The 42,455-nt window shown below is 52.9% G+C and carries 37 protein-coding genes, 1 tRNA gene and 2 pseudogenes; 17 read left to right on the top strand and 23 right to left on the bottom strand.

Features of this window, described 5'->3' with window-relative positions:
- Nucleotides 1-302 precede the first annotated feature (302 nt).
- The 9 genes from RDL66_RS07265 to RDL66_RS07225 all read left to right on the top strand — a co-directional run bounded on the left by RDL66_RS07265 (nucleotide 303) and on the right by RDL66_RS07225 (nucleotide 10,021).
- Entirely contained in the window at nucleotides 303-431 is a 129-nt protein-coding gene (locus tag RDL66_RS07265) for a hypothetical protein (protein ID WP_308536194.1), read from the top strand.
- Entirely contained in the window at nucleotides 428-2,608 is a 2,181-nt protein-coding gene (locus tag RDL66_RS07260; RefSeq protein ID WP_308536192.1) for a YcaO-like family protein, read from the top strand. The genes RDL66_RS07265 and RDL66_RS07260 overlap by 4 nt, the downstream gene beginning before the upstream one ends.
- Nucleotides 2,609-2,618: 10 nt before the next feature.
- Entirely contained in the window at nucleotides 2,619-3,725 is a 1,107-nt protein-coding gene (locus RDL66_RS07255) for an iron ABC transporter permease (RefSeq protein WP_295026636.1), read from the top strand.
- Nucleotides 3,718-4,533, top strand: coding sequence for an ABC transporter ATP-binding protein (locus RDL66_RS07250; protein WP_297346509.1), 816 nt, complete (start codon nucleotides 3,718-3,720; stop codon nucleotides 4,531-4,533). Before RDL66_RS07255 ends, RDL66_RS07250 begins: the two co-directional genes overlap by 8 nt.
- Entirely contained in the window at nucleotides 4,530-5,561 is a 1,032-nt protein-coding gene (locus tag RDL66_RS07245; RefSeq protein WP_297346510.1) for an ABC transporter substrate-binding protein, read from the top strand. The genes RDL66_RS07250 and RDL66_RS07245 overlap by 4 nt, the downstream gene beginning before the upstream one ends.
- Nucleotides 5,562-5,593: 32 nt before the next feature.
- Nucleotides 5,594-7,414: an ABC transporter ATP-binding protein/permease gene (locus tag RDL66_RS07240; RefSeq protein WP_297346511.1), complete on the top strand. Its 1,821-nt coding sequence runs from the start codon at nucleotides 5,594-5,596 to the stop codon at nucleotides 7,412-7,414.
- Nucleotides 7,411-9,147, top strand: a complete 1,737-nt coding sequence (locus RDL66_RS07235; protein WP_295026630.1) for an ABC transporter ATP-binding protein — start codon at nucleotides 7,411-7,413, stop codon at nucleotides 9,145-9,147. The genes RDL66_RS07240 and RDL66_RS07235 overlap by 4 nt, the downstream gene beginning before the upstream one ends.
- Before the next feature lie 203 nt (nucleotides 9,148-9,350).
- Entirely contained in the window at nucleotides 9,351-9,752 is a 402-nt protein-coding gene (locus RDL66_RS07230; protein ID WP_295026628.1) for a hypothetical protein, read from the top strand.
- Between the two features lie 80 nt (nucleotides 9,753-9,832).
- Nucleotides 9,833-10,021, top strand: a complete 189-nt coding sequence (locus RDL66_RS07225; protein WP_308536188.1) for a hypothetical protein — start codon at nucleotides 9,833-9,835, stop codon at nucleotides 10,019-10,021.
- Nucleotides 10,022-10,105: 84 nt separating this feature from the next.
- On the opposite strand, the gene RDL66_RS07220 is transcribed toward RDL66_RS07225, so the two are convergent.
- The 8 genes and pseudogenes from RDL66_RS07220 to RDL66_RS07185 form a co-directional block, all read right to left on the bottom strand.
- The gene (locus RDL66_RS07220; RefSeq protein WP_308536187.1) at nucleotides 10,106-10,747 is read right to left on the bottom strand and encodes a hypothetical protein; all 642 of its coding nucleotides are present in this window, start codon (nucleotides 10,745-10,747) and stop codon (nucleotides 10,106-10,108) included.
- Nucleotides 10,748-10,781: 34 nt separating this feature from the next.
- Nucleotides 10,782-11,852 carry a hypothetical protein gene (locus tag RDL66_RS07215; RefSeq protein ID WP_308536186.1) on the bottom strand — a complete coding sequence of 357 codons (1,071 nt, stop codon included), beginning with the start codon at nucleotides 11,850-11,852 and terminating at the stop codon, nucleotides 10,782-10,784.
- Complete coding sequence (locus RDL66_RS07210; protein ID WP_308536184.1) at nucleotides 11,849-12,571, bottom strand: ATP-binding cassette domain-containing protein; 723 nt, start codon at nucleotides 12,569-12,571, stop codon at nucleotides 11,849-11,851. The genes RDL66_RS07215 and RDL66_RS07210 overlap by 4 nt, the downstream gene beginning before the upstream one ends.
- A 370-nt stretch (nucleotides 12,572-12,941) precedes the next feature.
- Nucleotides 12,942-13,826 (bottom strand): annotated as a pseudogene (locus RDL66_RS07205) (type II restriction endonuclease).
- Nucleotides 13,819-14,643, bottom strand: coding sequence for a DNA methyltransferase (locus tag RDL66_RS07200; protein ID WP_308536183.1), 825 nt, complete (start codon nucleotides 14,641-14,643; stop codon nucleotides 13,819-13,821). Before RDL66_RS07200 ends, RDL66_RS07205 begins: the two are co-directional and overlap by 8 nt.
- Complete coding sequence (locus RDL66_RS07195; RefSeq protein ID WP_299294182.1) at nucleotides 14,630-15,484, bottom strand: DNA adenine methylase; 855 nt, start codon at nucleotides 15,482-15,484, stop codon at nucleotides 14,630-14,632. Before RDL66_RS07195 ends, RDL66_RS07200 begins: the two co-directional genes overlap by 14 nt.
- Nucleotides 15,485-15,765: 281 nt before the next feature.
- Nucleotides 15,766-16,440 carry a response regulator transcription factor gene (locus RDL66_RS07190; protein WP_299294184.1) on the bottom strand — a complete coding sequence of 225 codons (675 nt, stop codon included), beginning with the start codon at nucleotides 16,438-16,440 and terminating at the stop codon, nucleotides 15,766-15,768.
- Nucleotides 16,427-17,569, bottom strand: coding sequence for a histidine kinase (locus tag RDL66_RS07185; protein ID WP_308536180.1), 1,143 nt, complete (start codon nucleotides 17,567-17,569; stop codon nucleotides 16,427-16,429). The genes RDL66_RS07190 and RDL66_RS07185 overlap by 14 nt, the downstream gene beginning before the upstream one ends.
- 351 nt (nucleotides 17,570-17,920) lie before the next feature.
- On the opposite strand from RDL66_RS07185, the gene RDL66_RS07180 reads away from it, so the two are divergent.
- From RDL66_RS07180 to RDL66_RS07155, 6 genes are read left to right on the top strand one after another with little or no spacing between them, the layout of a single operon-like run.
- Nucleotides 17,921-19,051, top strand: a complete 1,131-nt coding sequence (locus tag RDL66_RS07180) for a ThiF family adenylyltransferase (RefSeq protein ID WP_299294190.1) — start codon at nucleotides 17,921-17,923, stop codon at nucleotides 19,049-19,051.
- 15 nt (nucleotides 19,052-19,066) lie between these two features.
- A complete protein-coding gene (locus RDL66_RS07175) occupies nucleotides 19,067-19,840 on the top strand; it encodes a hypothetical protein (protein ID WP_308536178.1) in 774 nt (257 codons plus the stop codon).
- Entirely contained in the window at nucleotides 19,795-20,796 is a 1,002-nt protein-coding gene (locus RDL66_RS07170) for an ABC transporter ATP-binding protein (RefSeq protein WP_299294194.1), read from the top strand. The genes RDL66_RS07175 and RDL66_RS07170 overlap by 46 nt, the downstream gene beginning before the upstream one ends.
- On the top strand, nucleotides 20,793-21,539 hold the full coding sequence (locus RDL66_RS07165) for an ABC transporter permease (protein WP_308536176.1): 747 nt from the start codon (nucleotides 20,793-20,795) through the stop codon (nucleotides 21,537-21,539). Before RDL66_RS07170 ends, RDL66_RS07165 begins: the two co-directional genes overlap by 4 nt.
- A gap of 2 nt (nucleotides 21,540-21,541) precedes the next feature.
- Complete coding sequence (locus RDL66_RS07160; RefSeq protein ID WP_299294198.1) at nucleotides 21,542-22,246, top strand: ATP-binding cassette domain-containing protein; 705 nt, start codon at nucleotides 21,542-21,544, stop codon at nucleotides 22,244-22,246.
- Nucleotides 22,243-22,911 (top strand): hypothetical protein, encoded by a 669-nt coding sequence (locus RDL66_RS07155; RefSeq protein WP_299294200.1) that lies wholly within the window; start codon nucleotides 22,243-22,245, stop codon nucleotides 22,909-22,911. The genes RDL66_RS07160 and RDL66_RS07155 overlap by 4 nt, the downstream gene beginning before the upstream one ends.
- A gap of 152 nt (nucleotides 22,912-23,063) precedes the next feature.
- On the opposite strand, the gene rraA is transcribed toward RDL66_RS07155, so the two are convergent.
- From rraA to RDL66_RS07135, 4 genes are all read right to left on the bottom strand, one after another.
- A complete protein-coding gene (rraA, locus tag RDL66_RS07150; RefSeq protein ID WP_374042914.1) occupies nucleotides 23,064-23,555 on the bottom strand; it encodes a ribonuclease E activity regulator RraA in 492 nt (163 codons plus the stop codon).
- A gap of 98 nt (nucleotides 23,556-23,653) precedes the next feature.
- Entirely contained in the window at nucleotides 23,654-24,421 is a 768-nt protein-coding gene (locus tag RDL66_RS07145; protein WP_308536174.1) for an ABC transporter ATP-binding protein, read from the bottom strand.
- A gap of 4 nt (nucleotides 24,422-24,425) precedes the next feature.
- On the bottom strand, nucleotides 24,426-26,123 hold the full coding sequence (locus tag RDL66_RS07140) for an iron ABC transporter permease (RefSeq protein ID WP_308536173.1): 1,698 nt from the start codon (nucleotides 26,121-26,123) through the stop codon (nucleotides 24,426-24,428).
- Nucleotides 26,124-26,150: 27 nt separating this feature from the next.
- On the bottom strand, nucleotides 26,151-27,257 hold the full coding sequence (locus tag RDL66_RS07135) for a thiamine ABC transporter substrate-binding protein (protein WP_308536171.1): 1,107 nt from the start codon (nucleotides 27,255-27,257) through the stop codon (nucleotides 26,151-26,153).
- Between the two features lie 296 nt (nucleotides 27,258-27,553).
- Here RDL66_RS07135 and glnA point away from each other — a divergent pair, with 296 nt between their 5' ends.
- A complete protein-coding gene (gene glnA, locus RDL66_RS07130; protein ID WP_308536170.1) occupies nucleotides 27,554-28,975 on the top strand; it encodes a type I glutamate--ammonia ligase in 1,422 nt (473 codons plus the stop codon).
- A gap of 83 nt (nucleotides 28,976-29,058) precedes the next feature.
- On the opposite strand, the gene RDL66_RS07125 is transcribed toward glnA, so the two are convergent.
- A complete protein-coding gene (locus RDL66_RS07125; protein WP_308536169.1) occupies nucleotides 29,059-30,441 on the bottom strand; it encodes a hypothetical protein in 1,383 nt (460 codons plus the stop codon).
- Between the two features lie 168 nt (nucleotides 30,442-30,609).
- Between RDL66_RS07125 and RDL66_RS07120 the strand changes: the two genes are divergently transcribed.
- Complete coding sequence (locus RDL66_RS07120) at nucleotides 30,610-32,448, top strand: long-chain fatty acid--CoA ligase (protein ID WP_374042913.1); 1,839 nt, start codon at nucleotides 30,610-30,612, stop codon at nucleotides 32,446-32,448.
- 97 nt (nucleotides 32,449-32,545) lie between these two features.
- Here the strand turns inward: RDL66_RS07120 and RDL66_RS07115 are convergent, their stop codons facing one another.
- The 10 genes and pseudogenes from RDL66_RS07115 to RDL66_RS07070 form a co-directional block, all read right to left on the bottom strand.
- Nucleotides 32,546-33,523: a hypothetical protein gene (locus RDL66_RS07115; RefSeq protein ID WP_308536165.1), complete on the bottom strand. Its 978-nt coding sequence runs from the start codon at nucleotides 33,521-33,523 to the stop codon at nucleotides 32,546-32,548.
- Nucleotides 33,524-34,287: 764 nt separating this feature from the next.
- Nucleotides 34,288-34,361, bottom strand: a tRNA-Pro gene (locus tag RDL66_RS07110).
- A gap of 111 nt (nucleotides 34,362-34,472) precedes the next feature.
- Entirely contained in the window at nucleotides 34,473-36,044 is a 1,572-nt protein-coding gene (der, locus tag RDL66_RS07105; protein WP_308536163.1) for a ribosome biogenesis GTPase Der, read from the bottom strand.
- Nucleotides 36,045-36,088: 44 nt separating this feature from the next.
- A complete protein-coding gene (gene cmk, locus RDL66_RS07100; protein ID WP_308536161.1) occupies nucleotides 36,089-36,814 on the bottom strand; it encodes a (d)CMP kinase in 726 nt (241 codons plus the stop codon).
- Between the two features lie 146 nt (nucleotides 36,815-36,960).
- Entirely contained in the window at nucleotides 36,961-38,190 is a 1,230-nt protein-coding gene (locus RDL66_RS07095) for a prephenate dehydrogenase (RefSeq protein WP_308536159.1), read from the bottom strand.
- Complete coding sequence (locus RDL66_RS07090; RefSeq protein WP_308536158.1) at nucleotides 38,187-39,023, bottom strand: pseudouridine synthase; 837 nt, start codon at nucleotides 39,021-39,023, stop codon at nucleotides 38,187-38,189. Before RDL66_RS07090 ends, RDL66_RS07095 begins: the two co-directional genes overlap by 4 nt.
- Nucleotides 38,995-39,663: an SMC-Scp complex subunit ScpB gene (scpB, locus tag RDL66_RS07085; protein WP_374042912.1), complete on the bottom strand. Its 669-nt coding sequence runs from the start codon at nucleotides 39,661-39,663 to the stop codon at nucleotides 38,995-38,997. The genes RDL66_RS07090 and scpB overlap by 29 nt, the downstream gene beginning before the upstream one ends.
- Complete coding sequence (locus RDL66_RS07080; protein ID WP_308536155.1) at nucleotides 39,654-40,493, bottom strand: ScpA family protein; 840 nt, start codon at nucleotides 40,491-40,493, stop codon at nucleotides 39,654-39,656. Before RDL66_RS07080 ends, scpB begins: the two co-directional genes overlap by 10 nt.
- Nucleotides 40,483-41,325 carry an AAA family ATPase gene (locus tag RDL66_RS07075; RefSeq protein WP_308536196.1) on the bottom strand — a complete coding sequence of 281 codons (843 nt, stop codon included), beginning with the start codon at nucleotides 41,323-41,325 and terminating at the stop codon, nucleotides 40,483-40,485. The genes RDL66_RS07080 and RDL66_RS07075 overlap by 11 nt, the downstream gene beginning before the upstream one ends.
- Before the next feature lie 359 nt (nucleotides 41,326-41,684).
- Nucleotides 41,685-42,455, bottom strand: a pseudogene (locus tag RDL66_RS07070) (hypothetical protein); the annotation flags it as partial.

Below are 42,455 nucleotides of genomic sequence, written 5' to 3'. Positions count from 1 at the left end.
CGCGGTAGCTCTGGACAATCCCGTAGACTCACAAAAACTATCTAACACCATGCCTTTTTCCTTTTTCGAAGCCCCGCGATACGCCCGGCGTAACCGCTTCGTGACCTCAACACGCGCACCCATAGAAACCACTCATCATTCATACCAACAATATATTTTCGCGCTCAAACTATATGAGGCACCAGACCGCCTACGCGCTCAAAATACATAAGGTACGCTGCATGTTTGCAAACTCACATAGGTTAGGCTAACCTAAGTTCTGACATGGTTGTCATGTCATCCCTACAAGATAGGAGATTGTTATGAGTACGAAGGTGGAAATTAAGAAGGTCGAAGAGCGTCGCTCGGATAAAACCATTCTTGCTCCGAATTCGAATCATCATCCTGGGCCGCATCCGACTACAGCTTTCCAGGTTGCAAGTAACAAGTGAACGATTTAGTTCCTGGGGTTGCTCCGGTGGGTGTGGAAGATGCATTCGTTCAAGTGTGGCTCGTTGACGGTGGCTGCTTGGCTCGAGATGCACACGGCGACTTATTGCGACTATCTTTTGAAGGTGCAATAGATGATTTGGGTGCACGTGTATCGTGCCCACCCACCGTAGCAACCCTAAACTGTCAGATACCTGTACCTGAAGGCGTAAAGAACCTTGTTATTAAGGTCTGGAATCCGTTTCTAACAGAAGAAGATCAAACTGTTCTTCTTCAATGCGCTAAGGATTGTCTATCGGATTCCCCTTTTTTTGAAAATATCTGCATTTTACCTGCAGATGTTGATTGTGGTGAATCCATGGGGGATCAAGGCTCGTCAACTCTGGTGGTTCAACTTTTCTTAACGCCGGACATGGAGCAAATTCAGCGCGCCGAAGATCAAGCCCTTGCATGTGGTGCAATGTTTTGTGCAGTGATAGTGCGCTTCCCGCTGCTGCTTGTAGGACCATGTGCTGACAGTGAACATGCTGGGTTGTACAGTCAGTTTTATAAGCGTTTAGTTTCAGCCAGTCTGGAGCCGCTAATGACGCATGTTTCACTGACAAAACCGTTGTTGGACGGATTTGCCAGCCAGCTGGATGTTTGCTTGCAAGCTATAAGAGGGATGGGTTTCGGTGAATTCGCAAACCCTCTTTCTTGGTCTAGCCTAAATTTAGTCAATGGCGAGTATGAAAACCATTGGCTCGTGCCCTGGATTGATTGGGCTGGATATGCGCAAGGTAATGATTTCCCACGATTGCCGGCACAGGCTTTGATGGATTCTGAAGTGGGAGTCGTAACCCAACTTCGTCATATTAGACACAATGAGAATCTGCCTGATTGTCTCACTACTGTTCAATCAGATGTTGCAGATATAAGGGTCATATCCCAATGGGCAAATAACAGCGTTTGCCAGGGTAGCGCCATCAATGATTGGCAGGATGCTTCTAACGCAGCGGTTGGCGAGGCGATTGAGCGTTACTGCATTAATATCCTTGATTTGCCGCGAATCATCGTCGGATCGTGGACTGCTCTTGAGCGGCAGGGATTACACCCGTGGTCGCCACAGAGTTTTGTGTTGTTCAGCGATGAGCAATACGCTCGGGATGGTTTCCCTTTTGAGAGATTTACAAAAGACACCATAATTCCATGGATTGATGGTGTCGTATTGGGGACGGGAGAGCCTGTATACGTTCCCGTATCTATGGTTTATGTTAACTATAACCATACGGGATTCGTTGATGGAGTCTCCCTTTCAAACTATCCTCTGATTAACCCGGTTCCTTATGCAGGGGTTGCTGCTGGGTCTAGCGAATATGATCCGATCGTCAATGGGCTTGAAGAGATTATTGAGCGTGATGCCACCATGATTTGGTGGCATAGTAAGCCTGCTATAGACCCAGTGAAGATTAACAGCCCACAGGTTGACGCAGTTATTCAAGAATTTGAAGCCAAGAGATTCTCAGTGAAACTGTTTATTCTCCCTAACGAGTTTAGAATTCCTGTTGTCGCTGCCTGTCTGACAAACGAGCAATTCGAAACGTGCAATATAGGGTTTTCGTGTCGCCCCAACGTAGAAGATGCCGCCTTGAAAGCTGTTACCGAAGCGGGAACGCTATTCGATGGTTCGATTGATTTGCTTGACCAGAATGGACGCCTTTACGAGGCGATACGCAAACGAGAACTCTCAGAAAAGATGGCTTTGCCGTGGCGTGCTGATAGACACTACTTAGATTCTATTGATTGGGATTTTAGCCGCGTTACAGACCTGATGATTCAACAACACATTAATATTGATCCGCGAGCAAAACAGTACCGCTCCGGTCATTTGAATCGCCAAGAGCACAGCGCCGACCTATCATGGCTTGACCAATCTGAACAGCGCAATAGGGAATACTACCTTGAACGACTGGAGGCTCACGGATACGACACAATTTGTGTTGATGTAACGACTCCTGATATTCGAATGTGTGGCGGTCGGGTCGTCCGGGTATTGGTTCCTGGGCTCGTGCCGAACTTTGCTGCCGGCCATATCACCCTCGGTCATCGCAGAATACAAGATGCTTACTTCAAAATGGGGCTGCTAGACAGTCCACAAGAATTTGCTGATTTAAACTATTTCCCTTTGCCTCATGCCTAACACTGAACTCGTGACTAAACGTTCCGCACCTCCCGACGAGAAGCTCATAGCTCCTGGTCTGTTAGCCGCAAAAAGATGGGTCTCGTTGCCCTCTTACGTGGGGCTTACGCTCATCCTTATTGTGGTATGGATTCTAGCTTTGGGAGTAGGTGCTGTCAGCATCAATCCGCTTGTCACCCTACGAGTAGTTCTGGAGAATATCTTTCCCGGACTCTACTTTACGGGGCTTCCTGCCCCCGCAAGTACCGATCATGATGTTATCTGGAATCTGCGTATGCCGCGAACTCTCCTTAGCGTCATCTGTGGTGCTGGTTTGGCTGTGTGTGGGCTCGCTACACAAGCCCTGCTCCGCAATATTTTGGCCGATCCTTATATTCTGGGGATTTCTTCCGGGGCATCTACAGGTGCTGCGATGGTTATGGTTCTCGGGATTGGACTCGGTTTTGCTTCGCCCTCAATCGCGGTCATGTGCGGAGCATTTATCGGATGCCTTGTCTCGGTATGCCTTGTTTTTGTTCTTGCTGGGTTGAATGGCAGAAACTCTACAACAAAAGTGGTTTTTGCTGGCATGGCAGTAAACTTCTTCTTTTCGGCTTTGACAAGTCTGCTCATCATGGTGGCAAAGAATCCTTCTGTCACGAAAAGTGTTATGTTTTGGATGCTAGGTTCCTTTAGCGCCACCCGCTGGAGGGAAATCCCAATTGTATTCTTCGGTGTCCTCCTAGGTTGCCTCTGGCTGTTTATAAGTGGCAGGAAAATAGATGCGATGACACTGGGTGATGATGCAGCGCGTGGTCTTGGACTCAGACCAGATCGCACTCGGCTCCATGTGTTCTTTGTAGTTGCGTTTATCGTCGCCACGCTAGTGTCTGTGAGCGGAACAATTGGGTTCGTCGGTCTTGTCGTACCGCATATAGCAAAGAAACTTTACGGAGGAATTTTCCGTAACGCTATCTTCGGATGTGCCCTTGTTGGCGCCACATTGATGCTAGGTGCCGACTTGTTGTCACGTATTTTGGTATCCCCCGGGGAACTGTCTGTTGGTATCATTACCGCTCTGATCGGCACTCCACTACTCATGTCACTTATTCGTAGGAATGCGGTTAACGATGCTTAACTCACACTTTTGCGCTCAAGTATCTGAAACGCCATTGTTTTCACTCGATGATGTGACGGTAAAATTCGGGAAAACGGTTGCGCTGAACCAACTGTCGGGGACTATTCCAGCAGGTATGCATGTTGGTTTAATAGGCCCGAACGGGTCGGGCAAGACGACACTTATGCGAGCCTTATACGGGGCAGTTAAACCTAATCGTGGTCGAATTAAGTTGGTTGGGGAACCTCTCGACAGTCTCCAACCGCACGAGATAGCAACCAAGATTGCTCTAGTTCCACAAAACCAAATTGTGCCGCAAAGAGTCAAGGTTATTGACGAAGTACTACTTGGCAGAATCCCTTTCTTATCCGCTTTTGCAACATATTCTCACAGTGACTATGACCTAGCCGCGAAGGCGCTTGACACAGTAGGGTTGACAGGCGTTCGCGAGAAGTATTCTGATCAACTCTCCGGGGGAGAGCGGCAACGAACCGTTATCGCCCGGGCGCTGACCCAAGACACGAACTGTGTGCTACTTGATGAGCCTACGAATCACCTCGACATTTTCTACCAGCATAAGGTGCTGAGTTTACTCAGGCGGCTGGCTCCCAATGTGGTCACGGTGCTTCACGATATTAACCTCGCAGCAAAATACTGCGACTGGTTGCTCATGCTCGACCACGGCAAAGTTTTCGCTTCCGGGAAACCCCACGAGGTACTAACCGAAAGCAATATCGAGCACGTGTACGGTGTTCAAGCAACAACCATCCATCACGAAGGCAAACTGCAATATTGCTTCAGTGTTAACAACGATAAGGAGAAATCATGATAAAAACTAGGCTGCAGATTCCACGAGCAATAACCTGCGTAGCGCTATTGGTAGCGTGCGGACTTGCTGGATGCACGACGCAAAAGCCTGATGATTCCGGTCAGAATACCCCTTCTGCTGCGAACAGTGCTGCGTATCCGCAGGAATACGATTCGTGTGGGACAAAAGTTACTTTAGATCAGCGCCCAGAGAGAATTATTGCGTCAGGCAGAGAAGGGGTTGCTAACCTTGTAGCTGCTGGCGGCGCGGATCGGATGATTGGTAGATTCGCAGAACACGGGGCGCAACAGTCCGATGAGGTTGAAGCAGCCGTCAAGGATGTCAAACAACTCGAGAATAGTTCGGGAGAAGCCCACGGCGAACTCTCGTTCGAAGCAATCCTCAAACTCAAGCCTGACATGATTTACGGCAATGATTACGGCGAAGTCGACGAACTTGAAAAATATGGGATTAAAGAAATTATTAGCCAATCTTCATGCGTTTATCTAACAAATGTTGATGAGGTTGATCGGGCTGACCTTACGGGTATTACGAAAACGATTCGCAACCTTGGTAAGTTGATTGATTCGGAAAAGGCAGCTAACGAAAATGCCGATAAACTAGATCAAGAGCTGCAGGACGCGCAAAAAGCTGGTGAAAGCCTGAAAGAAATGACCGTCGCCGGGTTGTATTACTGGGATGCGTCTGATGATCTGTTCGCATATGGTGCTAATTCCACCTTGCAGGGCATCTTTGAGGCCTCGAAACTGAAGAATGTTGTCGACCCGAAATACGATGCGATGATGAACGGTGCTATCCAGCCTGAGGCGATCATCAAAGCAAATCCCCAAGTAATAGTTATTACCACTGGGGAGTCGGGGATCACTCTCGAGGATTCCATGGACAGACTGAAGGCCATTCCTGGGATGGATCAAGTTGATGCAATTAAGAATAATCGCGTCATCGAGCTGCCTTCCGGGGCTGCGTATACCATCGCGGACGCTATTCACGGAGCTACCGCAACAGTTAAGGCCCGTCAAAACTACTAGGAGCGCCTAGTCCACACTAGATGAATGAAAGTATGTCGATGAAACCTGCCCACTTATGGCACCGCCAAATGACGGTGTTACGCATAGCCCAAGTCGGGGTTAGAATCATGATTCCGCCGATACTTCTTGGTCTGGTGTTAAGCGGTGCCTATGTTGGGCAGGCATTCATCAGTTCTGCGCTTTTCACGGAACTTCTTGGTAGTCGTGATAAAGGCACGATAGTTCGACTACTCATCGCTTTGAGTGTGTTTCTGGTTGCTATTCCGCTGATTGGTATTGCGAAGGCTTATCTTTTGAATCGAATAGGGTTGCGCCTGAAAGTCAATTTGCGTAAAGCGATTTTGACTCATGTCGATAGGCGTGGCCCCATGCGGATGAGCAGCCAGCGAGCTGGGAATCTTGAGTCGCTTATGGTTGACGGAGTTGAAGCGATTGAACCTTATTACGGCACTTATCTACCCCAAATCGCGATTACTACAATCACTGCAGGGTCTATCTGCGTGTGGATTGGAACAGTCAGCCCACTGGCTGGGATAGTTTTATTTGTTTGTGCAGTCATCACATTCCTGATTCCACGAGTATGGGACAAGGTGTTAGCGGAGAAAGGCCAAGAACACTGGGACGCTTACGCAGAGCTTAACTCGGATTTCGTCGATGCTATGACCGGCATGACTACGCTCAAGGCTTTTGGCGCTGCTAATCAATTCGGAAAACGACTCGCTAAGCAATCCAAGGAGCTTTTGCGCTCAACCCTCACCCAGCTACGCGTGTCACTTGGAGAAACCGGGGCATCGTCAGCCATGATGGTTCTCGGGCCAGCATTTGCCTTGTTGATTGCTATTGTCGAGGTTCGCAGCGGAAACTATCCGGTCACGAAAATATTCTTCATTACCTTGTTAAGCATTGAAGTATTTAGGCCTTTGAGAGACCTCGCCAATGCTTTCCATGCCGGCTATTTCGGACTATCCGCTGCCGACCAAATCTACAATACGCTCAGCGTTGACTCTACCATCCCAAACACGACTCAGACATCCAGGAAAACGCTTCCTGAGTCAACCCCCGCAACAATCGAAATCTGTGAACTGAGCTATCAATACGAATCAGCCACCACGAATGCACTCGAAAAAATTAGCCTTACCGTCGAGCAGGGGCAGTTTATGGCCATTGTCGGGGGATCGGGCTCAGGAAAATCCACTCTTCTAGGGCTCATGCTAGGTTTTGATGCCCCAAAATCAGGCACCGTGACTATCGGGAAAACCCCGACCGCAGAACTTGATATCGTCTCTACAGTCTCACTGGTGCCGCAAAACCCTGTCATCTTCCCCGGGACGGTTGAAAGTATCCTCAAAGAAGCTAACCCGCGTGCCAGCCATGATGATCTTCTTCAAGTGCTGAGTGTCGCTCAAGCAACCGATTTTCATGCTGAAGCCTCCGACGAAGAAGTCTTGGCTCATCGCCAAAAGGCTCAGCAGGCTGATCTGGAACTCATGATTGAAGAATCAGGGGCTAACATTTCTGGCGGACAAAAACAGCGTCTGGCTATCGCTCGCGCTCTCATCCGTAAGCCGCGCGTCATGATTCTTGATGAATCCACTTCGGCGCTCGATTCGCAGGTTGAAAAGAGAATCATTACCAGTCTGAGGAAAGATTTCCCGACCATGACGCTCATCCTCGTCACTCATCGAATGGACGTAGCGTTAATTGCAGATACGGTCACAGTGCTTCGAAAAGGTCGCATCAGTGAATATGGTTCCCCTGATGGTTTGTTAGCACGAAAAGGCGAATTCGCTGCGATGGTGGATAATTCCACAGGGAGCCTGACAGGTGCGAAAGAAACGGAGGTAAACAAATGAGAAAAACGCTTCATGATTTGTTCTCCATCATGGGACGGCTACGTGATTTCCGAGCGTTATTTCTAGCCTCAACCCTGGTCATAATCATCCACCAGCTCGCTTTAGCAGGTGTTGGAGCATTGAGCTACTGGATTTCTTCGTCAATCGTTGTCGACATCGATTATGAAATTACCTGGCTATTCGCAGGTCTATTCACGATTGCGGTTGTTCACGCACTTGGATATCTCATGGATGCTTGGTGGTCACACCAGCTCGCTTACCAGGTACTTGCTAGCATGCGCATCGACTTGTACAAGGTCATTCAGCGAATCGCCCCAAAAGGTCTGAAAGGTAGAAAAATCGCTGACGTCACTGCTGCAGGTATGAACGATATGGAACAACTCGAATGGTTCTACGCTCACACAGTCGCCGCCGCCTTGGCCGCTCTCATTAGCCCCACCATCCTTATCATCATTCTGTACGTTCTCATCGGCCCTTGGGCTTTGCTCACCCTTGTGTCCCTTTTCGCCCTAGTCGCAGCCCCGGCACTATTTGCCACCATTCAAAGACGTCAAGGAGAAAAAGTTCGCGCAGGCCTAGCCCAACTAAAAAGCCTCGGCTTGGAATCCATCATCGGGATTCGTGAACTCCATGTACTTGGACAAAAAACAAAACACGCAAACCGGGTATTCAAAGCCACAACTGATGTACAAAACCTGAAACTGCATCAAGCAATTCGAAAAAGTGGTGAAACAACATTATCAAGTATCGTGGTAACTGCTGTGTCAATCACTTTACTCGTGGTCATTACGGGTGACGTGCTTAATGGAACTCTTAACCCAGCGATACTTCCGGTTGCTGTCTCGCTAGCTGCCTCAAGCACCATCCCCGTTAATACCTTTGCGGGAATGTTGGGGATTATGGGAGAAGTCTCGGCGTGTGCTGCGCGTGTAAACGATTTAATGAACGCGCCTGATTCCATCAAAACGCCCACCGGAAACTACACGCCACTGTCCACATCCTTGGAAAACTACCCGAAGAGAGACCTTGACTACAACCAGGTCAGCTTCAAATACGATACAGAAGATGTTCTTGCCGATATCAACCTGAACATTCCAGACGGCCAAACAGTCGCGATTGTGGGGCAGTCAGGAGCGGGAAAAACCACCCTCGCATACCTAGCTATGCGCTTCTATGATCCAACCAGTGGACATATAGATTTCGCTGGACTACCGCTGACAGGTATTTATCCAGACGAATACCGCCAGCATCTAGCCCTCGTTCCTCAAGACGGACATGTTTTCGTCGGAACCTTTAGAACTAATCTGACGCTAGCGAAATGGGATGCCTCTGATAACGAATTATGGGAAGCAATTGACGCCGCCGGCATGACTACACTTGTAAAAGACCTCGGCGGCCTAGACTCACCCATCGGAGACCGGGGCACAAGCCTGTCAGGCGGAGAACGACAGCGCCTCGTTCTTGCCAGAGCATTTCTGCGCTCACCGGAACTCCTCATCCTCGACGAGCCTCTAGCCAATATTGACCCACAACTAGAACAAACGATCAACCAGGCATCCGGGGCACTACGTACGGGAAGAACCACAATCGTAATAACCCACAGGCTTCCGTCAATCCTCACTGCAGATACTGTCATCGTTGTTAAAGACGGACGGATTCACAATAGAGGAACACACGAAGAGCTACTGAAAGATGATTTCTATAGAAGCCTCTTAGCCAATCAGCTGACTTAGACGCAAAACAGTTTTTATCGAGGTAAATACCGAGCTGGCTCAATCACATGACTTCCCGCCAATGAGAAACCACTGATATAGAAGTATCGCTAAAACCGGATGGGTACCAACCCGTACGGTTTTGGCATGTTTCAGGGACGTATTACGTATTAGCAAGAGCCCTCAAACTTTGTCGCTAGCTGGCTCTCGGAAAGGAGCCGGTTATGAGTACCAACCACAAACATTTGCAATCAGCTTTTCGAACAAAGGCACACATGCAGGCGCGAGGAGTGTGGGCGATGAACAAGACGTTAGATGAGCGCCGCAACACGGAGGGATATCTTGATTTGAATACCTATCAGGCGTTGAAGAATCTGCAGCGCGCCACATACGGGTATCGGCCACTGGTGTATATCTGCTCGCCGTTTTCTCGTGATGTGGAAGCCAACATCGCTCTTGCTCGCCGTTTTTGTGCTCACGCCGTGGCAGCGAAGAAGATCCCGCTCGCCCGTGACGTGTCTGCCCCAGTACGCACCCGTAAAGTACGTAGATACGTGGTGCATCATGTCAATTTGAGCGCGAAGTGGGGGTTAGGCGCTGCGGGTTTTGATGCCTTGGGTGAGTAGGGTTTTATGTTTAGCTGAACTGTCCCAGATTTTCCCATCTACTCAAACGGAACAAAACCTGGGACAGTTCAAAACGCTACGTGGGTGCCCAAATCGGCATCTACAACCCGGAGGGAACCAAGGTCGGCAAAGTCACCCACCTGCGGAATCTGGAATATCTGTTCGTCGGCTGCAGCGCGCAGGTTGGTGCGCGTCTCCGCGCCGCTTTCCACGTCCCCGACGCCCCGGAAGCACCCTCAGAATCGCGCTTCCTCGCCCAAGTGGGCTAGTCCCCTTTCGCAATTAAAACCAAACTAAAAACTATCGAGCCGTGGTTGAAACGGGCAATCGAAACGATATCGAAAACCTAAAGTTCAGTGAAGATTTTTGTAATCAAACCGAGTGTAAATCACGAGGGATACTAACGTTATTAGACCTACCAAAAGCCAAGTGGGGAAACTACTTACCGACTGTAGCAGGATATTCCAAAATACGGGAGTGCTGGCGGTATCTAAAGTGCCAAAAATCAAGACTGCTCCGAGATAGATTATGCCCGGAATAGTGGCGTAGGATGCGCCGAGGACACAGCCGACAATCACTCCTAGTGAAACCAAAAACAGTTCGTTACGTACGGCCACCAAGACAACTGAAGTAAAGTACACGGCATCGAAACTGTGGGTAAATATCGCGAGAATGAACAGTATTAGAGCGGTAGCTACGGCATAGCCAGTAATGACTATTATCAGCAAGGCTAGGCGGCTGAGCCGGAGCCGTCGAGTTTGCGTTAGTTCCAGGTTGCCTGGAACGGCCAAGAGCAGGGGCAGAATCAGCGCGCCGGAGGCCGCGGTGATGGGAAGCAGGAATACAGAGACACCCGCACGCAGCGGAACCTCGGTCAGGAACGCTGGCGAAAAAGCTACCAGGAGCGCAGGCAAGAGAACAGCAACACCAAAGACGCGGTAATCGCGAGACTTAACAAACAGCACAAATCCCGGTGGGGTTTTACCACGTTCCACGGCTAGTTCGCCTCCTTCGAGAGCTGAGAATCAGTTAATTTACGGTTCCGAGCCAAATCTCGTCTTGTAAGTGCCGATATTTAGGCTCAGGAATCACTTTGCAATCAAGCAGCCTCGCGATGTAGGCACTCTCGATATCTGTGTGCTCGATGTGCTGGGTATCTGCCCTTTGCGGGACAACAAGCAGCGACGAACAGGCGTGTGTATCAGGTCCGAATGTGGTTATCCGTTTCACCTCCAGAGCTATCTCGTGCTCATCGAACCAGCCCTTAGCTAAATCGTATTCTCGCATCACCGCGGAAAGATATCGTTTTGATTCTGGAGCCACGCACACCTTTACCTCCCCAGATGTCGCACACACGGCAGAATCTTGAGGCAGAGGGATGAAAGGACTCAAGCTCGTAGTCGTAAACCAAGCAGAGAAGATTAAACTCGAAGCGCCGATACCAGCCACAACTGCCCACCACAGGCGAGGAAACAAGATCCCCAGAGCCGAAAGCACCACGATAATCAGGGCGAACAGCCACTGAATGGGCTTGAACGTCAGGTTGTAGGTGTAACCGGTTAACGGTTCCGTGGCACCTCCAGGCAGGAAAAAATAGTAGGGGAAACCGAGCCAGTTGTAGGCCGCAAACCATAACAGCGCTAAAAGGGGTGGAAAAACATAGCTCAAAACGATATTGCCGACAAAAACACCTAAATATGAGGCCATTAGTATGACCGACACCATGGAGAGGAACGACCACGGATTTAGCAACCCAAAAGTGGCATGGCCCACGGCTGTAAACACCGTCACGACCAGATACAGTACCGCTATTGCCAACACATACGGCAGACTATTGATGAGACCAAAAGCCAGCACTTGCCGGTTCCACACCCGGCGTGGCCATAAATTCTGACAGCCATTTTTACGGTGGTGAATTAACTCCAAGCTACCCGTCAGCAGGCAGAGCGGAGCCATTAGAGCGACGCAGACCACCGAAAAATCCGCTGCCCCCAACCAATCCTCACTCCAGAATAAGCCACGCGAAAACAGCGGAAACAAACCCACAATCATCGCCAACGGCAACATCTTCAGGGCATAGGAATACTTGAGCTGAATCATGACGAGTTTCCCTGATGAACCCGGTCATACAGTACTCGTAACAATGATGTTGATTTCTCACCGGACACAGAATCAGTGATTTCACGGGTTACGTCGCTCATTTTGCCTGCGAAACCGCAACGCCCACCCCGCAGAATAACCACGTAGTCCGCTACCGGTTCAAACACCTCGACCTCGTGAGTGGACACCACGACAACGCGAGAACGACCCAACTGTGCCACACAATTAATCAGGGATTCACGCGCCCCAATGTCTAAACCAGTCAAGGGTTCATCGAGCAAAACTACGCTTGGCCTGGCACATACCGATTGTGCGAGCATTACGCGCCGATACTGTCCGCCCGAGAGCTCGTTCAACCGCTTTTCTGCCAGGTCAGAAAGTGAAAACTCCGCAATGACCTCGGCAACCCGGCGAGCACGTTCTGACGATGGCACACCACGCCACCAAGCCGAATAGCGTAATAAGTCAATAACCTTGTAACGACCTATCCAACGCGGATCTTGCGGTAAATATGCAGGAGCTTCTCTGCCCTCGTACTGAATTTGTGCGCCCGGAAGGGGTTTGAGTTCACCCTGAATACAACGCATCAAGGTGGACTTGCCAGCCCCGTTTTCTCCCATCAAGACCGTAACGCCCGAACCGACTTGAAACGAAACATCCGTCAGGGACGGGCGGCTTTTCTGCCCGTACGCATAGCTAAGACTGCTGACGGTGAGCATGATGAAATCATATATCGATTTTGCTGATGTAAAATCAAAAAATCGCAAGTAAACACCACACTTATTTAAAATCTGGCCTTTTTCGCATGCTTCTTTTGGTGCACCTCAAGGTTGCTCAGTATCTACGCACGCAGTCGCTCCTCTCCTCACCTGCTGATTCTTACAATTCTTTTAAATTTGTGGGGAAAGAACTGGTATGCGGAAAGCTGACTATAGGGGCTTGACGCCCCCATAATTTTGGCCAGATACCACAAGGATCACCTATAAGCAGTACTGTTGCCTTACAAACATTACAGTTGGCGTCAAACTGTGTTGTAATAAACATTTAGTACGATTTCTCATTCTGTTAAAGCTATTTACTGCAAATTATTTAGCAAAATATTGTTGTACAGATATCATTTTCTAAATCGCTAATTGAGTAAATGTGCTCCATATTTTCAAAGGTTTCCCGTAGATTCCCCCGCGCGCTGTTCCATCCTTTGCCATCAGTGAACCAGACGTATTGAAAACCTGGAATTTGTTGAGCTTCCTGGGCAAGTTATTTGTAGGAACGGGCGGTCTCGTTTAGTTTTGAGCCTCCAGAACCGTAAAAATTCGTCTCAATCCCAAAAACCGTAGTATCAGTGCAAACCACGAAGTCAAAGCGCTTAGAACTTTTGCCGCTATTGGTTAGAGGATCCATGTTCAAACCCCACAACCGCAGATTATTGGTGTTCAGTTCTTTACAATAGGTACCGGGATCGGGCTTCTTTCGGCTGCCCTTTTCACAGCGGAGCCCCGCCTTTTTCAAGTAACTTTCAACGAGGTCCTCCATGAGGTGCCCGCCCCGGTTCTTCCGAGCGTTTGAATCAAGCCCCGCTTCAACCCCGGTCACATAGTCGTAAAGATTGTCTACGATACGGTTGCTAATCAGATTAAACAACCCGCTTTTTTCCATGAACAAAGCACAGTCTTGGTCACTGAGATGAACTGCTGAAAATTCGAAAAAGTGGTAACCGTCATCGGGATCCAGGACTGAAATCGTGGTCTCACGTTTTGCGATTAAGATAGGGATAGCTCGACGTACCTCTGGGTAACGCGAGATTAGATTCATGAAATCAGAATAGATGTTCTTTGAACCGACCAGTGAATTAAGAATGTTTAACTCAACCTTAATACTGTCAGTTTGCCTAAATATCTTATCCCAATCAGCATAGTAGTCATAGGTGGCAATAGATTCTTTGAAATTACCAATCCAAGTTTCAAAATCACGCAACTGTTTGTCCCTTCTGCTGCATAGCTGCTTTTTCTGGGGTTGAAGTCAAACCCAGCAGTCGTTTTTTAGCAATTTCAAGGTATTCAGGGTTGTTGTCAATGCCGATGCCACTACGTCCCAGTCGGTTTGCTACCACCATCGTCGTCCCAGATCCCACAAACGGATCCAGCACCAAATCCCCTTCATTGGTTGAAGCCAGTATGATCCTTTCCAACAGGTACTCAGGTTTCTGGGTGGGGTGTTTGCCGAAAACCTTTTCATTTTTGGGAGTCAGCGTTCCTTGCCAAACGTCCTTCATCTGTTTTCCACCGTTGAGCTCTTTCATCAAACTGTAGTTAAACTTGTGCTTAGCTTTCTTTTCGTCCTTACGTGCCCAAATGACGGTTTCCGTGGAATGCGTGAAGCACCGGCAACCTAGATTGGGAGGGGGATTGAGTTTCTGCCAGGTGATGTTGTTCAGTATCTTGAATCGTTCTTGTTCTAAAGCAAAACCGATGGAATAAATGTTGTGGAACGTGCCGGAAATCCAGATGCTGCCGTCTCGTTTCAAGACACGCTTGCATTCACGAATCCAGTGTCGGTTGAACTCGTGTTTTTCTGACAGTGGCAGCCCTTTGTCCCAATCGCCCTTGTTTACCGATACCTGTTTACCGCCAGAGCAAGAAATTCCATCATTGGAGAGAAAATACGGTGGGTCAGCAAAAATCATGTCAATGCTCTGTTCCTCAAGGTTTTCCAGAGCATCAAAAACATCTGCAAGAATCAGCTTCGCCGTGGGGGTTTGAAAGAATATGGTTGATGCCTCAGCTTTCGTCATCCGGGGCTCCCAGATAATTGGTGACGATGACTTCGGTTCCTCTCCGCTTCGAGGCATCGGAATTAATTGCGCGCCGTACCGACACGACATCAATTCTGTAGTCTTTATATAGGTCCCGAATCAGGCGCGTATCATGGTTGGTGAGCATGACAAAACAACCCCGTTTATCCAAATCCTTAAATAAAACTGCCAGACGTTCGTGGTCCTCTTTATGGAACCCCTCTTTGGTGTAGTCCAGAAAACTATCGGCCTTGATAGGCGCATAAGGACTATCGAGAAAAACAAAATCACCTCTGCCCGCGTCCCGACAAGCCTGCTCAAAGTCAACATTGAGCAAAGTTGCACCCTGGAGCATTCTGGAAACGGCATAAATGTTGTCCTCGTTGAGAGACGGAGCGGTAGACCCGTTATAAGGGACGTTGAACTCCCCTTTTGCATTGACCCGATACAACCCGTTGAAACAATGCTTATTTAAGAACAGCATCAACGCGTCCGATTCCAGCCCATAATCTTGTTTACGGATTAAATCGTTGTAGCGGCTACGCAGCGTGTAAAAATACTTGCTGGCGGGCTCTTTCTCCCGAGGCAACGCACCATCAATCGCATTAACCGCGTCAATAATCCCCTCAGGGTCTGTCTGAATACGCCGGTAAAGGCTCATGAGCGCTGCATTTATATCGTTTACGGTCACCTTTGGCGGTTGCAAATTGAACAGAACCGCACCGCCACCCAGAAACGGCTCAAAATAATGATTGTACTGGGCTGGCGCACGCCCGATGATACGGTCCAGCAACTGCCGCTTTCCCCCAGCCCACTTCACTACGGGTTCCGGATTCTTCACGCTCAATCACCTCCGCCCACTCTCATCTTTACTAGTGTAGCGGCTACCCCGCACCGTGACAGATCACCAGGGCGCTGGCTTACTCTTTGGGCAGCAAAACGATCCCGTCCAATTGGTCAACGGTTCTTGAAGTAACGGAACAGATGTGATTCCTTGACTCCGCCCCACTGGAGCGCAGGCACTTCCCAGGGGGGTACTCTTACTTTGCATAATCCCCTATCGCCATCATCAGAGCTCCAAGTGTTAGTTTTCATGTCGGTGGTCAGTTACACGTTTAGGAGTTACTCCGTCCTTAACTCCAGTTGCCCCATTTTCACGGCGATTTCGCCGCGCCGTGCTCCGAGTTCGGTGATGACATCACGGACATAGCTTCCGACTGTGTTTTCGGCGAGCCCAGTCGCCCGGGAGATTTCCCGGTTTGTCATTGACTGGGCCAGACAGTCGGCAACTTTGCGCAGTCGCGGGGGCAGATCCTCTAAGCGGCGGGCAAATTCGGGGTCAACAGGTTCAGGCTCTCCTTGCAGGTAAAAGTCTCGCAGCATATCCAACGGACGGTCGTCCAACACGGTTTTTCCTTTATAAGCGCGGTGAATGAGTTCGGCGATTTCCTCTGACGGTGTGTCCTTGGTCAAAAATCCTTTAGCCCCGGTCTCGAGCGCCTGGCGTAAGGTTTCGGGACGCTCAAAAGCGGTCAGCATGAGTACCACCGCTTCAGGGCGCTGTTCTAGGAGCCGTTGCAAAGTGGCGATACCATCCAAACCAGGCATCCCAATATCCAGCAGTGCCACATCCCACTCGACTCGCGAGGCCAATTCCAGCAGTGCAGTCCCGCAATTAGCCGTACCCACCAGGTCTAGGCTCGGCTGTCTACGGAGGAGAATGCTTTCCTGCTCCATATAGAGGGGGTCATCATCGGCAAAAATCACCCGCAACACTGAATCGTTATTGTTGTGCAATAAAGTCCCCTTCCTCGATGGGTAGCTCTGCGTGGACAATCCACCAACCGTTGCTCGACCACGCTTCGAGGCTGCCTCCGGAATCATCCAGGCGCTTTTTTAGCTGTAGAAGGCCTTTCCCGGAACTCATCACCGCGTCCTGAACCTCTTCAGATACCCGATTTTTCATCATAAATTCCACGAGGTTTCCGCTGCGAGAAATGCTTAGTGTCACCGGCGCGCTGGGGGAAGCATATTTGATTGCATTGGTTATGGTTTCGCGCAAAATAGTGATTAATTGATTCTCGATGTAATCAGGCAGCGCTTTCCGTTCTTGCCCACTGAAATCCAGCTCGAGACGAAGCCCCGCCCCGGCGGCGACGCTGGTGGCCCTGTCCAGTTCTTTTTTGAGGTGCGGGCGGATTTCTTTTTGACCCTGCCTGGTGTCTAACAGTTGGATAATCTCTCGTAACTCGCTAAGAGCGTTTCTCGTTTCTTGACGCAATAGTTCTGCCTTGGAATGCGTGGGTGAATCGGATGGTAGTTCCCCGCAAATTACCTCAGCGGTAGACGCCACAATGGAAAGGGTCCCAGCCACTGAATCGTGCAGTTGCACCGATAAACCATCACGGAAGGCCTGGTTTTCTTGGATGGTTTGGAGCCTTTGATTCCATAACTGGTTCAAAGCGCCGTCACGTTCATCAACGTATCTTCGCAGCATATACCCAGCAGTGAAACTGGCAATAAGCAGTATGGACGTAAGAATGCTCGTTGCTGGATAGAGCGGTGCGCCCAGGAAGAAGCTCGCCGCAAGGAAGATTATTGCGAGTGCGGCATCGACATAGTACCTACGCCACCCCCATAGAAAGATTACGGCCATGCACAGATATCCCAGCATTCCCACGAATGAGCTGGGAAGAGCCACAAAAATTGCATCAGCTAAGAGATAGATCCAGCCACCTAGTCGGGGCCAAAACAGGAATGATATCGATGAAATACTGAGAATGGCAGCGGCAATCAAGCTTGTTGGGCGGGGCGGAACCTGGAAAAAAAAGAGGTCAACCCCCAAAGCAAGGACTATAAGCAACAGCATTCCGAGACGATAGCCCCAGACTGATTTCTGCGGCCCCAATGACTCAAAATATCTCATGATGACTTCCCAGTTCGCAGCAAGTCACATCCTATCAGAGGCTACTTCCGCTAGGAAGATTTTGCAATACCCCGATTTTGGGGCATTCACACGCTTGATGTTCGTTGTTAGTCTGAAAATGGCTCTCAACCATTGTGAGCCAATTCTATTGTCGAAACTAGATGGATGTGCAATCTGCCCTGAAATCGAGAGAGGAGGGGAAACCATGGATGTTCAGGTTGAAGTCGCTGAAGATGTAGAAGCTGCCACTTGGTGGATTATTTTCTAAATGCAACGAGTTGTCCAGTCGTATGGAGCCCTGTTGACTCGAGGCTCCATACGACAGGGACGGCTAACGATGGAGAATATATAATGAAATACAAACGTCCAATAATAAAAAAGACACAACCGGTGTACAGAATCACCCCATCTACTTTTCGCATAGGTGCACAGCTTGGGACTACCGCAGAATTTACAGATCGAAAAGGAGAGATGTGGAACCTAATCAAAAATTTAGATGGAAGAAATGTAGATGAAGTCGTATCCTCCGTAAGGATGAGTTTCCCGGGATTGAGCAGAGATGATGTCCTCGATGGGCTGCGGGTGCTGGACAAATATGGTTTTCTGGATGATGTAGCCTCAGTGGACGGGGTTCCATCGAGATACCTACCAAACGTTCGCTATTTTTCGGCCTTTCCAGGAACTTCAACGACTGAAGCGATAAAGATGCAAGAAAAGCTGTTGTCGAGTAAGATTCTGATACTAGGACTTGGTGGTGGAGGGGCAAATGTTGCGACTCTGCTTGCAGGGGTAGGAGTCGGAAGTCTAACAATTTTGGATTCAGATGTTGTGGAAGAAAGCAACCTAGGCAGACAACTATTGTATCGTGAGAAGGATATAGGGAAGCCCAAAGCAGAAGTAGCCGCTAGTCGCCTACAGGAACTAAATAGGTTAACACAAATTACTTCTATAGTGTCAAGGATAGATAGTTTTCAAGATGTTCGTGAATTTATATCGGACAATGACTTGGTTATATGTGCTATGGATGAGCCACCATTCATGGCACAGCGTAGAGTTAATAAAGCGATTGTAAATGAAAATGTGCCATGTGTATTTGGTGCTAACCAGCTTACCCATGGTCGAGTGTTTACTGTAGTTCCAGGAGAAACGGGCTGTTTTGATTGTTTGAACCTATATTATTCAAGAAATGATCCTAAATTTGTAAAACAATTTCGAGGTTTTCAACAGTCAAATTATCAGCCCGAAACAGTAGCTTATGTACCGACCATGTGGATTATTACTGCCGCCATGGCGGATGAGGCGGTGCGCCTAATTACAGGATACACAGAACCCAAAACTTTGGGTTTGCAATATGAAATAGTGTATCCAGATTACACTTCTTTTTCTCATAAAGCTTGGCTGAGATATGAAGATTGTCCCACATGTGGTAATGGGGATTATGGAAAATGGCCGATATTCCAAGAATATCCCGGTGATCTTTAGAGCACGGAGTGGATAATGGGACAGTATCGAATGTTAAGATCCGGCGATATTTTGGAAGTAAAAACCGGAGAGACGCCTCGAGTTTTGCGCAACGCTGGAAAGATAGATACTTATAAAGAAGATTTGGATTGTGTTCATCCATACGGAATAACAAATTCTCTTACGTGGAGAACTGTTGTTGAAAATGCGATCATAATCATATTTGGAACGATCTTCGTCTTGGGATTGGTGGTGATATTAAGGTATTTAACAGTTCATAGTTTCTTTTTTGGGAAAGATTGGGTTATTAAAGGTGCTACAATGCTAGTAGAACTTTTATATATTGTATTCGTTGCGCTGGTGACGTCTATTCTACATGAACTTGGGCACTTATTTTTTGGAAAAACTATTTCCGTATCTGGTAGTATTCTACGATCTACGTTTCGCACAAATCTTAATCACATCTGGATGTGGTCAAGTCCTGCACGATTTGTTGCAATTTGCTGCGGGCTTGTTATTGATATTTCGATTGCCGCTCTGCTTATTTTGATATTACCTGATTCCAGCCCCTGGTTGTCTAGTGCCTTATCTACAATCATATTTCGTATTTTTTGGGAATTCAATATAGCGAGAAAAACCGATGGTCGCTGGATTCTGTGTCTTGCCTTCGACAATCCCCTATTAATGATTAATCTTGAGAAGGGGAAACTCGCTTTAGTTGTTCATTTACTAGGGATTGCTTATGATGTAACATTACTCCTTTTATGGCCATTATTATTCGCTTTGTCTTCGATTGGATTATTAATTTGATAGATTTTCAGTCTAATTCCTATGATGCATTGCTTACCATACGGAAGTTAAGTAAACAATATCGAGGTTCCTCCTCCTATGCACTTAAGGATGTTTCGTTCGATGTAAACCTTGGTGAACTTACGGCACTTACCGGACCAAATGGTGCGGGAAAAACAACGTTATTAGGAATTATCTCTTCAGCTGTTAAGGCTACTTCCGGAGAAATCTACTACAAAGGTTCTTCGCTTCTCAAATCTCCAAGAGTTGCGCGTCAAATTTCCGCCTCTATGCCACAATGGTATGCTCCAATTCGAGGCGTCAACGTGCTTGAATCACTTAGTGCTGCAGCAATGATTCGAGGTGTGTCTAGATCAGAATCGACAAGGAAAGCCACTGCTTATTTGGAACAAATCGGTATAGGCGATTATGCGAAAACCTGCAGCGAAAAACTTTCAGGTGGCCTGCAACGCCTCGTGTCCTTCGGGATGACAGCTCTACAGCCTGCAGAACTTTATCTTTTTGATGAACCAACCAACGACATAGATGCTAGTCGTAGGCTTCAACTCTGGCAGCTTATGCGGCAACTAGTTGATAATGGACATGCTGTGATGGTCGTTACTCATGACATGCAGCATACCACACAGTATGTTGATCGTTTTATGGTAGTAGAGTCTGGCAAACTTGCGCTTGATACAACTCCCGATACTCTCACAAGTTTAGCTTCCGAATTGGTTATCAGATTTACGAATTCCAGCTTGCCCATAGCCATAGAAGAAGCTATGCAACAGTGGAAACGAGAAGATGAAGATAAGAACGACTATTACCTTGTGCCTAAAACTCAGTTTTCACTAATTTCCAATCTATATCGGAAAGCTCTACAATCCTTGCCCAATTTAGATTTAGAAGTCAGCCCTGTTACCTTCAACCTAATTTACCGTGACTTACTCCAGCAAAGTGAAGGAGGTGTGCGATGAATTTCATCATTCATCACATCCGCCAGTTTGCTGGGGTATTTTTGTGGAGTTTTCTGCGTCATCGATATCTCTTGCCTATTCTTACCATAGTACAAGCCTTTTTCGCTTTAGCTATCGTTTACGGTGCGACTCTTTTAATGGGAGATTTAGATGCTACGGGTACCGAAATAGTTTGCGTTGGAACAATAGAGTTGTCTCTTATAGCTATTGCTATTTCTATAGCGCCTCAAATTCTATCTCAAAGTCGAACCGAAAGATTCCTTGATTACCAAAAAAATCTGCCTATATCGAGACCTGTTCTGCTGTTTTCTGATTTTTTGATCTGGATTTTAGTAGCACTGCCTGGAATAGTCATGATAATCATGGCGTGTTGGTTACGTTTTGGTCTCTTTCCAATGCTGTCGTGGCAATTGCTTGCGGTTTTACTGATTAGCATAATCACTTATCTCGCTTTAGGATATACGCTGGCTTTATGGCTACCAGAAGCCGGGACCCAGGTTGCGAGCCAGTTATTGATGATTACCGCGCTGCTGTTTGCCCCGATTCTCTATCCAGCATCAAGATTGCCAGAGTGGCTGAATGCGATTCATGATTACTTACCTTTTGTCCCTTCACGCAAGTTAATGGGCTATTACGCTTTTGCGCAACCATTGCCTGATTCGAACAGACTATTGTTTACTCTGATTGTCTGGCTTTGCGTAACCTTGACGCTTTGTTTAGTTGGATTGTCCAAAAGGAGGTAAAAATGCTAGATACACAAAACTTAATCAAGTCAGTGGATGGCAAAATCCTGGTTGACGATATCAGTTTCTTAGCTGAGCCCGGAGAAATCGTGGCAATCATCGGTCCTAATGGTGCTGGTAAGTCAACGCTGCTAAAAATTCTTGCCACATTAATTTGGCCTTCTTCCGGCAGCTTCAGTTTCCAAAACCGGAAAGTTGACGGAAAATCATCCGATTGGTACCTCAGCATGATGGGAACGAATCTGTCACTACCTAAGGGGGAAGACGCGCATAGTTGTCTTGAATTGCTGGAATCTCGGTTGGTTTACGGTGAGGTAACCCATGTAACTCCGGAGAAAATTCTCCAGACGGCAGGGCTGCTTGAGAAAGCACATGTCCCTTTGTCGAAACTATCAACAGGGATGCGCTCTAAACTTGCTTTAGGTCTAGCGCTCGCGAATCAGCCAGAATTGTTATTGTTGGATGAACCAACCACCGGAATCGATGCCTCCGGTGTAGAGGGATTTGTCGAAATCATTCGTTCTGCAACTGCTCGCGGTACAACGACAATTTTAGTGAGCCACGATTTTCCCCTCGTATCTTCATTAGCGAATCGGATTTTCTTCATGAACCAAGGTTCTTTCACAGACTCCTGCGTCAAACACAATAAATATGATGCTTTCCTTAAAAAATATTCCACTCTGATTAACGCACAGGTGAAAAAATGAAACAGTACGAACTGCGTATTTTGAACAAAAAACCTTATTGGATATTAGGGTCGCTTTCCTTGGCTCTACCGCTGGTGTTCTCTTTATTTTTTAGGTTGCTTGGCGTGGATGGGGCGACTACTCTCGGGCCGTTTCCACTAACCCTGAGCATCTCTATACCTGCCGCGATTACGTTATTCATCGCTACGATATACGTGAGCTGGATAGTATCCTACGGCGTTGTTTACGATTACCTTCCAGACAAACGCTCCTTCCTGTTTAGCCTCCCAGGTGGTCGGACGAAAGTGTTTCAAACTAAGTTGCATTTACACTCTGCGCTAGGCGCAGGCGCAGTATCAATAGGTTTTTGGATCTCTGAATCAATTTATTGCGCCGTCTCGGGAATCTCTTTACTGACGCCGCTATTCTACGCGGCAATTTTGGCCATTTCAGTTTTTAGCATGGCAATAATCGGTGCTTGCGTTGGGGTCATATCCGGGTCCACGCGCGCAACGGTGTTGAACGGTATTATTTGGGCCTGCCTGATTCCGAATACACTGGCAAATAGCGGTCCAGTCTGGGTGTCCTTAATCGCAGGCAGTAGTACCGCTGTTTTTTGTCTGGGTGTTGCTGCCGTATTGGGAATGTTGACCAGGCAGAAGGTGCGGAAAATCGACTGTTTTTAAACCTCTGAAACCTGACTTCCCAATTTCTAATGGCCTAAATCTACCTTTGCTGAGTAAAAGTGAACGCGAGTATTTTCTCAGCCATACCAAAAACATATAGCGCACCCCAGACACGATAAATGCCGTTTAGATAGGGACTGCGTAGCGCTGGCTTACTCTTTGGGCAGCAAAACGATTCCGTCCATGTCGGCGTGCAAGATGTCTCCGGGGCGCCACGTGATGCCCCCGAAGTTTAGCTCGACATCGGTTTCACCCACGCTGTCTTTGGCGGATTTACGAGGGGTAGTGCCCAGCGCTTTCATCCCCAGGGCCAGACCGCGAATCGTTGCCGAATCGCGAATCGCCCCGTTGATGACGACCCCGGCCCATCCGTTCTTTACCGCGGCACCCGCAATCATGTCGCCGCACAAGGCCGTGTGCAGGTCCCCCTCTCCGTCAACGACCAGGACCCGGCCCTCCCCCGGGGAGTTCAGCGTGGCTTTCACCAGGCCGTTGTCGAGGTGGCAGTGGATTGTTGCAATCTGGCCGGCGAAAGCCTTGTGCCCGCCAAAGTTAGCCATCTGAATATCACAAACCCGCAGCTTGTCACCGTATTCGTCATACAAATCCGTGGTTGCGAGGGGGGCTATCATGTCTTGTTTCATTGTCGTTTCCTTTCCGAAACACCACTGCATACCGCAAGAATGGTACGAATACACCGGTCTCGGGGCGCTGGCGTCACCAGTCTAACGAATTTCTCAAACTACCGGTGAGGAAAGCCGACCCCCAGGAATTTGGCGACTTCACGGGTCTCCGGGTGGGTTTTTAGCTCCCCCAACGTGCCGGTCTGGCGAATCACCCCGTCGAGCATGATCCCCACGCGATCCGACACTAGAGCGGCCTCCGCCTGATCGTGGGTGACGTAAACAGCGGTGATGTGGCTGCGTTTCACAATGTCGCGGATTTCAGCGGCTAACTCGTACTTCAACTGTTCGTCAAGGGCGGAGAGCGGCTCATCTAGTAGCAGTAGTTTTGGCCTGGCCGCTAGGGCACGAGCGAGGGCGACTCGCCCGGCCTGCCCTCCCGAAAGCGTGTCGACACGACGCTTTTCCATGCCCTCTAACCGCACCAGCTGCAGCATTTCGGCGACCGTGGCGGCTATTTCCGTTTTGCTAGGGCGTGGGCGGCGCAGTTCCAGGGCGTAACCAACATTGCGTTCCACATTGCGGTTGGCAAACAGCTGGCCGTCTTGAAACAGCATCGCGAATCCGCGCCGATGGGTGGCAATGGGCTCCTGGTTGACGTCATCCCAGGTCAGAGTGCCAGAATCGGCTGGCAGCAATCCCGCCACAACCTGCAGCAGGGTTGATTTCCCGCAGCCCGACGGACCCAGCAGCACCATGATTTCGCCCCGGTTCACGTCCAGGTTCACGGCCTGCAAAACCGGCATAGGAGCCTCACCGCGTCGGTTTGGCGGGTAGGAAAAGGTCACTTGCCGCAGGCACAAGCCCGGGTGGGCAATATCGTTCACGTGTTTATTCTCCTTTATGGGACAGTCGCCGCCGCGGGCTTCGCGTAGTAGCGGCAAAACCGTTTTCTGCCACGAACATGACCAACGCACAAGTCAGCGCCAGCACCACGCTCGCGGCGGCGCTCGCCCCTTGTGCCTGCGCGGACGGACGGGAACTCAAAGCAAAAATCGCCACCGGCAGCGTAGGCTCCAGCGGCCTGGCCAAGAAGCTGGTCGCCCCAAACTCCCCCAGAGAAATCGCGAAAGCGAAACCAGCCCCGACCCCGCTGACCCGCGCCAAAACGGGCAGCTCCACCGTGACGAAAGACTGCAGGCGATTGGCCCCCAAAGTCGCGGCCGCCTCCCGCAGATGCGGATTGATGGCTCGCAAGGTCGGCAAGACCGAACGCAGCACCAGCGGCACTGCCACCACCGCTTGTGCGGCCGCCAGAAACGCCGCGTTAGCGGGCAGGGAAAGCGGCGGAGCCTGCAAAGTTATCAACATTCCGAAACCCACCGTAACCGCGCTAACGCCTTGGGGAGAGGAAAACAGCATATCGAACAGTTCCTGAGCCCCGCGCCACCGCGAGTTCAGCGGCACTCGGCGGGACACGACCAGGGCCACCGACAGCCCCATGACCAGGGAAATTACGCAGGACAGCAGCGCCACCTGCAGGGAATACCCCCACGCTCCCCAAACGGTACCCGGCAGCTGCGCCACAATTCCTGGCTGACCCAACGCCCGATAGTTCGCCAGCGTCCAGCGACCCGCCAAACGTAGCGAAGCCACCACCATAAAAACCAGCGGCACCGTCACCAACAAAATCCCGAAACCGGTCAAAACCAGCGCGAAAGCGTCCTCACGGCGCACCCGCCGGGGCGGCACAGTGCGCAACGCCCCCACACGTTCAAAACGCGCCCGCGCGACCCCATTAATACCCAGAGCCGCCAACACGATGAGAATCTGCAGGATAGACAACACTGCGGCTCCCGAAAGATTGAGGTAACTGGCGGTTTCCAGGTAAATCTCGACTTCCAACGTCGTGATTTTTACCCCACCCAGCACCCGAATCAGGCCGTAAGACGTGATGCAATAGAGGAACACCAGGGAAGCCGCGGCAAAAATCGCCGGACCCAGCCGCGGCAGGGTCACGGTCAGAAATGCCCGAGCCGGACTGGCCCCGAGCGCCCGCGCCGCTTGTGCGGGACGCGGGTCCAAACGCATCCAAGCGTTGCCAACAATCCTCGCGACCAGGGAAAAGTTAAAAAACACCATCGCCAAGATAATCGCGGCACGGCTCTCGGACAGACCCAGGAAACCCATAGGCGCTCCCGGCCCCAACAAATTCTGGAACGCTACCCCGACGACTACCGATGGCAACACGAAAGGCACCCCGGTGAGGGTGCGCCACACTCGACGCCCCGGAATCCGCAGCCCGTAAAGCACCCAAGCCCCGGCGACACCTAGGAAAACTGAGAATATGGTCCCCAGCAAACCCATCTCCAGGGTCCAAAACAGGGTCGTCCAGGTCCGGGTTCGACCGAGCATTTCGCGCAAAACCCCACCGAAACCGGCACTCCCGTCGGAACCCAAACCAGCCGCCGTACCGCTCAAACCCAGGCCGATAATCCGCAGGGTCGGCCACAGAAAAAACAGCCCCAGGAAAGCCAGCGGCAGGAAAATCATCACCGCTATAGCCACCCTGGGGGCTGTCTTTTCCATTTATCGCCTTTCGAACACTAGGGACGACTAGCCCATAATCGAGGCCCAGGAACGTACCCAGGCTTCACGGTTCTTAACCACGTCGGACTCTTTCAACATGGCCGCTTGGCCCGACGGGGCGCCAAACTTGGCCAAAGCCTCCGGCAGCTGCACCGAATCCAACACCGGATACATGTAGTTGTTCTCGGTCAGGTCCTTTTGCGCCGTCTCTTCGGTCAGGAACTGGACCAGAGCCGCTGCACCCGCCGGATTCTTGGCACCTTTCAGCACCCCGGCGTATTCAATCTGCTGGTAGCAAGTCGCCGGCACATTACCGATGGTGGAAACACTCCCGTCATCGCTGACCGCCCAAGCCGGGGAGGAAGCGTAGGACACCATGATGGGGTAAGCCGCGCTGCCGTTGTCATTAGAACCCGCCGTAAAGTCGACGTTGAACGCATCGTCCCACGAACCCACGGACTTGACCCCATTCTCTTTCAGAGACTTCCAGTAGTCCGTCCAACCGTTTTCACCCTTGGCGTTGATGGTGGACAGCAGGAACGCTAAGCCCGGCGTGGACGTGCGGGGATCCTCCACCACGGTGAGGTTCTTGTATTCAGGTTTCGCTAGGTCGTCGAAAGTCGCCGGGGGCTGCTGGCCTTTCTTTTGGAAGTAGGCGACATCGTAGTTCACGCAAACCTCACCGCGGTCCACGGGAACCAACTGTTTCGAATCCCCGCGTACCTTTTGCACGCTGGGAGCTAGTTTCCCGGTGAAATCAGCCAGGGCTCCGGCATCAACAGCGGCCTGAGCGGTGTTGTTATCAAACCCGAACACGGCGTCTCCCAACGGCGCATCCTTGGTCAAAATCAGCTTGTTGGTCAGCTCTACCCCATCGCCGTTCTTAACCACCTTTAACTTGTAACCGGTTTTCTTGGTGAAGGCGGCGGCCGTCTCATCGCTCAGGGGGAATGAATCATAGGTCACAAGGGTCACCGTGCTGCTGGACTTGTCCTGGTCGGTTCCCGGGGTGCTGGTGGCGCTATCTGCAGGACGCGAATCGCTGCAACCCGCCAGCAAAGCCGCGCACAACCCTGCTGCGGCCAACGCTGCCAAAGTCCGGGACGAGGCTGGTCCACGAGTAATGGAAAACATAACTGCCCTTTCTATAATCAGTAAGAGCAGGGGAAAAGTCCACGTCTTGGGCGACGCAAACCGAGATTTACTCGACTTCCTCGGCAACATTACTTGCCTGGTGCGAGGGTCTGCCTGCCTCATGCAATGCACGAAGCCACGGCATTCTCAGCGAATTTCGCTCCCCTGTCGTGCCTCTAAGTATATGCCATTGCCAGGCAAAATCCGGAAGCGCGCCGATTTGGCGGACCTCGGGGGTAAAGGTAAAAATAGAGAGGTAAATATGTAATAATTTTTACCTTGTAGGAGGTTCCGGAATGTTTAATGATTCGCAATCAGTAATTAATTTTGTGAAAGAAAAAAACATTCGTTTCATCGATGTGCGCTTCTCCGACCTTTATGGGACTATGCAGCACCTCACCATCCCCACAAATATGCTGGAGGAAACGCTTACTGACGGGATGATGTTTGACGGTTCGTCCATCAACGGTTTCACCGCGATTCACGAGTCCGACATGAAGCTGATTCCCGATCCCACCGCGGCTTTCGTAGATCCGTTCCGCCGGGAACCGACCCTGGTGCTGTATTCCTCCATCGTGGATCCCTTTACGAACGAACCGTTTTCTCGCGATCCGCGCGGCGTGACCCAGAAAGCGGAAGCCTACCTGAAGTCCACCGGCATCGCCGACACGGCGTTTCTCGCTCCCGAACCGGAGTTTTACATTTTTGATTCCATCCAGTTCCGCACCGATCCGCACGATACTTTCGTAAAAATTGGTTCTCGGGAATCGCCCGTGACCTCCGGCGATTGGGAGGACGGGCACAACTTGGGCAACAAGATGCCGTTCCAAGCTGGTTATGTCCCGGTACCCCCGATGGATGCCACCGCCGATGACCGGGACGCCATTGTGCGCGCCTTGCAAGAGACGGGTTTTGAAATTGAACGCTCCCACCACGAAGTCGGGGCGTCGGGTCAGCAGGAAATCAACTACACCTATTCCACTCTGCTGCACGCCGCGGATAACCTCACGGTGTTCAAATACATCGTGAAAAACAAGGCTATCGAACTGGGCAAGACCGTGACTTTCATGCCCAAGCCGCTGTGGGGTCAGGCCGGTTCGGGAATGCACTGCCACGTGTCTCTGTGGAAAGACGGCAATCCCCTGTTCTACGGTGAAAACGGCTATGGCGGCCTGTCTGACCTGGCACGTTGGTTTATCGGCGGGTTGCTGCGTCACGCGGCCGCGATTCTGCCGTTTACGAACCCGTCCATCAACTCTTTCCGCCGCCTGGTTCCGGGCTTCGAAGCCCCGGTGAACCTGGTGTATTCGGCGCGTAACCGTTCGGCTTGCATTCGCATTCCGGTCACCGGGACTTCCCCGAAAGCGAAGCGTGTCGAGTACCGCGTGCCCGATACTTCGGCGAACCCCTACCTGGCTTTCCCCGCCATCCTGATGGCTGGTCTGGACGGGATTCGCAATCGTATCGAACCCGCTGACCCTATCGACAAAGACCTTTACGAGCTTCCTCCTGAGGAGTACCGCGACATCGACAAACTGCCGCCGTCGTTGGACCTGGCGCTGCACGCGCTGGAGGACGACAACGAGTTCCTCACCGAAGGCGACGTGTTCACGACTGACCTGTTAGAGACCTGGATTCGCCTGAAGCGCGAAAATGAGGTGCAAAAGTTGTTCGTGCATCCCCACCCGCTGGAGTTTGAACTGTACTATAACTGCTAATAGTTGCCGTTTTCCGCAGGTTCACAAGGGTTCTGCCGCGCTTTCACGTTGCCGTCACTTTTTCCGGGTGGCGGCGGCGCGTTTTAATCCCCGGGTTTTCCCCGCATCAGCCACGGCCCTATCATCAGCATAATCCCGATGATGGCGGCGAAACTCAGCGCGACAATTTCCTCTGGAACCACGCCGTCAACAAACACTCGCATGATGACCAGGGTTATCACCAGCACGCCGCAAAAACTGATGAGGTTGCCGGCCGTGAGGTTGGCGATACCCAGGTTCAGGTTCAGGCTTTGCTGCAGTTTCGCCCCGAATCCGCTGGCCGCCGCAACTTGGCTCATATACATCGGATCCTCCGACACGCCAGTGACGCTGGTGCCTAACTGGCCGGCTTTCGGGGCTGGATCCTGGGGCGTCATCGGGGCTGGCAAAGCGGGTGCCGGATTGGCGTCGGGGCCTACGGCAGCGTTGCGTGCCTGGTTTTGGGGATGTGCCGCCGCGGTTTTGCCTTCGCTGGCCGCCGCCGCCTGCGCAACGGCCTGCTGAACGTTGGCCTGAGCCACGTTGGCTAGGCGCACCGCGGCTTCGGGCAAAGCGGCCGGAACCTCCGGTCCGCCGGGAGCACTCGCGGGAGTACCGGTCGGGTTCGCGGGAGCAGGAGCCGCCTGGGTCTGGGCTCCTTCCGCCCGCAGGGTCGCTGCTCCGGCAGCTGTCTGCGTAGCCGTTTGGGCGCCGGCCAGTTGTGCGGCCGCCGCTTGGCCTGAAATTGCGGGAGCGGTATTTGCGCTGGCCGCAGCGTTAGCCGGGGTGGGCAGGGCGGATTGCGCGGCAGTTCCCGCCGCGGTCGTGCCCGGATTAGCGGCTCCCGCGGTGGTAGCTGGGTTCCCCGTGGCTGCGGCTCCGCTATTTTGGGCCGCAGCGTAAAGGTTTGCCCCCTGTCCGGGAGGAATAATCTGGGCGCGCCCCAAAGACGTTTGTACCGTGCCGGGAGACACGGTGGATTGGGAAAAGGTCTGCAGCATGCGTGCTAAAGAATCTGGATTCGCCCCACCCTTTGAGGTGGCGGCTTGCCCGGCGGCGTTTTGCCAGGCACTGCGGGAGTTTTGCAACGCGGAGTCAAGGTTGGTGCCGGAGGTTCCAGTGTTGGGCAACAGCTGAGTAGCCGGGGAGGCGTTAGATTGGGCGGACGCCGGATTGGGTTTTCCGGTGGCGGCCTCAGAAGTGTTTTGGGCCGATGCCAGACCCGCCACAATATTGGCGATGGCGGCAGAGTTTTGGGGAATCGGCATGCCGGTAGCACTCAGGTTTTGCTGGACGGCCGCCCCCATATTCGCTGCCGCGTTGTTGACCGCAGCTTGGGCGTTTTGAGCGGCAGTTGTGGCATTTTGGGCGGCATTAGCCGCATTGGCAGCATTAGCAACCCCCGGATTCCCTAGCGGAAAGGAGGGGCCAACCGCAGGAATGCTCATGGATACTCCCCCTCTCGATCAGATTGCTATAGGAAGTTATTTCCGCCAATTTGATAAGTCTTACATCGGCTTTGCTGGTTTCATTATGAGGCTCCGCAGCCACAAAGTCCACCATTTCGGCGCGGTTGAGCCAAATACTATGTTCTATCGTTCGACCTATTTTGCGGTATGTTAAACCTATTGATTCAGGAGGCTCTGTTGACCACGAATTATTACGCCACCCCCGCCCAAGTCAGCTTGGAACCTAACGATTCCATACCTGCGCTGTTTTTTACCCGCGCGCGGCGCACTCCCCAAGCCGTCGTGATGATGCGGCCGCAGCCTTTCGGTGATGGCTGGGAAGAGATCACCGCCTCCACTATGGCTAACCAGATTATCGATGTAGCGCGCGGATTTATCGGTATGGGCCTTCAGGCCGGGGACCGCATCGGTATCATGGCCGGGACCTCCTACGATTGGATTTTGTTGGATTACGCCGCCCAGTCGGCTGGTCTGACCGTGGTTCCTATCTATGAAACCGATTCGGCTGCCCAGGTGGACTGGATTTTGGAAGATACTGGGGCGCGTTTTGTCATTACCGAAACCGCTACTCAGACCCGTTTGGTTGAGTCCACCGGACGGGTCGTGGATTGCGGGGTGGCCGCTCTCCAGGACGGGGCACTGGATGAGATCCGCCTCAAAGGAACCAACATCCGCAAACAGGAAGTTCGGGAACGTTTAGCTGCGGTCAATCTCGATTCGCTGCTCTCCATCGTCTATACCTCTGGCACGACCGGCAAACCGAAAGGCGTGGAGCTGACCCAGCGCAACTTCGTCTATATGGCTTTGATGATTGGGGACAGCCTGCCCGAAGTCATCGACAACAAAAAGACCCGTATGCTGCTGTTTTTACCGCTGGCTCACGTCTTTGCCCGTTTCAGTTCCTACACGGTACTTTCCGGGCGGGGCATGCTGGGGTGCGTCCCCAACGTGAAAAACCTGCTGAACGACCTGCAGTCCTTCCGCCCCACCAGCATGATTGTGGTGCCTCGAGTTTTAGAAAAAATTTACACCGCTGCCCAAGTCAAGGCCGGCCGCGGTTTGAAACACACGATTTTCAGCTGGGCGGCGGCGCAAGCCATTCACTACTCAGAAGCTTTAGAGGATCCAAACCGCAAGTTTGTGGGATTCAGGTTGCATCGTTCCCGCGCGATTGCGGACAAGCTGCTGTTTTCTAAACTCTTGGAACTGATGGGCGGGGACTGCCGCTGGGTCATCAGCGGTGGGGCTCCCCTAGGCGCGCGTCTGGGGCATTTTTTCCGCGGCGTGGGCCTGACTGTCATCGAAGGCTGGGGTCTAACAGAAACCGCCGGACCCGTTACCGGCAACCTTCCCGGCAATATCCGAATCGGCACCGTCGGGCGCCCGCTGCCCGGAGTGGAAATCAAACTCGACAGCAGCGGGGAAATCTTTGTCCGGTCCGACCTGGTGATGCGCGGGTATCGTAACAACCCCGAGGCGACCCGCGAGGCTTTGGACCCCGACGGATGGTTCTCCAGTGGAGACTTAGGCGAAATCGACGACGACGGTTTCCTCAGCATTACCGGACGCAAGAAAGAGCTTATCGTGACGGCCTCGGGAAAGAACGTCTCTCCGGCGCCGTTGGAGGACTCGTTCCGCGGCCACCCGCTGGTTTCCAACGTGGTCGTTATCGGGGACAAAAGGCCGTTTGTGTCGGCTCTTGTGACTTTGGACAGGGAAATGCTGCCTACGTGGCTGGCCAACCACAAACTTCCGCCTATGGATCCGGCGACTGCCGCCCTTCACCCCGCTGTCCAAGAATCCCTGATGAAAGGCGCCCAGCGAGCCTCCGCCAGTGTCTCCAGGGCCGAATCCATCCGCAAAGTGCGGGTTATTATAGGTGACTTTACTGTGGACAATGGCCTGTTGACTCCGTCCTTAAAAGTTCGCCGGCAGCTGGTCATTGAAAAATACGCAAAAGAAATCGAATCTATCTACGCGAAATAGGCTCTGCGCGGGATGGCGCATTGAGGGCTTAAATCAAGTTGGACCCGCACGCGGCGGGTCCAACCAGTGGAGGTTTTAGTTATTCGGATTGAACGAGTTACCGTTCAACCTCGCTGGCGCGGCGACGCGTGGTGGCGACTGCGCCAGCCAGCAATCCGACGCCGGCAATCAGGGCAGCGACAGAGAGCAAAGCAGCATATTGGGCAACGGAGCCGGTGCGAGCCAAGGAACGGCTCAAAGTGCCAGCTTCGGAGACGGCCTGAGCCCGATTAACTTGGGCCTGCTGAGCAGGGGCGGCCTGAACGGCGGAGGCCTGGACAGCAGTAGCAGGAACTACGTTCGCGTTGACAGCCGGAGCCTCAGAAACGGCCGAGTTCAGCAACGGGGTGGTCTGACCGGGAACCAAAGCCGGGCCGGCAGGTTCCGGAAGCTCAAACCACACAACTTGGGATTGACCGTTGGGGTCAGCCGGAGGAGTATTTTCGGTCTTTGCCATGGTCAGCAACGGAGCGGGAGCCTGGGGATCAGGAGCCGCGACCGGAGTGGAAACCGGAGCCATTGCGCTGTAATGAGGCACCACGTAAGTAACGGGAACGACTTGCGCCGGGGCAGGTTCAGCCGGTTCAGCAGGCTCTGCCGGCTCGGCGGCAGGAGCAGGCTCCTCAGCCTGAGGCTCGGCTGGAACGGTTTCCTCAGCAGGCTCAGCCTGGGTATCAGTGCCCTCTTCAGCAGGAGCGGCAGTCTGTTCCTCAGCAGTTTCAGAGACTTCCGTTTCGGTGGTTTCGGGGGCTGGTGTAGTTTCCTGCTCGGTGGGTTCTGCACCCGGAGCAGGTTCTGCGGTGGCATCTTCGGAAGTAGCAGGTTCACCCTGAGTCGCCTGCGTGGCTTCCTCAGTTTCCTCAGTACCGGCGACAGTAATGTCGTTATCGGCAGCAGTAGCGCCTGCCACCTCTATGGCGGGATCAGTTTCGAGTGCAACTTGCGTGCCATCGTCCGCGAAAGACGGAGCGAAACCCATCACCGCAGCTATAAGTAAGCCGCCTCCTGCGGCGTAAAGCTTATGTGAATTTTTCATGATCGGAGACCTCCATGCTCCAGCGATACCCTGTATATCGCTCTTCAGTTGCTGCCTTCCGGTTACCCTTATTACAGTCAACCCGTACTCATAAGTATAGTCGATTTCGGCCTATTTACGCCGATTGATTGCTCCACCCAACCCCCCAAATTAAAGTCAAATTTTTCATCTCAGTAAGTTTTAAGCTGGGTTACAGGAAAAATCGCTGAATTATCACCATTTAAAACATTTCCAGGGGGTAAGGAATCAATCTTTTATGTGAGAAATATCACATTTATTGGATGCGAACAAAGGGGTCATTTGACCTGACATTAAAATCATTTTTGTATTCACATTTGAACTTAGACACAGACCAGTTTTGTGACAAAACCCCACATGGGAGGGTGTTTATCAGCATTTGACGTCTCTTGTTTGCGTGACACGCCAGATTGACGGAAAAATGCCCCGTTGACCACCACCGGATTCCTAAGAGATTTACCAAAAATTCTCAGGCATTCAGGAACGCTCGGCGAATTTAGGCGTTTTTTCAGCTAACCCTCAGATTTGAGCTGAGTTCAGAGACAATAGCCTCTCAACGTGACAGCCGACAGCGCGAAGGTATTTTGTATTCATTCCGTGAACATAGTTCCAAAATCTAGCGACTGTTTAGATTATTTGTTGAATGTGAAATTGAGGCCAAAATTTCGTTCTCAGCGAACCGGAAGCCGAAACATTCAGACCCAACCTGCCTCTGCTTAAAAAGGAGCCACCCGTTAAACAAACTGTCGGGCTGACAGGATTTGAACCTGCGACCCCTTGACCCCCAGTCAAGTGCGCTACCAAACTGCGCCACAGCCCGATTGCCCAAAAAGCAACATAGACACTTTACCCTATTGGCAACCGAAGGGAAAAACGCTGCCGCCCCGGACGCTTGAAAAGGGAATAAATCGTTGGAAAATCGCGGAAAATCCTAGCGGCCTTTTCGCTTTTCGCGCACCCGCATCCCGATGCGCACCGGGGTACCTACGAAACCAAAGGTGTCCCGCAGGCGGTGTTCGATGAAACGTCGGTACTGCGGGTCAAGGAAACCGGTAGTAAACAGGACAAAACGAGGCGGACACACCCCCGCCTGGGTGGCGTAAAGAATACGCGGCTGTTTGCCGCCGCGTAGCGGATGGGGATGAGCCGCCACCAGCTCGCCCAAAAATGCGTTCAAACGCGAAGTTGGGATCCGAATGGTCCACCCCTCCAAGGCCGCTCGCAACGCCCGGGCAATCCGGTTCGTGTGCCACCCGGTTTTCGCCGAGACGTTAATCTTCGGTGCCCATGACACGTGCGCCAAATCCGCCTCTTGCTCATATTTCAGTTCGCCCTGGCGATATTCGTCCACCAGGTCCCACTTGTTGTTCACCAGCACTAAGGCCCGACCTGCCTCGACGACCTGGTTCACGACCCGCACGTCTTGTTCCGTGAGAGGCTCTCCCCCGTCCAACAAGACCAGCGCCACATCAGCGTTTTCGATGGCGGCTTGGGTGCGCAGCACCGAATAGTAATCCGCCCCGACGCTGCGCTTGACCCGCCGCCGCACCCCCGCGGTGTCCACAAAAACCCACTGCTCACCGTCCAGCTCCAAGACCTCGTCCACCGGGTCACGAGTGGTGCCGGGAACCTCGGACACCACGGCTCGTCCCGCCCCGGACAGAGCGTTGAGCAGCGAGGACTTGCCCACGTTGGGCCGGCCCACCAGGGCGACCCGCGGCGTAGAGTCTTCGGCACGCGTCACCGGTGTGGCTCCGGCCTGGGGCAACACCTGCAAAATAGCGTCCAGCAAGTCTCCGGTCCCCCGCCCGTGCAGGGCAGAAATCGGGTAGGGCTGACCCATGCCGAGGTTCCACAGGGCGGCGGCATCGGCCTCTTGACGCTCCGAGTCAACCTTATTAGCCACCAGCAGCACCGGCTTACCGGAACGGCGCAGCAGCTTCATCAAACGCTCATCGGTAGCGGTCGCCCCCACGTTCGCGTCCACCACGAACAAAGCCGCGTCCGCCAGGTCAATCGCAATTTCGGCCTGGTCCGCGACCGCCCGGTCCAGCCCGGAAACCCCCACGTCCCAGCCGCCAGTATCAACCAGATGAAAATTGCGTCCGTTCCAGTGGGCATCATAAGTGACCCGGTCTCGCGTCACTCCCGGTTCGTCCAGCACCACGGCTTCACGGCGGCCCAAAATGCGGTTCACCAGGGTGGATTTGCCGACGTTAGGGCGACCCACCACGGCGAGGGTGGGCCAGTTTGGAGCGGCGGGCAGTCCGGCGGAGTCCAGAGTCATGTCTCCGTCCAGAAGATCCAAATCCTCCGGCTCCAAGTCGTAATCTTGCAGCCCCTCGCGCAGCATTTCATCACGCGCTGCGTCCGCGGGGTCTACCGTGCCATCATCGACAAAGTTTTCGTATTCCACGTCAGGAAGTTCATCGCTGGACGCAATCGGATTGGGCTGTTGAGACAGCGTCGCGTCTCCGGTGTCTCCGGTGTTTTCCTCGGTCATTATTCCCCCGTGCGTTACGGCCAGGCCAAAATCCGGGCCAAGCCTCAATTCGTCGCCTGATCAATCAGACGCATAACCGTATCTAAAGTTTGCGACACGCTCAAATCGGTGGAGTCCACCGTGGTCACCCCATCGGCGGCCGCGTGGAAGGAAGTAACTTTGGCGTCGCGGGCATCACGGTCCAACACCAAGGCGCGTTCCCGGTCCAGAGTTTCGCTCTGAGCGTCACCTTGATCGGCCAAAGCCCGCCGACTGACCCGCGTCGCCGCACTGGCAGTCAAGAGAATCCGCACTTGCGCATCGGGCGCTACCACGGTGGTGATGTCCCGGCCTTCCACCACGATACCGCGAGTAGATTCGCGGGCCTGGGCGATGATGTCGCGCTGCAGCGCAATCAGCGTGGTACGCACCTCCGGTACGCTCGAGACAGCGGACACGATGGTGTTGATGTGATCCGTACGAATCACGTGCATGACATCGACATCATCCACAAAAATCCTGGGCGCGTGGGGAACCGCGTTGACGGTGAACTTCATGGCCTGCACTGCTGCTGCGATGGCTACAGGATCGTTGAGGTCCACCCCGCGGTGCTCCACACCCCAAGCCGCGGCGCGATACATCGCTCCCGTATCGAGGTAGCCCAAATCGAGGGCTGCCGCCACGTTGCGCGAAATGGTGGATTTGCCCGAACCGCTGGGTCCGTCGATGGCGACCACCACCCCGCGCCCCAAAATCTTTTCGCGCAATGCCTCATAGTTCGCGTATTCCATGACTCCCCTACACTTTCCAGGTATTTAGCAACGTTCCAGTATTCCACATTGAAACCGGTAACGCCCTAAGCAAGCCTATTTTACAGGCAAAAGGGCTTGTAATGACCCGTTTTGCCGAAAAAATCCGATGTTAAGCGCTCCCCGATTCAAACCTCGGCCAGGGACCAGTCCCGTTGCGACAGGTGTGCCATCAGCGGCTCTACCGAAGCCGGCGTCACATACAGGTAGGCCAGCCCGCGCGCTTGTCCCAACGAGTGTTCCAAGCGAAAATCCTCCACGTTGATGCCGGCTGAACCCACATCGTTGAACAAACGTCCCAGGAAACCCGGCTCATCCGGGACCAGCACCGCCACCACCCCGTACTTCGAGGCGGCATCACCGTGCTTGCCAGGAATCCGGCCCACGCCCTCATTTCCGCGCACCAACACAGTATTAATTGCGCCCACCGCGGGAGAATTCCAGGCGGTGCGCGCGGTGGTCTGAGAGGGTTCACAAGGTCGGGTGGGCGGGGTTGTTTCGGTTGGATTTCCGTCCGGGTTGCCGGTATCGCAGTGAATATCCGGGCTCAGTCCGGCGATGAGAGCCTGCAGGTTACCTTGCAGTTCCACCAGGATTTCACGCACCGCAGTTTCGTTGCCGGCCAGGATAGCGTTCCACAGCCGCGGGTCCGAGGCCGCGATGCGGGTTACGTCGCGCAAGCCGCCACCAGCCAGTTCCAAAGCGGCCGGAGGTGCCGTCACCAGCAGCCCGGCCATCAGGGAGGACACCAGCTGGGGCACGTGCGAAACCAACGCGACCGCCCGGTCGTGCTCGTCAGCGTCCAAAGTCAACAGGAACGCGCCCAGGTCTGTCCCCAAAGTTCGCGCCGCCAACACCGCATCGGGGCAGGTAGTCTCATGCGCCACCACCACCCAGGGCCGACCCGCAAATAAGTCTGCGGTGGCGGCTCCCACTCCGTTCACTTCCTTGCCAGCCATGGGGTGTACCGAGCAATAGCGCGGCGCTGCGGGACGATCCCCCGCCACGACCTCGTGCACCACCGCGTCCTTGACGGAACTGACATCAAACACGAACGCCGCGGGAAACTCCCGCAAAGCCGCCAACACGACACCGGCAGTCACATCGGGAGGGGTCGCGACCAACACTAGGGAAGGCGCGGGCAGACCCTCCTGCCAGACCCGACCGGCTCCCAGGCTCTCTCCCAAAGCCATCGCTGTCGGGGACGCATCTCGCAGGTAAACGTCCACTCCGGCGCGATGCAACGCCAACCCGATAGAACCGCCAATCAAACCGACGCCGATAATTAATACCGGACCCCGCGTGCCGACCACGGCGGCACCGGGCCGCGGGGCAGATGGCGGCAAGGTCTCGCTCATAGTCCCACCATTTCTTGTAAGGCGGCCAGTTCGTTGCCGTGCAGCAGCCGGAACTGGCCTTCTTTCAGGCCATCCAAAGTCAGGTTGGCGATTCCCGTGCGGGTCAGAGCCGACACCGGGTGGCCCACCGCGGAGAGCAGACGACGCACCACGCGATTCTTGCCCGAATGCAGGGTCAGCTGCACAATCGATGAGCCCTTGCGCACTTCGATGAGTTTGAATTTGTCGACTTTCACCGTGCCGTCCTCCAGCTCGACCCCACGGCGCAACACCTTACCCAAACCCATCTTGACCTGGCCTTGCACCACCGCGACATAGGTTTTCGGGACTTCGTAAGACGGGTGCATGATTCGGTTCGCCAGTTCGCCGTTGTTGGTCAGCAGCAGCAGTCCCGCCGTGGCGACATCCAAACGGCCCACGTTATAGACCCGCTCAGGCAGTTTCGTCACCCAATCCCCGATGCAGGGCCGATCGTCCTCGGGCTGCATCGAAGAAACGGTACCAACGGGCTTGTGAAAAGCCCAGACCTGCAAGACTGTATCGGTGTGAACACGCTGGCCGTCCACGGTAATCCGGTCCGTAGGCAGGACTTTTACCCCCATTTCGCGCACGGTTTCACCGTTTATCTGGACGCGACCCTGCGCAATCAAGTCCTCGCTGGCCCGCCGCGAGGCGACCCCGGCGCGAGATAGCACCTTTTGGAGGCGCTCGGGTTCGCTGCCGGCCTCGGGGTGGTCCCGGGTTTCAGTTTCAACCTCGGGCAAGAGCGGATTGTCACTGTTCACGGTGTTTTCGGTTTCTATCTCAGTCATCGTTACTGCTTTCTGTTTCATTCATATCGTCGTCTTCCGCGCTGCGTTGGGTTTGGGCATCCCACAGGACATCGGCTGTTTCCGCCGCCAAAACTTGGGATAGGTCAGGATTAGCCGGCATATACGGTGCGAGGGGCGGCAACTGTTCCAGGCTGTCCAACCCGGTCTGTTCCAGGAAAGCCGCGGTGGTGCGGTACAGCAAAGCTCCGAGGTTCGTCTGGCCGCATTCCTCGATGAGCCCGCGCGCTGCTAGGTTACGCATTACTGAATCCACGTTGACCCCGCGAATGGCGGCGACTTGGGCACGAGTACAGGGCTGTTTGTAAGCCACCACCGCCAACGTTTCCAACGCCGCTTGTGAAAGCCGACCGGTGGAACCCAGAGTGACGAAACGCTGCACCAAGGTCTGAAACTGCGGTGCCACGTAGATGCGCCACCCGCCGCCGACTTCCCGCAGCTCAAACCCTCGTGGCCGGCTAAACAGGGCTCCGTCCCCACCCTCGCCACGATACTCGGCCGCTAACCCCTGCAGGGCAGCGAGCACCTCTGTTTCCGGGGTTTGTAGTGCTTCGGACAACACGTCCACACCCACCGGCGCTTCGGTAATCATCAAAATAGCTTCCAGGGAAGCCCACAAGTCTTGGTTGTCGCTCATTCCCATTCGTCCTCATTGCGGGGTGCGGGCTCGCTGTCGCTGGAGCCGACCCAGATGATAACTAACTTACCCAAAGGATTTTCCTGGGTAAAACTCAATAACCCAGAGCGATACATATCCAGCAGCGCCAAGAACCGCGAAATGACCACCGGCAGGGTTTTGGCGTCCGCCACGAGCTCTTTAAACGTAAGCGTGCGGGCTCGTTCCAGGCGCTCGGTCAGCACCGCGGTCTGCTCAGAGACCGAAACGAGCGGATCGTGCAGGTGAGCGACCAGAACTTGGGGAGGAACCGCGTAGAGTGTTCCGGCGGCGCGGCGCGCCAATTCCTCGGGATCTATCTGGGTTTTCAGTTCCGCCAACACGTGTTTCAAAGCCGGCTCATCGCCCGGTACGCGGCCCGTCACCAGTTGAAAGGCCTGCAGCTGCGCCTCCACGAAGTTCGAGGCTTCTTTGTAAGTTTGATATTGAATGAGCCGGGAAATCAGCAGATCCTGGGCTTCCAGGAGCTCCAGGTCTTCCTCGCTGTCAGCCATGCCCGGCAGGAGTCGCGCGGCTTTAATATCCAGCAGGGTCGCGGCGATGACCAGGAATTCCGTCGCTTCGGCCAGGTTGGGCCATTTGTCCAGGTAGGCGAGGAAATCCGCGGTCACTTCGGCGAGGGCAAAAGCGGTGATGTCCAGTTTGCGTTTCGCGACCAAGTCCGCCAGCAGGTGAAACGGTCCGGTGTACTCGGGTGAATGGACCTCAAAAGCGGGGGTGTCCGCCGTGTCCAAGTCCGGTGCTGCATGGTTGTCCGGTGCTGTGACGGACGGGTTCGAGGCAGGGTTAGGCGACATAGCCCTTGGCTATCACTTCGCGCGCCAAGCGGCGGTAGGCTTGGGCACCTTCGTGGGTGGGGGCGAACTCGGTGATGGGCCGGGTCGCCACGGTAGAGTCGGGGAACTTCACGGTGCGTTTGATGACGGTGGAAAACATTTTGTCTTGGAAGGCTTCAAGCAACCGTTCCTGAACTTCTTTGGAATGCAGGGTTCGCGAGTCCACCAACGTCGCTAAAATGCCATCTAACTGCAGTTTCGGGTTCAACCGATCGCGCACGGTTTCAATAGTTTCCATCAGCAGCGCCACCCCGCGCAGGGCGAAGAATTCGGTGGACACCGGAATAATCACCCCGTGAGCCGCCGTCAAAGCATTGACCGTGAGCAAACCTAGTGACGGCTGGCAGTCAATGATAATCGCGTCGTAATCCGGCTCCACTTCCCGCAACACTCGCGCCAGGATAGATTCTCGCGCCACTTCGTTTACCAGCTGCAGCTCCGCGGCAGAAAGGTCAATGTTGGCCGGAATGATATCCAGATTTTCCGTGTTGGTGTGGTGAATGACATCGGCCGTCGTCAAGTCACGGTGCGGCCCGACCATCAGGGAATAGATAGTCGTGTCCATCTCGTGACCGTTGATGCCCAAACCTACCGAGGCCGCGCCCTGCGGATCGAAATCGACCAACAGGACCTTGCGACCATACTCAGCCAAAGCGGCCGCCAAGTTAATGGATGTCGTAGTTTTGCCAACCCCGCCCTTTTGGTTACACATGGCGATAATCCGCGCCGGGCCGTGGCCTTTGAGAGGCTTCGGGACCGGGAACTCTTTATCCGTATCAGGAACAGGCATCATCGCGGGTTGGTTAGCATTCACCTTTACAGTTTACCCAAAGTTGTTCCCTTGACATGCCACCACACCACCGGTTCCCTGCAAGCGGGTTTCCCATCAGCGCCACCTCAACAACACCTAGGCTGCAAACAGGTTTTCTGTATAGAGTTAGTTCGGCATGGCTTTCCGCGCTAAGACCGCCCGCGCGGCCAGCGGACCAGTCTCTCCAAAACGTGCTGACCAGCTATTACATGTACACCCGACACGAAATCAAGAGTATGGACGCCCTTGATTTGACCCGAAGTCACAGGTACATACCTCGCGCCAAAACGGGTGGCGGAGAGCTTTCGTTCCCCGCCACCCGCGTCAATCAGGCTATCGGTTTATTTGTAGGAGAATGACAGCCAGACTGGGTTGCTCCTGGTTTGGTACGATGAGGGCTCCGAATCGTCAGTAAACCATTCGAAACACTTCATGGTGCCACCCGAAGCACCGCACATAAATTGGAGGTTAACCTCTGGCATTAGTGCTTCAATGTATTGACCTTCTTGCAGACGAGCCACTTTCTGGGGATCAGCACCTACACCCGAATCCTTCTCATACCACAGCTTGGATTCAATAACGCCGCCTATATTGCCCAGCTTGGTAACGCTCCGTTGATAAAAACCCGGACCATCCCAGGTGAATGAAGCAGAAGCGCGTGTGGGATCACCTGCCATATTGAGGACTTCTTGCCACGAAGGAAAATTATCGCAAGGTATTCCGCCCACCCGAACTGAAGTATTATTCGGGTAGCATTGCCCATGTTTCATATTCTCCGCAGTTAAACCAGTCGGCTCCCAGCTCGGGAAAAATGCTTGTAAATGCGGCCCCTCTGCAAATGCCGCACCCACCAGGTAATCACCCTTCGGGGAAGGCTTGGGAGCCATCAGATAGTACTCCATGTCTGACCCATATCTAAAGGTTGCCGCGTTCGCTTTCGTGAGGTTGGCGCGCATTTCGTCCATAGACATGTCCGCTGCAGACTTCGGTTTCGGGATGATGCCGGTGGCGGCGGCTTGGACGGTAGCATCGGGCATGACGCCGGTCCCGCCGATAATCATCAGTTTGCTAGCACCTAGGGCGTCAGCTTTCGCTTTCACACCCTCCCCGTT

Origin of the sequence: uncultured Mobiluncus sp. (assembly GCF_902488535.1) — a bacterium.
GTDB lineage: Bacteria > Actinomycetota > Actinomycetes > Actinomycetales > Actinomycetaceae > Mobiluncus.
This window is presented reverse-complemented; position numbering and strand designations above follow the sequence as displayed.

What these genes read in the sequence shown, in the direction of transcription:
- RDL66_RS07265 (WP_308536194.1), top strand. Translation starts at nt 303, where the DNA reads ATGAGTACGAAGGTGGAAATTAAGAAGGTCGAAGAGCGTCGCTCGGAT.
- RDL66_RS07250 (WP_297346509.1), top strand. Translation starts at nt 3,718, where the DNA reads ATGCTTAACTCACACTTTTGCGCTCAAGTATCTGAAACGCCATTGTTT.
- RDL66_RS07245 (WP_297346510.1), top strand. Translation starts at nt 4,530, where the DNA reads ATGATAAAAACTAGGCTGCAGATTCCACGAGCAATAACCTGCGTAGCG.
- RDL66_RS07240 (WP_297346511.1), top strand. Translation starts at nt 5,594, where the DNA reads ATGTCGATGAAACCTGCCCACTTATGGCACCGCCAAATGACGGTGTTA.
- RDL66_RS07235 (WP_295026630.1), top strand. Translation starts at nt 7,411, where the DNA reads ATGAGAAAAACGCTTCATGATTTGTTCTCCATCATGGGACGGCTACGT.
- RDL66_RS07230 (WP_295026628.1), top strand. Translation starts at nt 9,351, where the DNA reads ATGAGTACCAACCACAAACATTTGCAATCAGCTTTTCGAACAAAGGCA.
- RDL66_RS07215 (WP_308536186.1), bottom strand. Translation starts at nt 11,852, where the DNA reads ATGATTCAGCTCAAGTATTCCTATGCCCTGAAGATGTTGCCGTTGGCG.
- RDL66_RS07210 (WP_308536184.1), bottom strand. Translation starts at nt 12,571, where the DNA reads ATGCTCACCGTCAGCAGTCTTAGCTATGCGTACGGGCAGAAAAGCCGC.
- RDL66_RS07200 (WP_308536183.1), bottom strand. Translation starts at nt 14,643, where the DNA reads ATGACGAAAGCTGAGGCATCAACCATATTCTTTCAAACCCCCACGGCG.
- RDL66_RS07185 (WP_308536180.1), bottom strand. Translation starts at nt 17,569, where the DNA reads ATGAGATATTTTGAGTCATTGGGGCCGCAGAAATCAGTCTGGGGCTAT.
- RDL66_RS07180 (WP_299294190.1), top strand. Translation starts at nt 17,921, where the DNA reads ATGAAATACAAACGTCCAATAATAAAAAAGACACAACCGGTGTACAGA.
- RDL66_RS07175 (WP_308536178.1), top strand. Translation starts at nt 19,067, where the DNA reads ATGGGACAGTATCGAATGTTAAGATCCGGCGATATTTTGGAAGTAAAA.
- RDL66_RS07170 (WP_299294194.1), top strand. Translation starts at nt 19,795, where the DNA reads ATGGCCATTATTATTCGCTTTGTCTTCGATTGGATTATTAATTTGATA.
- RDL66_RS07165 (WP_308536176.1), top strand. Translation starts at nt 20,793, where the DNA reads ATGAATTTCATCATTCATCACATCCGCCAGTTTGCTGGGGTATTTTTG.
- RDL66_RS07160 (WP_299294198.1), top strand. Translation starts at nt 21,542, where the DNA reads ATGCTAGATACACAAAACTTAATCAAGTCAGTGGATGGCAAAATCCTG.
- RDL66_RS07155 (WP_299294200.1), top strand. Translation starts at nt 22,243, where the DNA reads ATGAAACAGTACGAACTGCGTATTTTGAACAAAAAACCTTATTGGATA.
- rraA (WP_374042914.1), bottom strand. Translation starts at nt 23,555, where the DNA reads ATGAAACAAGACATGATAGCCCCCCTCGCAACCACGGATTTGTATGAC.
- RDL66_RS07140 (WP_308536173.1), bottom strand. Translation starts at nt 26,123, where the DNA reads ATGGAAAAGACAGCCCCCAGGGTGGCTATAGCGGTGATGATTTTCCTG.
- RDL66_RS07135 (WP_308536171.1), bottom strand. Translation starts at nt 27,257, where the DNA reads ATGTTTTCCATTACTCGTGGACCAGCCTCGTCCCGGACTTTGGCAGCG.
- glnA (WP_308536170.1), top strand. Translation starts at nt 27,554, where the DNA reads ATGTTTAATGATTCGCAATCAGTAATTAATTTTGTGAAAGAAAAAAAC.
- RDL66_RS07125 (WP_308536169.1), bottom strand. Translation starts at nt 30,441, where the DNA reads ATGAGCATTCCTGCGGTTGGCCCCTCCTTTCCGCTAGGGAATCCGGGG.
- RDL66_RS07120 (WP_374042913.1), top strand. Translation starts at nt 30,610, where the DNA reads ATGTTAAACCTATTGATTCAGGAGGCTCTGTTGACCACGAATTATTAC.
- RDL66_RS07115 (WP_308536165.1), bottom strand. Translation starts at nt 33,523, where the DNA reads ATGAAAAATTCACATAAGCTTTACGCCGCAGGAGGCGGCTTACTTATA.
- der (WP_308536163.1), bottom strand. Translation starts at nt 36,044, where the DNA reads ATGACCGAGGAAAACACCGGAGACACCGGAGACGCGACGCTGTCTCAA.
- cmk (WP_308536161.1), bottom strand. Translation starts at nt 36,814, where the DNA reads ATGGAATACGCGAACTATGAGGCATTGCGCGAAAAGATTTTGGGGCGC.
- RDL66_RS07095 (WP_308536159.1), bottom strand. Translation starts at nt 38,190, where the DNA reads ATGAGCGAGACCTTGCCGCCATCTGCCCCGCGGCCCGGTGCCGCCGTG.
- RDL66_RS07090 (WP_308536158.1), bottom strand. Translation starts at nt 39,023, where the DNA reads ATGAAACAGAAAGCAGTAACGATGACTGAGATAGAAACCGAAAACACC.
- scpB (WP_374042912.1), bottom strand. Translation starts at nt 39,663, where the DNA reads ATGGGAATGAGCGACAACCAAGACTTGTGGGCTTCCCTGGAAGCTATT.
- RDL66_RS07080 (WP_308536155.1), bottom strand. Translation starts at nt 40,493, where the DNA reads ATGTCGCCTAACCCTGCCTCGAACCCGTCCGTCACAGCACCGGACAAC.
- RDL66_RS07075 (WP_308536196.1), bottom strand. Translation starts at nt 41,325, where the DNA reads ATGATGCCTGTTCCTGATACGGATAAAGAGTTCCCGGTCCCGAAGCCT.